Source organism: Mycobacterium sp. P7213, assembly GCF_900604305.1.
Taxonomy (GTDB): Bacteria; Actinomycetota; Actinomycetes; order Mycobacteriales; family Mycobacteriaceae; genus Mycobacterium.
The window spans coordinates 1-57289 of record NZ_UWOA01000004.1; the positions used below are offsets into that span (position 1 = coordinate 1).

The 57289-nt window shown below is 67.7% G+C and carries 53 protein-coding genes (1 of these 53 cut by a window edge); 16 read left to right on the top strand and 37 right to left on the bottom strand.

From position 1 onward, the window contains the following. Nucleotides 1-491 (bottom strand): PGRS repeat-containing protein (locus tag EJK91_RS22120; RefSeq protein WP_346773462.1); only part of this gene is annotated, 491 nt, incomplete at its 3' end. 252 nt (nt 492-743) lie between these two features. Then, nucleotides 744-2819, bottom strand: a complete 2076-nt coding sequence (gene ligA, locus EJK91_RS02500) for an NAD-dependent DNA ligase LigA (RefSeq protein ID WP_125078173.1) — start codon at nt 2817-2819, stop codon at nt 744-746. Nucleotides 2820-2854: 35 nt separating this feature from the next. Here ligA and EJK91_RS02505 point away from each other — a divergent pair, with 35 nt between their 5' ends. Beyond that, nucleotides 2855-3316 carry an MmcQ/YjbR family DNA-binding protein gene (locus EJK91_RS02505; RefSeq protein ID WP_125078174.1) on the top strand — a complete coding sequence of 154 codons (462 nt, stop codon included), beginning with the start codon at nt 2855-2857 and terminating at the stop codon, nt 3314-3316. A gap of 67 nt (nt 3317-3383) precedes the next feature. On the opposite strand, the gene EJK91_RS02510 is transcribed toward EJK91_RS02505, so the two are convergent. Continuing rightward, nucleotides 3384-4397, bottom strand: a complete 1014-nt coding sequence (locus EJK91_RS02510) for a methionine synthase (RefSeq protein ID WP_125078175.1) — start codon at nt 4395-4397, stop codon at nt 3384-3386. Nucleotides 4398-4449: 52 nt separating this feature from the next. Here EJK91_RS02510 and EJK91_RS02515 point away from each other — a divergent pair, with 52 nt between their 5' ends. Further along, a complete protein-coding gene (locus tag EJK91_RS02515) occupies nt 4450-5082 on the top strand; it encodes a sensor domain-containing protein (protein WP_125078176.1) in 633 nt (210 codons plus the stop codon). A gap of 86 nt (nt 5083-5168) precedes the next feature. On the opposite strand, the gene mnmA is transcribed toward EJK91_RS02515, so the two are convergent. The 9 genes from mnmA to EJK91_RS02560 form a co-directional block, all read right to left on the bottom strand. After that, complete coding sequence (gene mnmA / locus EJK91_RS02520) at nt 5169-6245, bottom strand: tRNA 2-thiouridine(34) synthase MnmA (protein ID WP_125078177.1); 1077 nt, start codon at nt 6243-6245, stop codon at nt 5169-5171. Further along, nucleotides 6242-7426, bottom strand: a complete 1185-nt coding sequence (locus EJK91_RS02525) for a cysteine desulfurase family protein (RefSeq protein ID WP_024440190.1) — start codon at nt 7424-7426, stop codon at nt 6242-6244. The genes mnmA and EJK91_RS02525 overlap by 4 nt, the downstream gene beginning before the upstream one ends. A 62-nt stretch (nt 7427-7488) precedes the next feature. Beyond that, nucleotides 7489-8307 carry a lysophospholipid acyltransferase family protein gene (locus tag EJK91_RS02530; protein ID WP_046300953.1) on the bottom strand — a complete coding sequence of 273 codons (819 nt, stop codon included), beginning with the start codon at nt 8305-8307 and terminating at the stop codon, nt 7489-7491. After that, a complete protein-coding gene (locus EJK91_RS02535) occupies nt 8304-9170 on the bottom strand; it encodes a GNAT family N-acetyltransferase (RefSeq protein WP_206430381.1) in 867 nt (288 codons plus the stop codon). The genes EJK91_RS02530 and EJK91_RS02535 overlap by 4 nt, the downstream gene beginning before the upstream one ends. A gap of 223 nt (nt 9171-9393) precedes the next feature. Then, nucleotides 9394-10125 (bottom strand): SDR family NAD(P)-dependent oxidoreductase, encoded by a 732-nt coding sequence (locus EJK91_RS02540; protein WP_125078178.1) that lies wholly within the window; start codon nt 10123-10125, stop codon nt 9394-9396. Continuing rightward, nucleotides 10122-10865 (bottom strand): SDR family oxidoreductase, encoded by a 744-nt coding sequence (locus EJK91_RS02545; RefSeq protein WP_125078179.1) that lies wholly within the window; start codon nt 10863-10865, stop codon nt 10122-10124. Before EJK91_RS02545 ends, EJK91_RS02540 begins: the two co-directional genes overlap by 4 nt. A 120-nt stretch (nt 10866-10985) precedes the next feature. Then, nucleotides 10986-13727, bottom strand: coding sequence for a helix-turn-helix transcriptional regulator (locus tag EJK91_RS02550; RefSeq protein ID WP_241178608.1), 2742 nt, complete (start codon nt 13725-13727; stop codon nt 10986-10988). Nucleotides 13728-13795: 68 nt separating this feature from the next. After that, nucleotides 13796-14752: an electron transfer flavoprotein subunit alpha/FixB family protein gene (locus EJK91_RS02555; protein WP_024440196.1), complete on the bottom strand. Its 957-nt coding sequence runs from the start codon at nt 14750-14752 to the stop codon at nt 13796-13798. Between the two features lie 38 nt (nt 14753-14790). Next, on the bottom strand, nt 14791-15582 hold the full coding sequence (locus EJK91_RS02560) for an electron transfer flavoprotein subunit beta/FixA family protein (protein WP_024440197.1): 792 nt from the start codon (nt 15580-15582) through the stop codon (nt 14791-14793). Nucleotides 15583-15778: 196 nt separating this feature from the next. Here EJK91_RS02560 and EJK91_RS02565 point away from each other — a divergent pair, with 196 nt between their 5' ends. The 4 genes from EJK91_RS02565 to EJK91_RS02580 are packed head-to-tail and all read left to right on the top strand — an operon-like array spanning nt 15779 to nt 20552. After that, nucleotides 15779-16576 carry a class I SAM-dependent methyltransferase gene (locus EJK91_RS02565; protein WP_046300950.1) on the top strand — a complete coding sequence of 266 codons (798 nt, stop codon included), beginning with the start codon at nt 15779-15781 and terminating at the stop codon, nt 16574-16576. After that, on the top strand, nt 16573-18108 hold the full coding sequence (locus tag EJK91_RS02570) for a 1,4-alpha-glucan branching protein domain-containing protein (RefSeq protein WP_125078181.1): 1536 nt from the start codon (nt 16573-16575) through the stop codon (nt 18106-18108). Before EJK91_RS02565 ends, EJK91_RS02570 begins: the two co-directional genes overlap by 4 nt. Before the next feature lie 55 nt (nt 18109-18163). Continuing rightward, nucleotides 18164-19408 carry a glycosyltransferase family 4 protein gene (locus EJK91_RS02575; RefSeq protein WP_024440200.1) on the top strand — a complete coding sequence of 415 codons (1245 nt, stop codon included), beginning with the start codon at nt 18164-18166 and terminating at the stop codon, nt 19406-19408. 10 nt (nt 19409-19418) lie between these two features. Continuing rightward, nucleotides 19419-20552 carry a Zn-dependent alcohol dehydrogenase gene (locus tag EJK91_RS02580; RefSeq protein WP_046302145.1) on the top strand — a complete coding sequence of 378 codons (1134 nt, stop codon included), beginning with the start codon at nt 19419-19421 and terminating at the stop codon, nt 20550-20552. A gap of 6 nt (nt 20553-20558) precedes the next feature. On the opposite strand, the gene EJK91_RS02585 is transcribed toward EJK91_RS02580, so the two are convergent. Both EJK91_RS02585 and EJK91_RS02590 read right to left on the bottom strand, forming a co-directional pair. Further along, nucleotides 20559-22337 (bottom strand): flavin-containing monooxygenase, encoded by a 1779-nt coding sequence (locus EJK91_RS02585; protein ID WP_241178609.1) that lies wholly within the window; start codon nt 22335-22337, stop codon nt 20559-20561. Nucleotides 22338-22410: 73 nt separating this feature from the next. Beyond that, nucleotides 22411-23019: a TetR/AcrR family transcriptional regulator gene (locus tag EJK91_RS02590; protein WP_125078182.1), complete on the bottom strand. Its 609-nt coding sequence runs from the start codon at nt 23017-23019 to the stop codon at nt 22411-22413. Nucleotides 23020-23109: 90 nt separating this feature from the next. On the opposite strand from EJK91_RS02590, the gene EJK91_RS02595 reads away from it, so the two are divergent. Continuing rightward, nucleotides 23110-23682, top strand: coding sequence for a TetR/AcrR family transcriptional regulator (locus EJK91_RS02595; protein WP_046302147.1), 573 nt, complete (start codon nt 23110-23112; stop codon nt 23680-23682). 19 nt (nt 23683-23701) lie between these two features. Here EJK91_RS02595 and EJK91_RS02600 read toward each other — a convergent pair whose 3' ends face one another. From EJK91_RS02600 to EJK91_RS02610, 3 genes are read right to left on the bottom strand one after another with little or no spacing between them, the layout of a single operon-like run. Next, a complete protein-coding gene (locus tag EJK91_RS02600; RefSeq protein ID WP_046302143.1) occupies nt 23702-24025 on the bottom strand; it encodes a TfoX/Sxy family protein in 324 nt (107 codons plus the stop codon). After that, a complete protein-coding gene (locus EJK91_RS02605; RefSeq protein ID WP_125078183.1) occupies nt 24025-24969 on the bottom strand; it encodes an alpha/beta hydrolase in 945 nt (314 codons plus the stop codon). Before EJK91_RS02605 ends, EJK91_RS02600 begins: the two co-directional genes overlap by 1 nt. Then, entirely contained in the window at nt 24969-26438 is a 1470-nt protein-coding gene (locus tag EJK91_RS02610; RefSeq protein WP_046302141.1) for an aldehyde dehydrogenase, read from the bottom strand. The genes EJK91_RS02605 and EJK91_RS02610 overlap by 1 nt, the downstream gene beginning before the upstream one ends. Before the next feature lie 93 nt (nt 26439-26531). Here EJK91_RS02610 and EJK91_RS02615 point away from each other — a divergent pair, with 93 nt between their 5' ends. Continuing rightward, nucleotides 26532-27509 carry an LLM class flavin-dependent oxidoreductase gene (locus EJK91_RS02615; protein ID WP_125078184.1) on the top strand — a complete coding sequence of 326 codons (978 nt, stop codon included), beginning with the start codon at nt 26532-26534 and terminating at the stop codon, nt 27507-27509. Nucleotides 27510-27545: 36 nt separating this feature from the next. Next, entirely contained in the window at nt 27546-28391 is an 846-nt protein-coding gene (locus EJK91_RS02620; RefSeq protein ID WP_024440209.1) for a class I SAM-dependent methyltransferase, read from the top strand. 14 nt (nt 28392-28405) lie between these two features. Here EJK91_RS02620 and EJK91_RS02625 read toward each other — a convergent pair whose 3' ends face one another. From EJK91_RS02625 to EJK91_RS02635, 3 genes are read right to left on the bottom strand one after another with little or no spacing between them, the layout of a single operon-like run. Continuing rightward, entirely contained in the window at nt 28406-28792 is a 387-nt protein-coding gene (locus tag EJK91_RS02625) for a PPOX class F420-dependent oxidoreductase (RefSeq protein WP_024440210.1), read from the bottom strand. Continuing rightward, entirely contained in the window at nt 28792-29931 is a 1140-nt protein-coding gene (locus EJK91_RS02630) for an FAD-dependent oxidoreductase (RefSeq protein WP_125078186.1), read from the bottom strand. Before EJK91_RS02630 ends, EJK91_RS02625 begins: the two co-directional genes overlap by 1 nt. An 8-nt stretch (nt 29932-29939) precedes the next feature. After that, entirely contained in the window at nt 29940-30680 is a 741-nt protein-coding gene (locus EJK91_RS02635) for an acyltransferase (protein ID WP_024440212.1), read from the bottom strand. A gap of 90 nt (nt 30681-30770) precedes the next feature. On the opposite strand from EJK91_RS02635, the gene EJK91_RS02640 reads away from it, so the two are divergent. Then, a complete protein-coding gene (locus EJK91_RS02640; protein ID WP_046302062.1) occupies nt 30771-32069 on the top strand; it encodes an outer membrane protein assembly factor BamB family protein in 1299 nt (432 codons plus the stop codon). 20 nt (nt 32070-32089) lie between these two features. On the opposite strand, the gene EJK91_RS02645 is transcribed toward EJK91_RS02640, so the two are convergent. The 9 genes from EJK91_RS02645 to EJK91_RS02690 all read right to left on the bottom strand — a co-directional run bounded on the left by EJK91_RS02645 (nt 32090) and on the right by EJK91_RS02690 (nt 41311). Continuing rightward, the gene (locus EJK91_RS02645) at nt 32090-32794 is read right to left on the bottom strand and encodes an esterase (RefSeq protein ID WP_024440214.1); all 705 of its coding nucleotides are present in this window, start codon (nt 32792-32794) and stop codon (nt 32090-32092) included. Between the two features lie 76 nt (nt 32795-32870). Then, nucleotides 32871-34073 (bottom strand): THUMP-like domain-containing protein, encoded by a 1203-nt coding sequence (locus tag EJK91_RS02650; protein ID WP_164517868.1) that lies wholly within the window; start codon nt 34071-34073, stop codon nt 32871-32873. Next, complete coding sequence (locus EJK91_RS02655; RefSeq protein ID WP_024440216.1) at nt 34070-35044, bottom strand: class I SAM-dependent methyltransferase; 975 nt, start codon at nt 35042-35044, stop codon at nt 34070-34072. Before EJK91_RS02655 ends, EJK91_RS02650 begins: the two co-directional genes overlap by 4 nt. A gap of 75 nt (nt 35045-35119) precedes the next feature. Further along, entirely contained in the window at nt 35120-36172 is a 1053-nt protein-coding gene (locus tag EJK91_RS02660; RefSeq protein ID WP_024440217.1) for a histidine phosphatase family protein, read from the bottom strand. A gap of 166 nt (nt 36173-36338) precedes the next feature. After that, nucleotides 36339-37448 carry a histidine phosphatase family protein gene (locus EJK91_RS02665; protein ID WP_024440218.1) on the bottom strand — a complete coding sequence of 370 codons (1110 nt, stop codon included), beginning with the start codon at nt 37446-37448 and terminating at the stop codon, nt 36339-36341. Nucleotides 37449-37746: 298 nt separating this feature from the next. Continuing rightward, a complete protein-coding gene (locus tag EJK91_RS02675) occupies nt 37747-38775 on the bottom strand; it encodes a histidine phosphatase family protein (protein WP_125078188.1) in 1029 nt (342 codons plus the stop codon). 111 nt (nt 38776-38886) lie between these two features. Continuing rightward, the gene (locus tag EJK91_RS02680) at nt 38887-39627 is read right to left on the bottom strand and encodes an enoyl-CoA hydratase (protein ID WP_125078189.1); all 741 of its coding nucleotides are present in this window, start codon (nt 39625-39627) and stop codon (nt 38887-38889) included. Next, a complete protein-coding gene (locus EJK91_RS02685) occupies nt 39624-40442 on the bottom strand; it encodes an NUDIX hydrolase (protein WP_125078190.1) in 819 nt (272 codons plus the stop codon). Before EJK91_RS02685 ends, EJK91_RS02680 begins: the two co-directional genes overlap by 4 nt. Further along, nucleotides 40439-41311 carry an ABC transporter ATP-binding protein gene (locus EJK91_RS02690; protein WP_444850791.1) on the bottom strand — a complete coding sequence of 291 codons (873 nt, stop codon included), beginning with the start codon at nt 41309-41311 and terminating at the stop codon, nt 40439-40441. Before EJK91_RS02690 ends, EJK91_RS02685 begins: the two co-directional genes overlap by 4 nt. A gap of 146 nt (nt 41312-41457) precedes the next feature. Here EJK91_RS02690 and EJK91_RS02695 point away from each other — a divergent pair, with 146 nt between their 5' ends. Continuing rightward, on the top strand, nt 41458-42852 hold the full coding sequence (locus EJK91_RS02695; RefSeq protein ID WP_125078191.1) for a PE-PPE domain-containing protein: 1395 nt from the start codon (nt 41458-41460) through the stop codon (nt 42850-42852). On the opposite strand, the gene serB is transcribed toward EJK91_RS02695, so the two are convergent. After that, complete coding sequence (gene serB / locus EJK91_RS02700; RefSeq protein WP_125078192.1) at nt 42849-44081, bottom strand: phosphoserine phosphatase SerB; 1233 nt, start codon at nt 44079-44081, stop codon at nt 42849-42851. The two genes, EJK91_RS02695 and serB, sit on opposite strands and share 4 nt — an antisense overlap. A 52-nt stretch (nt 44082-44133) precedes the next feature. Further along, entirely contained in the window at nt 44134-45858 is a 1725-nt protein-coding gene (gene ctaD, locus EJK91_RS02705; RefSeq protein WP_024440225.1) for an aa3-type cytochrome oxidase subunit I, read from the bottom strand. A gap of 138 nt (nt 45859-45996) precedes the next feature. Between ctaD and EJK91_RS02710 the strand changes: the two genes are divergently transcribed. Next, a complete protein-coding gene (locus tag EJK91_RS02710) occupies nt 45997-47082 on the top strand; it encodes an ABC transporter substrate-binding protein (RefSeq protein WP_125078193.1) in 1086 nt (361 codons plus the stop codon). A 125-nt stretch (nt 47083-47207) separates the two neighbouring features. Further along, a complete protein-coding gene (locus tag EJK91_RS02715) occupies nt 47208-48260 on the top strand; it encodes an NAD(P)-dependent alcohol dehydrogenase (RefSeq protein ID WP_125078194.1) in 1053 nt (350 codons plus the stop codon). An 81-nt stretch (nt 48261-48341) separates the two neighbouring features. Here the strand turns inward: EJK91_RS02715 and EJK91_RS02720 are convergent, their stop codons facing one another. Next, nucleotides 48342-49502, bottom strand: a complete 1161-nt coding sequence (locus tag EJK91_RS02720) for a CynX/NimT family MFS transporter (protein ID WP_046301877.1) — start codon at nt 49500-49502, stop codon at nt 48342-48344. 141 nt (nt 49503-49643) lie between these two features. Between EJK91_RS02720 and EJK91_RS02725 the strand changes: the two genes are divergently transcribed. Continuing rightward, complete coding sequence (locus EJK91_RS02725) at nt 49644-50318, top strand: FadR/GntR family transcriptional regulator (RefSeq protein ID WP_024440229.1); 675 nt, start codon at nt 49644-49646, stop codon at nt 50316-50318. A 4-nt stretch (nt 50319-50322) separates the two neighbouring features. On the opposite strand, the gene EJK91_RS02730 is transcribed toward EJK91_RS02725, so the two are convergent. After that, on the bottom strand, nt 50323-50736 hold the full coding sequence (locus EJK91_RS02730; protein WP_125078196.1) for a DoxX family protein: 414 nt from the start codon (nt 50734-50736) through the stop codon (nt 50323-50325). A 10-nt stretch (nt 50737-50746) separates the two neighbouring features. Beyond that, on the bottom strand, nt 50747-51967 hold the full coding sequence (locus EJK91_RS02735) for an MFS transporter (protein WP_125078197.1): 1221 nt from the start codon (nt 51965-51967) through the stop codon (nt 50747-50749). 185 nt (nt 51968-52152) lie between these two features. On the opposite strand from EJK91_RS02735, the gene EJK91_RS02740 reads away from it, so the two are divergent. Together EJK91_RS02740 and EJK91_RS02745 are read left to right on the top strand one after the other, a co-directional pair. Next, entirely contained in the window at nt 52153-52803 is a 651-nt protein-coding gene (locus EJK91_RS02740) for an HD domain-containing protein (protein ID WP_024440232.1), read from the top strand. A 17-nt stretch (nt 52804-52820) separates the two neighbouring features. Continuing rightward, the gene (locus EJK91_RS02745; protein ID WP_024440233.1) at nt 52821-53522 is read left to right on the top strand and encodes a nitroreductase family protein; all 702 of its coding nucleotides are present in this window, start codon (nt 52821-52823) and stop codon (nt 53520-53522) included. 41 nt (nt 53523-53563) lie between these two features. Here the strand turns inward: EJK91_RS02745 and nrdF are convergent, their stop codons facing one another. From nrdF to EJK91_RS02760, 3 genes are all read right to left on the bottom strand, one after another. Next, complete coding sequence (gene nrdF / locus EJK91_RS02750; protein ID WP_024440234.1) at nt 53564-54538, bottom strand: class 1b ribonucleoside-diphosphate reductase subunit beta; 975 nt, start codon at nt 54536-54538, stop codon at nt 53564-53566. A gap of 98 nt (nt 54539-54636) precedes the next feature. Next, nucleotides 54637-56151 carry a flavin-containing monooxygenase gene (locus EJK91_RS02755; protein ID WP_024440235.1) on the bottom strand — a complete coding sequence of 505 codons (1515 nt, stop codon included), beginning with the start codon at nt 56149-56151 and terminating at the stop codon, nt 54637-54639. A gap of 126 nt (nt 56152-56277) precedes the next feature. Continuing rightward, a protein-coding gene (locus EJK91_RS02760) for a hypothetical protein (protein WP_125078198.1) crosses the window boundary here: on the bottom strand, nt 56278-57289 show its 3' portion. The gene runs 944 nt beyond the window's last position; 1012 of the gene's 1956 nt are visible here — the last part of the coding sequence; its start codon lies off the right edge, out of view — the gene reads right to left on this strand; its stop codon occupies nt 56278-56280.

Here is a 57289-nt window from a genome sequence, read left to right on the forward strand (position 1 = left end):
TCACCGAACCACCCCGCGCTCCCGCCCGCACCGCCGGCCACACCGTCCGCAGTGCTGGAGTAGCCGGCTCCACCGTCACCGAACAGCCACCCACCGGCCCCACCGTCAGGATTCTCAGCGGTGCCGTCCGCCCCATCACCGATGACGTAAGAGCCCAAGAGCTGATTGATCGCTCCGCCCACCTGCAGGCCCAGATCGCTGTTGATCACATTGCCGACGCCGGTGTGGATCGGGGTGTAGATCCACTGATCGAACAAGGTGGTCAGACCGATGGGTGCGGCCAATGCCGGTTGCGCGCTGCTCAGTCCGTCAAGGTCGGCCCATACGGCTTCCCAGTGCGCCGGGTCGAAGAAGGCTTCCCACGCCGTGGAGTCGGTGAACGCCTCCCAGTCGGGGGTGCCGGTAGCCGCGTCCGCAAAGGGCGAGAACAGCTGCTCGAACACGTCCTCGATGTCGGCCTGAGCTGCGGGCGCCGAGGCGAGCGGGAGCATGCCGAAGCACGCAAACGCCCCAATCGCGAGAGGGGTAGTGAGCATCCGCTTGCGGGTGTATCGCCCGATTCCACGCGAGCCGTGCGTGGCGGAGGACTGCCTGTCGGTGCCCCAGAAGGCGCTCTCACCAGTGGTCATCGTGTCCCCGCACTTCCCCAGCGGCCCCACCGAAAACGAACTGCAACATGCTGTTGCACTTCGCTGCGAAACGCTGCCATACTTCGATGACGCTGTCAATAAGCTGAGAGCAGGCTAATCCGGTGCGGTGTTCGGGCCCTCGGCCAGCAAGTTGACGAATCCGTCCTCGTCCAGGACCGGCACCCCGAGTTCGACAGCCTTGTCGTACTTCGAGCCGGGCGCATCGCCGGCCACCACGTAGGCGGTCTTCTTCGACACCGAACCGGCCGCCCGACCCCCCCGGGCGATGATCGCCTCTTTGGCCTCGTCGCGAGAGAAGCCGGTCAGCGAGCCCGTCACCACGATGCTCAGCCCCTCAAGCGTGCGTTCGATGCTCGCATCGCGTTCGTCGGCCATCCGCACCCCGGCGGCCCGCCACTTGTCGACGATCGCACGGTGCCAGTCGACGTCGAACCATTCGGTGACCGCGGCGGCGATGGTGGGGCCGACGCCCTCGACAGCGGCCAACTGCTCAGTGGACGCCGCGGTGATCGCGTCCAGGCTGCCGAACTCGGTGGCCAGCGCCCGCGCCGCGGTCGGGCCGACGTGCCGAATCGACAAGGCCACCAGCACCCGCCACAGCGGTTGAGCCTTGGCCTTGTCGAGATTGGCCAGCAGCTGCCGGCCATTCTTGGACAGCACACCACCCTTGGTGGTGAACAGCTCGGTACGCAGCAGGTCTTCTTCGGTGAGGGTGAACAGGTCGCCCTCGTCGGTGATGACCCCGGCGCTCAACAGGGCGGTCGCCGCCTCATACCCCAGAGCCTCGATGTCGAAGGCGCCGCGGCCGGCGACGTGGAAAACCCGCTCGCGCAGCTGCGCCGGGCAGGACCGCGAATTGGGGCAACGGATGTCGACGTCGGCTTCCTTGGCCGGCGCCAGCAGCGTTCCGCATTCCGGGCAGTGGGTCGGCATGACGAACTCGCGCTCGTTGCCGTCGCGCAGATCGACCACGGGCCCGAGCACCTCGGGAATCACGTCGCCGGCCTTGCGGATCACCACGGTGTCGCCGATCAGCACCCCTTTGCGCTTGACCTCCGAGGCGTTGTGCAAGGTGGCCAGGCTCACCGTGGAGCCGGCGACCTTGACCGGGGTCATGTAGGCGAACGGGGTCACCCGGCCGGTGCGCCCGACGCTGACCCGGATGTCGAGCAGCGTGGTCTGCGCCTCTTCGGGCGGATATTTGTAGGCCACCGCCCACCGCGGCACCCGGGAGGTGGCGCCGAGCCGACGCTGCAGGGTGCGGTCGTCGACTTTGACCACCACACCATCGATTTCGTGTTCGACGTCGTGCCGGTGTTCACCCCAGTAGGCGATACGTTCAGCTACCGCGGCCATGCCCTCGACGCGGGCGGTGTGTGTCGAGACCGGCAGCCCCCAGGCCTGCATCGCTCGGTAGGCGCCGTGCAAGGTGTCGGGGCTGAAGCCCTCGGCGTAGCCGAGGCCGTGGCAGACCATCCGCAGATTGCGCCGCGCGGTGATAGCCGGGTTCTTCTGCCGCAGGGAACCAGCCGCGCTGTTGCGGGGGTTGGCGAACGGCGGCTTGCCCTCGGCGACCAGTCCGGCGTTGAGGTTTTCGAAGTCCTCCAACCGGAAGTACACCTCGCCGCGCACCTCCAGCACCGCCGGGACCGGGAATTCGGTGTCGGTGTTGAGGAACTCGGGGATGTCGGCGATGGTGCGCGCATTGAGTGTCACGTCCTCACCGACCCGGCCGTCGCCACGGGTGGCCCCACTGCTCAACCGGCCGTTGCGGTACACCAGTCCGAGTGCCACGCCGTCGACCTTGAGTTCGCACAGGTAGGCGGTGCCACCGCCTATCTCACTGATCACCCGACCGGCCCAGGCCGTCAGTTCGTCGGTTGAGAACACGTCTTCGAGCGACAGCATTCGCTCCAGATGCTCAGCGGGGGCGAACTCCGTGGTGAACCCGGCGCCACCCACCAGCTGGGTCGGCGAGTCGGCGGTACGCAGCTCCGGGTGCGCCTCCTCCAGCGCGAGCAGCTGGTTGAACAGCTCGTCGAAGTCGCCGTCGGTGATGATCGGCGCGTCTTTGACGTAGTAGCGGAACTGGTGCTCGCGCACCTCTTCAGCCAGATCGTGCCACTGCCGCCGGAGTTCGGGGGGCACGCTGTCGGCCTCTGGACTCACCCCCGCAGGTTATCTGCTCTGACTACCCTGGCGGCATGCCGCACCCGATCATGTACCGCGACGACGACCCTGGTCTGGCGGAGCTGCGACGCATCGCGCTGGGCTTTCCCGAAGCCTTCGAGAAGATCTCCCATGGCCGTCCGGTGTTCTGCGCACCCAAGATGTTCGCGATCTACGGTGGCAACAGCAAAGCCACCGGCACGATGGTGCCCTACCCCCATGCGCTGCTGGTCAAGGTCGACGAGTCCGAGCGACGTGCGCTGGAGCAGGACCCGCGGTTCTTCCTGCCGATGTATCTGGGCCCGTCCGGTTGGCTGGGCCTGGATTTCACTGCAGCTGATGTGGATTGGGATGAGGTCGGCGAGCTGGTCGACACGTCGTTTCGGCTGACCGCGCCGGCGCGGTTGGTCCGGTCTCTGGACCAGGACCAGCGCTCGGCGAATGCCCGCAGCCGCTCAGTCGCGGCGTCCCGGCGGCGCGACAGCCCGGCGAAATAGTCGCTGGCGTCGGCTGCGGCTGCACCGCCCAGATGCGTTCGCGGCTCGATTGCAACCTTCTCGTTGCCTAGATCGCCTCGGGCTCGCTGCTCAGCGCCTCGCCCACCTTGCGCACCAGCCCGAGCGCGGCGCGCGCCCACGCGGCGTCGGCGCCGGCCATCCCGCAGACCGGGCTGATCCCGACCCGCTCGGCCAGCACCGAACGGGCGAATCCGATGCGGTCGGTGATCGCCGCCACCGCGGTCGCCAGCTCTTCGACGCCGGGCGCCCGCGCCGGAGCGAGCGCGGGAACCAGTCCCATCACCACGGTGCGGCCAGAGTCGACGAATGCGCCGATCTGATCGTAGTCAGCGGATTCCAACCCGGTGCAGTCCAGCGCCAGCGCAGCGATAGCGCTGCGCTGCAACACATTCCACGGAAGTCCCGCTGCACAACTGTGCACCAGCACCTCGCCGCCGATGGTGTCGGCGCAGCCGTCGAGCAGCGCCGTGGCCAGCGACTCGTCGATGGCGGCCACCGGGCTCAACGCGGTAACGCCGGCCAGCCGGCCGGTCACCGCGGCGCCCAGGGACGGCTCGTCGAGCTGCACGATCACCGGCGTGTCAAGCCGGCGAGACAGGTCGGCGCGATGCGCCTTGAGGCCCTCGGCCAGCGAGGCGGCAAGGTCCCGCACCGCACCGGGGTCGGTGATCGCCCGGTGCCCATTCGCCAGCTCCACTTCCGCGGCCACGGTCAGCGGGCCGGCCGCCTGCACCTTGACCGGATGACCGCTCCCGCGCAGGCCGGCGACTTCCCACGCCTCTTCCAGCGCGTCGGCGTCCTCACCGAGCAGGCTCACCGCGCGCCGGCTCACCACTCCGGGTCGCGCGGCCAGCCGGTAGCCTCGCGGGGCGGTGTCGATGGCAATGTCGACCAGCAGCGCGCCGGTCCGACCGATCATGTCGGCGCCGACTCCGCGCCCCGGCAGCTCGACCAGGTGGGCCAGGCTGCCGCCCAACTCACCGACCACCACCTCGGCCGCCGCGCGCGCCGAGGTGCCCGGCCACGACCCCAGTCCGGTCCCAGTGGCGAAAGCACTCACCGGGCAACCGTATTGAAGTGACATGGCCACGGGCACGGCGGGCTAGCCTTCGATGGTGAGAATGTCGCGGCTGGTGCCGATCTGGGCGGTGGCTGCAGCGGTGGTGGGCTGCACCCGGCTGGTCGACGGGACGGCGCTGCCACCCGCGGCGCTGCCGGCGCCCGCCGGCGCCGTGGATCTCGGCCGGATCATGCTCGGCACACCCCGGATGCGGGCCATCGTCGGCGCCGACGAGCAGCTGACCGTCATCCCCACCATGGATTCCAGCTCTCCGACCGACATCGACGAGCTGGCCGCCACCATCCCGCCGCCGTGCCGGTTCATCTTCGCCGAGACCGCGGTGTTCGGATCCACGGCGACGCGTTTTCACAAAACCACCTACCAGTACCCGCCGAAGGCCGCGCTGGTCTCGGAGGGCGCCGCCGTCTACCCCGACACCGAAGCCGCGCACCACGTTCTCGATGCGTTGGTGGCCATGGTCGCCGAGTGCGCCGACACCTCCGCCGGGCCGGGCCTGGTCAGCGACTGGACTTCCGACGACGCGTCGTTGCGTACCCACGCCGGCGACTGCGGACGGGCGTACCAGGTCAAGTCGGTGGTGCTGCTGGAGGTCACCTACTGCGGCTTCTCGGAATCCGACGCCGACCTGGTGGTGACGAACATGGCTTCGGCGGTGCCCGGTTAGACCCGGTTCCCCACGCCGAGCGTGCACTCACGCCGGCAAGCGCCGCGTCGTCGTGCCCAGTACACGTTCGGCGCAACTGGCCGAAGCTACGCGCCGGTGGCGGCGATAGTGGCGCTGGCGATCACTTCGTCGCCGTGCGCGTCCGGGCGGTAACAGGCCAGGGTCTGGCCGCGGGCCACACCGCGCAACGGCTCGCGCAGCCGCACCTGCAACATGTCACCGACCAATCCGGCCACCGCGCCAACCGTCTCGCCGTGGGCGCGCACCTGCACCTCGCACTCGACTAGGCCGCGCCACGGTTGCCCCGAGGTGAACACCGGCGCCCGCCCGGTCAGCTCCGTCACATTCAAGTCGGCGGCCGACCCTACGGTGACGGTGCCGGTCGCGGCATCGATACCGGTCACGTAGCGCGGCTGGCCGTCCGGGCCGGGCCCGGCGATGCCCAGGCCCTTGCGCTGGCCGATGGTGAAACCGTGCACCCCATCGTGTTCAGCCAGCACCGACCCGCCGGTGTCCACCACAGCGCCGGGCCGCACTCCGATGTGGCCGCCCAGGAAGGTGCGCGTGTCGCCGGTCGGGATGAAGCAGATGTCATGACTGTCGGGTTTGCTCGCCACCGCCAGGCCGCGGTCGGCGGCTTCGGCGCGGATCTGCGGCTTGGGGGTGTCCCCGATCGGGAACGCCGCATGACGGAGTTGCTCGGCGGACAGCACCGCGAGCACATAGGACTGGTCCTTGTCGGCATCCACCGCGCGGCGCAGTCGGCCGTCGGCGAGCCGCGCGTAGTGACCGGTGGCCACCATGTCGAATCCCAGCGCGACGGCTCGAGCGGCCACCGCGGAGAACTTGATCTTCTCGTTGCACCGCATGCACGGGTTGGGGGTCTCGCCACGCGCGTAAGACTCGACGAAGTCGTCGATCACCTCGTCCTTGAACTGCTCGGAGAAGTCCCACACGTAGAACGGAATGCCCAGCACGTCAGCGACGCGCCGGGCGTCGTCAGAGTCTTCCCGCGAGCAGCACCCACGCGAGCCGGTGCGCAGGGTGCCCGGGTTGCGCGACAGTGCCAGATGTACCCCGACCACCTCGTGCCCGGCATCGACCATGCGGGCCGCCGCCACCGAGGAGTCCACTCCGCCGCTCATCGCGGCTACGACCTTCATCGCGGCACTCCCGCTGCCGCCAGCATGGCCTGACGAGCCCGGTCCACCGCACCGGGCAACACGGCAAGCACAGCGTCGACGTCACCGTCGACGCTGGTGTGGCCCAACGACAGTCGCAGCGATCCGCGGGCTGCGACCGGGTCGGCGCCCATCGCGGTCAGCACATGCGAAGGCTGCGGCACACCGGCGGTGCAGGCAGATCCGGTGGAGCATTCGATGCCGTTGGCGTCCAACAGCATCAGTAGCGAGTCGCCTTCGCAGCCGGCGAAGGTGAAGTGCGCGTTGCCGGGCAGCCGCTGGCTACGCGATCCGTTGACCCGGGTGTTGTCAATCCGGGCGAGCACTCCCTCGATGAGCCGGTCGCGCAGGCCCGCAACCCGGTCGGCGGTGGACTCCAGCGAGCCCACGGCGACCTGGAGTGCCGCAGCCATGCCGACCGCTCCGGCGACATCGGGTGTGCCCGAACGGATGTCACGTTCCTGGCCCCCGCCGTGTGTGAGCGGGACACAGGTCACGTCACGACGAATCAACAGCGCACCGGTCCCGCACGGCCCGCCGAACTTGTGCGCGGTCAGACTCAGCGCGGACAGCCCGCTGGCACCGAAATCGACCGGCAGCTGCCCGACGGCCTGGACCGCATCGGAGTGCATCGGCACCCCGAACTGCGCGGCGATCGCGGCCAGTTCGACGACCGGCAGGACCGTTCCGACTTCATTGTTGGCCCACATCACCGACACCAGGGCGACGTCGTCAGCGCGACCGCCGTCCAGCTCCTCGCGTAGCGCCTCCGGTGACACCGAACCGTCGGCGTCGGTGGGCAGCCGGGTGATCTCAGCGCCCTCGTGCTCGGCGAGCCAGTCCACCGCATCCAGCACGGCGTGGTGCTCGACCTCGGTGGTGATGATTCGGCGTCGCTGCGCATCGGCATCGCGCCGGGCCCAGTAGATGCCCTTGACGGCCAGGTTGTCGCCGTCGGTGCCGCCGGAGGTGAAGACCACCTCAGAGGGACGCGCGCCCAGCCGTGCCGCGATGGACTCCCGGGACTCCTCCATCCGGCGGCGCGCGGTGCGACCGGCGGCGTGCAACGATGAGGCGTTTCCGACGGTGCCCAAGACAGCTGTCATCGCCTCGATGGCTTGCGGGTGCATCGGGGTGGTGGCGGCGTGATCCAGATAGACCATGACCTGCCCAGGATACCGGGCACCTGCGGCCGCCCCGGCGCTGCGGCGGGCGGCCGTCCTGCTCAACAGGCGACGCGAGCTCGCCGGCGCCGCCGGACCCGCCAGCCCGCCGCCGCCTGGCAACGCGCTGCGAGCTCACGCCGATCGGTTCCCGGCAACTGCAACGCCGCGACATGCACCTGCGCGATGGTGCGGCGCGCGGTGATCAGACGACGAATCGAGGCCAACAGGGTGTCGTCGCCGACAAACGCCGGCACGGTCGACAGCGCACCGTCCCGGTGGTGGTAGGTGAGCTGCAGCGGCTGTACCGGCCGACCCGCGTCCACGGCGGCCTGGAACATCGCCGGATGGAAACGGCCACGGGCACGCCCACACCAGGTGGTGCCCTCCGGGAATGCCACGACCGTACGGCCGGCCCGCAATCGGGCCGCCACCATGTCGACGACCACCGGCAACCCACGCAGACTGTCGCGCTCGATGGGGATGATCCGCATCATGCGGGCCAGCGCACCGATTCCGGGCCAGCTGATCAGATCGGCGCGCGCCACGAACGTGCCCGGCGACACCGCACCGATCACGAACACGTCCAGCCAGGACACGTGCGGGCTGACCACCAACATGCCGCGCAGGTTGCGTACCGGCCCGCCGGTCGTCGTCACCCGCACTCCGAAGCAGCGCAACACCACCCGGCAGGCGCCGCGCTGCAGCCGAACGCGGCCCGGAATCGGTACCGCCAGCAGGGGCAGCAGCGGCGCCAGCAGCACCACCATCGCCAGCCGTAGCGCCACCACCGCCGGGAACGGCCGCTCACTCCCGCCCCGGACGCATCGCGGCGTGCAGACGGCGCGAGGCGCCCAGGCGTTCACGCCCGGCTGGTTCACGCGTGCGCAGCGGTGTCGGCAGCCTCTGGGCCCCCTGCCACCAGCGACGCCGCGGACACTGACCGCAGCCGGCGCAGGTAGCGGGTGTCGGCGTCGCTGCGGCGCAGCAGGGCCGGGAAGTCCCCCACCCCGAAGGCGGGGTCGTGGGCCGGCTCACCGCAGACCCGCGCGCCCAGGCGCAGGTAGCCCCGCAGCAGCGGCGGAATGGTCGGACGAGTCGGCGGCGCGATCTCGTCGAGGCCCTTGCCGTCGACCATCACCGGCCGATACGGGGTCACTCGGTACGTGGAGGCGTGCCGCCGCCGCACGAAGTCGCGGACGCCGCGGATCTGACTGGCCGGGGGGCCCTCGCCGCGCACCGGCACCGAGACGCAGCCGGTGATGTAGTCGTACTGGTAGCGGTCCAGGTAGGCCAGGATTCCGGCCCACATCAACAGCACGACCGCGCCGTTGCGGTGGCCCGGCCGGACCACCGCGCGGCCCATCTCGACCAGCGAGGGACGCAGCGAATCCAGCGCGGTGACATCGAATTCGCTTGCGCTGTAAAGGCCTCCGGCAGCGATAGCCCCGGTGGGAGGAAGCATTCGGTAGCAGCCGACCAGCTCGCCGGAGTCATCGTCGCGGACCAGCAGGTGGTCGCAGTATTGGTCGAAATGGTCGGCGTCCAAGCCGGTGCTGCCGGCGCCGGAGTCGGTCAGGCAGAAGCCCGGCTCGGTGCTGAAAACCTCAAATCGCATCCGCTGCGCGGCTTCGATCATGCTGGGGTCGGTGGACAGCAGCAACGAGTAACGGGGGTTGTCGGTCCCGGAAGCGGGAGAATCGGTGGCGGGCTCGGGGGCGATGAGAACAGAACCAGTGCTCACACTCGCCACGGTCGCGCAGTCAGGCAGCGACGAGGCAAGCACGGCATGACATGTCGGTGCACGCTTGGTGACGAATTGTGCGTGGCCCGCGCGGCGGTCAAGGTCGATGCAATGGGCGTTCAGATTGCATCCAGGGTCGTGAATTCACGACATGCACAACCATCAGAGCAATCTCAACGCCCACCGCTGAAATAAACGCCCACCGCTGAAATAAGGGTGCGGGTCAGGCCGCGGCTCCGCCGCCGTCGGCGTGCAGCGTCGACCCGGTGATGAAGCTGGACCGTGGCGAGGCGAGGAACAACACGGCCTCGGCTATCTCGGTGGCGTGTGCGGTGCGCCCCAGCGGAAGCCCCCGCCCCAGTTCGTCATTGACGTCACCCCATTCGGCGGCGACCCCCTCGGTGGCGGTCGGCCCCGGAGCAACACTGTTGACCCGGACCCCGTGCGGGCCGAACTCGGCGGCCCACGTACGAGTCAGCGACTCCAACGCAGCTTTGGAGGCGCTGTAGCTCGACGCACCGGGAACACCCTTGAAGGCGACCATGCTGGTGACGTTGACGATGCTGCCGCGCCCGCGCCGCAGCATGCCCGGCACCAAGGCGGCGACCAGGAAATAGGCGCCACGCACATTGGTGTCGAACGTCGACTCGAATGAACCCACATCCTGGTCCACGGTCAGCGCACCCGGGAAGCTGGCGGCGTTGTTCACCAGAATATCCACGCCGCCGTCGCCGCATTGGCGCACCAGAGATTTCACCGAATCGAGGTTGGACAGATCCGCGGCCACGAATCGCGCTGCGCCGTCGAGTTCGGCGACGGCGGCGGCACCCCGCTGCGCCGAGCGACCGGTGATGATCACCTCGGCGCCGTGGCGCGCCAGCAGCCGCGCGGACTCGAGTCCGATGCCCGCCGTTCCGCCGGTCACCAGCGCGGTCTGACCCGCCAGCTCACTCATTGTGCCGCCTGCCAATCGGCCAGCCGGGTCGCCGCCAAAGTGGCGTCGTCGCCGGTGACCAGGCCGGTGTCGCCGATCTTGGTGCCGAAGTAGACCGCGGCCGGGTCGACGACGATCGGGAGGTTCTCGCCCCGATGGGCCAGCACCACGGCGGCCAGTTCAGCGAAGGTCAGCTTCTCGGGGCCACCGATATTGATGATTCCGTCGACCGGCGCGGCCTGAGCGGCCCGGGCCACCTCGGCGGCCACCTCGGCTCCGGCGATCGGCTGGATCAGACCTTCGGGCGCCCGCACCTCACCGTCGACGGTCAGCGATGCGGTGATGCCGTCGGCGAACTCGTGGAACTGCGTGGCACGCACGATGGTGTAGGGCAACCCGGATTCGGCGATGATGCGCTCCTGGGCGACCTTGGCGCGCATGTAGCCGCTGTCGGGCAGCCCGTCGCAGTTCACGATGGACAGCGCCACGTAGTGGCCGACGTCAGCGGCTTTGGCTGCGTCCACCTGGTGGGTGGTGGACTTGGTGAAGAAGTCCAACACCGGGCCGTCGGCGAAGTCCGGCGAGTTGACAACGTCGACCAGCACGTCGGCGCCCGAGAGGGCCTCGGCCAGGCCATCTCCGGTCAGCACGTCGACACCTGAGTTGCGGGCGGCTGCCACGGTGTCGTGGCCGGCGGCGCGCAGCAACTCGACAACCTTGGTGCCGATCTGTCCGCTGGCACCCATCACAGTGATCTTCATCTTGTTCACACCCTCCTGCTCAGCACGATCTCGGTACCTCGACCCTGGCACCGTGCGGCCGGTGGGGGAACCCCGGAAAGTCCGTAGTCTGCGTCTCGGCGGGCGGGGCCTGGAGCCCGGTCAGCGGCCGACAGCGAGGTCGCGCAGTTCCCGGCGGGAGCGGATTCCCAGCTTGGCGAAGACCTTGCGCAGATGCCATTCGACGGTGTGAGCGCTGATGAACAGCTGGGCCCCGATCTCGACATTGGTCAGCCCGGCACCCGCCAGCTCGGCGATCTGCTGCTCCTGCGGCGTCATCACGTCACCGCCGGGCGGGGCGTGGCCGCTGACTTTGTCTCCGATCGCCTGCAGTTCGCGCCGGCTGCGCTGCGCGAAGGCCTGCGCCCCGAACCCGGTGAACATCTCGTGGGCGGTGCGCAGCTGCTTGCGCGCGTCACCACGCCGCTTCTCCCGGCGAAGCCACTCCCCGTACACCAGATGTGCGCGCGCCAGGTCCACGGCGATCCGGGTGCGCTCCAGCCGCTCGACGGCCTCGACATAGTGGTCCTCGGCAGCGAGGCCGTCACACAGCAGCGCGCGCGAGCGGGCCAACACGCCCAGCCCCCAATCGGTCTCGCTGACGGTGGCGCGTTCGTGCAGCTGCGCCAACGCCTCGGCGGCCAATGACAGTTCGCCGCCGCGCACCCCGGCCTCCACCAGTTCCGCCAGGTTCCACCCGTAGAGGCCGAGATCCTCGTAGTCCAGCACGCGGCGCAGCGCCTCGCAGGCCGACTGGTAGCGACCCAAGCCGTTGTAGAGCACCGCGGAGGCGTAGCCGATCAGTGCGATGATGCGGCCCTCGCCGCGGGCGGCCCCGCTGCGGGCCGCGGCGTCGATCAGCACGGTCGCCGCAGCTTCCTCCCCTGTCCAGGCCGCCAACGCCAGCGCGTGATAGCGCACCGGCGTCTGACCGGACGCCGCGGTCAGGGCGTCGGCGTCGGCGATCAGGGCGCGCGCCGTCGCGAACTCACCGGCCTGCACGTGCACGCCGGCCCGGGTGGTCAACGCGATCGGCAGCATGGCCAGCGCACCGGTGTCGGTCGCGACCCGCACGGCGTCGTTGGCGATCCGATACCAGGCTTCGTCGTCCCACACGTCGTGCACGGCGGCTTCGTATCCGATCGGAAACGCCTGCCATGACCAGGTGTTCGGGGTCAGGGCGGCAATCGCGGCACGCAACGGCTCCAGGCCGGCTTGGCAGCCGGCGCTGATGCGGGCGGTCAACGCCAGCAGCAGCAGATCGGCCGGCCGGTTCGTCCGCACGCCCGCGGCCAGCGCCGCCGCGGTGTGCTGGCGCACCTGCGCCCCGAACGCCCGGCCCGCATACATCGCCGCGCTGACCGCTTCCAACAGGGTTTCTTGCGCCATCACCGGATCAATCGACTCCAGATGGCTTGCCACGGTGAAGAATTGGTGAACTGAGTCAAGGATGGTGGCGGTGTGGCCGCTCCCGCGGCCACGGGTGAATGCCAACTGCGCGCGCATCCAGGCCAACCGGGCACGCTGCAGCGCGTCCAGCGGCGCCAGCTCGGCGGTGCCCAACAGAATGGCGGCCGCGTCCATTTCAGCCACCGCCAGTTTGGCATCGGCGGCATCGAGCGCACGGGCTCCGCGCCGTAGCGGATCGGGGGTCAGTTCGGTGGCGCGGGCCAAAAATGCCGCCGCCGCCGCGGTCCCGCCGCGCAACGCCGCCCGGTCAGCGGAGCGTTCCAGCTCCGCGGCGACCGATTCGTCGGGGCCGGCTGCCGCATGGGCGCGATGCCACGCCCGCCGGTCGGGGTCGTGTGCCGGGTCGGTGGCCTCGGCCAGGGCACGGTGGGCATCTCGGCGGTCTTCGAGGATCGCCGCGCGGTAGATCGCCGAACGCACCAGTGGATGCCGGAACCGCACCCGCGCGCCGATCTCAATCAGGCCGGCCTCCTGGGCCGGGGCGATGGCCGCCGACGCCAGCCCCAACTCCCCTGCCGCCCGCAGCAACAGCGCCGCGTCCCCCACCGGCTCGGCGGCAGCCAGCAACAAGAGCCGTTGGGCGGCGTCGGGCAACGCCTGAACCCGGGCCAGGTAGTGGCGTTCGATCTGTCCCGCCACCGGCACCACGTCGGGGCGGTAATAGCCGCCGGCCAACTCGGCCGCGGACAGCCCCCGCGGCAGTTCCAGCAGCGCCAGCGGGTTGCCGTGGGTCTCGGCGACGATCCGTTCGGCGACCTGGGGATCGATCCGGCCCGGCAGCGCCGACTCCAGTACGGCATGCGCGTCGGAGTCCGTCAGGCCACGCAGCATCAACTTCGGCAGTCCGGTCAGGCCGTCTACCGGTTCACGCAGTGCGCACACCATCGCGACGGGCTCGGCCCGCAATCGGCGTGCCACGAACCCCAGCGTCTGAGCCGAAACCCGATCGAGCCACTGGGCGTCGTCGATCAGGCACAGCACCGGCCTGCGTGCCGCGATCCCGGCAAGCAGGCCCAACACCGCCAGCCCGACGAGAAATCGGTCGGGCGCCGACCCGCTGCTCGTGCCGAACGCGATCGCCAGCGCCTCACGCTGCGGTTCGGGCAGGAGGTCGATCCCGTCGGCCACGGGTGCACACAGCTGCTGCAGGCCGGCGAACGCCAGCTCCATGTCGGACTCCACCCCGGCCGCCCGGATCACCTGAAACTCCGATGCGGAATCGACCAGGTACTCCAGCAGAGCGGTCTTGCCGATTCCGGCCTCGCCGCGCAGCACCAGCACCTGACTACGGCCCTCGCTAGCGGCGGCGAGGGTTTGCCGTAGCTGCTCGCACTCGGTGTCGCGGCCACGCAAAGACGACAAAACCCCCGACACGCCGGGCGTGCGGGGGTTTTGACGACTTGCGGCCGGGCGGGCCCGGCGAACACCCATAGAGGTCTTCTTTAACCCTTGCGGGCCTTGATCGCCTCGGTCAGCTGCGGCGCGACCTTGAACAGGTCGCCGACGATGCCGAAGTCGGCGATCTCGAAGATCGGTGCTTCCTCGTCCTTGTTGACCACCACGATGGTCTTGGACGTCTGCATGCCGGCCCGGTGCTGGATCGCACCGGAGATGCCCAGGGCGATGTACAGCTGCGGCGACACGGTCTTGCCGGTCTGGCCGATCTGGAACTGACCCGGGTAGTAGCCCGAGTCCACCGCGGCACGCGAGGCGCCGACGGCCGCACCGAGAGAGTCGGCCAGCTCCTCGACCACCGAGAAGCTCTCCGCGCTGCCGACACCGCGACCACCGGACACCACGATGGGGGCCTCGGTGAGCTCCGGGCGGTCACCGGCCACGGCCGGCTGACGCGAGGTGATCTTGGTGGCGTTCTCCGCGGCGGCGGGCACCTCCACGGTGACCTGCTCGCCCGCACCAGCGACCGGCGCGGGCTCAACGGCACCCGCACGGACTGTGATGACCGGGAGCTCGCCGGTGGGCTCGGCCTCAACGGTGTAGGCACCACCGAAGATCGAGTGCACCACCTTGGCGCCGGCCTTGACCTCGACCACATCGACCAGCAGACCCGAACCGATGCGGGCCGCCAGCCGGCCGGCGATCTCTTTGCCGTCGGCGGTGGCCGCGATCAGCACCGCAGCCGGGGCAGCCGACTCGGCCAGCCCGGCCAGCACGTCGACAGTCGGGGTGACCAGGTAACCGTCCACCACGTCGGACTCGGCGACGTAGATCTTGGCGGCGCCGGCCTCTTTCAGGCCGTCCACCAACGGGGCGGCGGTGCCGGGGGCACCGACGACGACCGCGGACGGCTCGCCGAGCTCACGCGCGGCGGTGATCAGTTCGGAGCTGACCTTCTTCAGCGCTCCTTCGGCGTGCTCCACGAGCACAAGTACTTCAGCCATGTCTATTTTCTTCCGTCTTCGCTAGGTCCGGGGAGCGCTTAGATAATTTTCTGGGCAACCAGGTACCCGGCGATCTTGGTGCCGCCATCGCCCTCGTCGGTCACCTTCTCGCCAGCGGTCTTCGGCGGCTTCGGCGTCGAAGCAGTCACCTTGGTACCGGCGTTGGCCACACCGACCTCGTCGGCCTCGACGCCGATCTCGGCCAGGCTGAGCACGGTGACTTCCTTCTTCTTGGCGGCCATGATGCCCTTGAAGGAGGGGAAGCGCGGCTCGTTGATCTTCTCGTTGACGCTCACCACGGCCGGCAGCGAAGCCTCCAGGGTGAACACGCCCTCGTCGGTCTCCCGCTCACCGGTGACCTTGCCGTCCTCGACGGTCAGCTTGCGCAGGTGGGTCAGCTGCGGCAGACCCAGGTACTCGGCGATGATCGCCGGCACCGCGCCGCCGACACCATCGGTCGACTCGTTGCCGGCGATGACCAACTCGGTGCCCTCGATGGCGCCCAGCGCGCGCGCCAGCGCCCAACCGGTCTGGATGACGTCGGAGCCCTTCATGCCGTCGTCGAGGATGTGCACGGCCTTGTCGGCCCCCATCGACAGCGCCTTGCGGATCGCCTCGGTGGCCCGCTCCGGGCCGGCGGTCAGCACGGTGACGGTGCCTTCGGCGCCTTCCTTCTCCCGGATCTGCAGGGCCTCTTCGACGGCCCGCTCGTTGATCTCATCGAGCACGGCGTCGGCGGCGTCACGGTCAAGGGTCCAGTCACCGTCACTGAGCTTGCGCTCCGACCAGGTGTCCGGGACCTGTTTGATCAGGACCACGATGTTCGTCATGAGAGTGGTTCGTCCTCCTCAAAGGGGTCTTGCGGCGGCGGGCCACAAGACTGGGCAGCGATTCACGCAGCCGCACAAGCATGTTACTCATGGGTAACTTAATGCGGTTCGCCTGTACAGCGTAGCGGGTCGTGATAATGCCAGTGCGGGGTAGCCGGTTCGTAGAGTGCGCCCTTCGCGTTAGCCTGCCTGTGCAATGAAATCTACGAATGCCGCCGAAGACCCCACCGGCACGCCGGTCAGCGACAGCACGCTGACGCTGACCGGGGAACGCACCATCCCCGGACTCGACGTCGAGAACTACTGGTTCCGACGCCACGAGGTGGTCTACCAGCAACTGGCGCCCCGCTGTAGCGGACGCGTGGTCCTGGAGGCCGGGTTCGGCGAGGGCTACGGCGCCGACCTGATCGCGGGCGTGGCCCAGCGGGTGATCGGCGTGGATTACGACGACGCGGCGGTGGCCCACGTACGAGCCCGCTACCCGCGCGTCGAAGCGCTCCGGGGAAACCTCGCGGACTTGCCGCTGCCCGACGCGACCGTGGACGTGGTGGTCAACTTCCAAGTCATCGAGCACCTCTGGGATCAAGGCCAGTTCATCGCCGAATGTGCCCGCGTATTACGGCCCGGCGGGCTGCTGATGGTGTCCACGCCCAACCGGATCACCTTCTCCCCCGGCCGCGACACTCCGATCAACCCGTTCCACACCCGCGAACTCAATGCCGCCGAACTCACCGAGCTGCTGCTCGAGGGCGGATTCGAGATCGAGGGGGTTTACGGCGTCTTTCACGGGCCGGCACTGCGCGAGATGGACGCCCGGCACGGCGGTTCGATCATCGACGCCCAGATCGCGCGGGCGGTCGCCGACGCGCCCTGGCCGGCCGACTTGCTGGCCGATGTTGCCGGCGTGACCAGCGACGATTTCGACTTAATGGAAGCCGCTGAACGCGATATCGATGAAAGCCTGGACCTGGTGGCGATCGCGGTGCGCCGGTGACCGAAGAATCCAACGGCTCCGTACCGGGCCTGTTCACCCTGGTGCTGCACACCCACCTGCCGTGGCTGGCGCACCACGGCCGCTGGCCCGTCGGCGAGGAATGGCTCTATCAATCCTGGTCGGCGGCGTACCTGCCGCTGGTGCGGGTGCTGCGGACGCTGGCCGCCGAAGGCCGGCAGCACCTGCTCACGCTCGGGGTGACACCGGTGGTCGCCGCCCAGCTCGACGACCCGTACTGCCTGGACGGCATGCACCACTGGCTGGCGAACTGGCAGCTGCGCGCCGCCCAGGCCACCACCCTGCCCGACATCCGTCCGTTCGGGCTGCACGAATGCGCCGCGGCCGAACAGGCTCTCGACGAGTTCGCGCTGCTGTGGCGCCATGGCGCCAGCCCGCTGCTGCGGGAGCTGGTGCAGGCGCAGACGGTGGAACTGCTCGGCGGTCCGCTGGCTCACCCGTTTCAGCCTCTGCTGGCGCCCCGACTGCGCCAGTTCGCACTGCACGAGGGATTGGCCGATGCCCGGGCACGGCTGGCCCACACCCCCAGCGGAATCTGGGCCCCGGAATGCGCGTACACGCCGGGTCTGGAAACCGAGTACGCGGCCGCCGGAATTTCGCACTTCATGGTCGACGGTCCATCACTGCACGGCGACACCACCCTCGGCCGGCCGGTCGGCGACACCGACGTGATCGCGTTCGGCCGTGACCTTGCCGTCAGCTACCGGGTGTGGTCGCCGAAGTCGGGTTATCCCGGGCATGACGCCTACCGGGATTTCCACACCTATGACCACCGCACCGGGCTCAAGCCGTCCCGGGTAACGGGCCGCAATGTCTCCCCCGAACAGAAGGCGCCGTACGACCCGCAGCGCGCCGACGCCGCGATCGATGCCCACGTCGCCGATTTCGTCGACGTGGTCCGGGGCAGGCTGCGGTCCGAGTCCGAGCGGATCGGCCGACCGGCCCACGTGGTCGCCGCGTTCGACACCGAGCTGTTCGGCCACTGGTGGTACGAGGGACCGACCTGGCTGGCTCGGGTGTTGCGGGCACTGCCCGAAGCGGGGGTTCGCGTCGGCACGCTCTCAGATGCCATCCACGCGGGCTTCGTCGGCGACGCCGTAGAACTGCCGCCCAGCTCGTGGGGGTCCGGCAAGGACTGGCGGGTGTGGTCCGGTGAGAAGGTCGCCGACCTGGTGCAGCTGAACGCCGAGGTGACCGAGACCGCTCTGGGCGCCGTCGACAAGGCCCTGGCCCAGACCGCGGCGCCGTCGGGCCCCACCCCGCGCGACCGGGTCGCCGACCAGATCCTGCGCGAGGCGCTGCTGGCGGTCTCGAGCGACTGGCCCTTCATGGTCAGCAAGGACTCCGCCGCCGACTACGCCCGCTACCGCGCGCAGCTGCACGCGCACGCCACCCGGGAGATCGCCGACGCACTGGCCGGCGGCCACCGAGACACCGCACAGCGCCTGGCCGACGGCTGGAATAAGGCCGACGGCCTGTTCGGCGCCCTGGATGCCCGTAGGCTGCCACGGTGACCCCCCACCTCCGGACCTCGCACCACCACGGTGCGCGTCAGAACGGAACCGCCGCGTGAAGATCCTGATGGTGTCGTGGGAATACCCGCCGGTGGTGATCGGCGGGTTGGGTCGGCATGTCCACCACCTGTCGACCGCGCTGGCCGCTGCCGGGCACGACGTGGTTGTGCTGTGCCGGCGCCCCTATGGCACCGACCCGAGTACGCACCCGTCGTCCGACGAGATCAGCGAGGGCGTGCGGGTGGTCGCCGCGGCCCAAGACCCGCACGAGTTCTCCTTCGGCGAAGACATGATGGCCTGGACACTGGCGATGGGCCATTCCATGGTCCGCGCCGGACTGTCGCTGAAGGTCGACGGCGGCCAGAGCGTGTGGCGCCCCGATCTGGTGCATGCCCACGACTGGCTGGTTGCACACCCGGCGATCGCACTCGCTGAATTCTATGATGTGCCTTTGGTTTCCACGATCCACGCCACCGAGGCCGGGCGTCACTCCGGCTGGGTCTCGGGAGCGTTGAGTCGTCAGGTGCACGCGGTGGAGTCGTGGCTGGTCCGCGAATCCGATTCGCTGATCACCTGTTCGGCCTCAATGCGCGATGAGATCACCGACCTGTTCGGTCCCGGACTCGCCGAAACCACGGTGATCCGCAACGGCATCGACGCCGCACGGTGGCCGTTCGCCCCCCGACAGTCTCGTAGCGGCCCGCCGGAGATTCTGTTCGTCGGGCGACTCGAATACGAGAAGGGCGTGCACGACATCATCGCGGCCCTGCCGCGGATCCGGCGCGCCCACCCCGGAGCCACGCTGACCATCGCCGGTGACGGCACCCAGCAGGACTGGCTGGTCGAGTGCGCCCGAAAGAACCGGGTGTTCAAGGCAACCCGGTTCATCGGCCGGGTCGACCACGACGAACTGTTGGCACTGTTGCACCGGGCCGACGCCGCGGCGCTGCCGAGTCACTACGAACCGTTCGGCCTGGCGGCACTGGAAGCCGCTGCCGCCGGAACCCCACTGGTGGTCGCCAACGTGGGCGGTTTGGGCGAGGCGGTGATCAACGGCGAAACCGGTATGTCCTGCCCGCCGCGCGATGTGCCGGCCCTGGCCTCGGCGGTGTGTCACGTGCTCGACGACCCGGCTGCCGCCCAGCGCCGCGCCGTCGCCGCCCGCGAGCGGCTCAGCTCGGACTTCGATTGGCACACCGTCGCCGACGAGACCGCCCAGGTGTACCTGGCGGCCAAACGCCGCTTGCGGGAACCGCAGCCACGCCGGCCGATCATCGAGCACGCACTGCCCGACCGGTAGCCCTGGCCGGATGAAGAGTCGCGCCGCGATCCTGCGAACCTACGGTGGCCCCTGGTCGGTCGAGGAGTTCGAACTGGATCCGCCGCGTGCCGGGGAGGTCTTGGTCCGCATGGCCGCGGCGGGCCTGTGCCATTCCGACGAGCACATCCGGCAAGGTCACCTGGCCCCGCCGGGGCAGAGTGCTCCCGCTGCGCCGACCATCGGAGGACACGAGGGCTCCGGGACGGTCGTACAGGTCGGTGACGGCGTCACGGGGCTGTCCCCCGGCGATCACGTGGTGACCTCATTCGTCGCGGTCTGCGGTCAATGTCATTGGTGTTCTTCGGGCATGGAGTACATCTGTGACGCCGGAGCGGGAACCATGCTGCCCGGAATGCCCACCGACGGCACCTTCCGCCACCATGGCGCCGACGGCCGGGATCTGGCTCATGTCTCCAAGATCGGCGCGTTCGCCGAACACACCGTGGTCTCGGCCGCCTCGCTGGTCAAGATCGATCCGCACTTGCCGCTGGTACCCGCGGCCCTGCTGGCGTGCGCGGTGCCGACGGGGTACGGCTCGGCGGCGTATCGCGCCGGTGTGCGCGGCGGCGAGACCGTCGTGGTCATCGGGGTGGGCGGCATCGGCACCGCCGCCGTCCAGGGGGCCCGCATCAACGGGGCCGTTCGGATCGTCGCGGTGGATCCCGTTGCCTTCAAGCGGGAATCGGCCCGCACTTTCGGTGCCACCCACACCGCCTCCAGCACCGCCGAGGCCTTCGAGATGCTCCGCGACCTGACCCGCGGGGTGATGGCCGACGCTGTCGTGGTGTCCCCCGCTGTGGTCACCGATTCCGATGTCGAGGAGGCCCTGCGGCTGACCCGTAAGGCCGGGATCTGTGTGCTGACCGGAATGGCGGTGCAGGGCACGCGGACCAGCATCGATCCCCAGGACATGATGCTGATGAACAAGACGCTGTGCGGCACCGTGTTCGGCTCCTGCAACCCGCGGACCGACATCCCGCTGTTGGCCACACTCTACGATGCGGGTCACCTGCAACTCGACGAGATGGTCACCAAGCGTTACCGGCTCGACGAGGTCAACCAGGCCTATGAAGACCTGGCCGGCGGCGAATTGATCAGGGGCGTCATCGACTTCGGCCTCTAGCTTCGGCTATCGGGTGGCGATAAGCCCTTCCAGGGTGCCCGATTCTCGCCACGCGGCCAGGATGTCGGCGTACTCGGTGGGGCTGCCGAAGAAGAAACTGTCCTGGCGCAACCGGGCGTTCGCCTGGCCCTCACGGTTGTAGTAGCCCGGCGTGCACGTCTCGCGCCGCCCGGCGATGACGTCGGATCGCTGCACCACGGCATCGACCCAGCTCTGTTCGGCGTCCTCGGCGGCCTCCAGGGCGGGCAGATTCTGCTGCAACGCGTGCGCGATCACCCACGCCACGTGCCGCGACTGGGTGTCGATCAGGTAGGGAAAGTTCACCGTGAACCCGGATTGGGCAATGCTTTCGATGAAGCAGTTCGGGAAGCCATGGGCGTGCAGGCCATGGAAGGTGCGCACGCCGTCGGCCCATTTCCGGGTCAGGGTCACGCCGGCGCGCCCGATGACTTCGAAACCCGTGCGCCGGCAATAGTCGGTGCCCACCTCGAACCCGGTCGCGAAAATCAGGCATTCCAACGGGTATTCGATGCCGTCGACTACCGCCCCAGCCGGGGTGATCTGTTCGACACCGCGGCCCTTCGTGTCGACCAGGGTGACGTTGTCGCGGTTGAAGGCCGGTAGGTATTCGTCGTGGAAGCAGGGCCGCTTGCAGTAGTAGCCGTACCATGGCTTGAGCGCCTCGGCGGTGGCCGGATCATTCACCAACGCATCGACGCGGCCGCGGATCTGCTCCATTTTGGCGAAGTCGGCCATCTCGGCGCGCACCGATTGGTCGACGGGGCCGTCTCCGCTGACGATCGGCATCTGCTTGGTCAGGCTGGTCCAGGCGTCGTCGACCAGGTCTTCGTCGGCCTGGCCGCCCGCGGTCAGGATCTGGAAGTTCTCCATCCGGCGCTGCTGCCACCCCGGCTCCAGCTCCGCTGCCCACTGCGGGTCGGTCGGCCGGTTGCCCCGTACGTCCACCGTCGACGGCGTGCGCTGAAAGACATAGAGATGCCCCGCCGCCTCGGCCAGTCGCGGCACGCACTGGATGGCGGTGGCACCGGTGCCGATGATCCCGATCCGCTTGTCGGCCAGCCGGTCCAGCCCCTCACCGGTGTAGTCGTAGTCCCAGCGACTGGTGTGGAAGGTGCGCCCGGCGAACTCGCCGATGCCCGGGATGCCCGGCAGCTTCGGCTTCTGCAGGTAGCCATTGGCCATCGACACGAATCGGGCCCGAAATGCGTCCCCCCGATTGGTCGCGATTATCCAGCGTGATGCCGTTGTTTCCCAACGTATTTCGGTGACCTCGGTCTGCAGGCAGGCATTGGAGTACAAGTCGTAGTGGTGGGCGATGCGCTGGCAGTGCGCGAAGATCTCCGGGCCCTTGGCGTATTTCTCGGTCGGCACGTAGCCAAGTTCCTCCAGCAACGGCATGTAGACGTAGGACTCGACGTCACAGGCGATACCGGGATACCGATTCCAGTACCAGGTGCCGCCGACGTCGGCGGCCTTGTCGATCAGCCGAATGCTTTCCACCCCGAGCTCGCGCAGCCGGGCACCGGTCAGCAGTCCGCCGAAGCCGGCTCCCACGATCGCGACGTCGACCTCATCGGACAGTGGTTCCCGGGTGAATCCGGCTTCAGCCCACGGGTCTTCGGCGAACCGGGCGAAGCGGCCCGCCACCTCGATGTACTGGTCGAGCCCGTCGCTTCGCAGGCGTCGTTGCCGTTCCCGGAGGTACTTGTCGCGCAAGGCATTCGGATCAAAGTCTGGCGACTGGAGACCCTGGATGTCGGTCACTGTCAGGCACCTCCGGAACGCCGCAAAGACAGCCCAGCAACCGGCTCAGCATATAATCAATCAGTTGATCATATCAATGAGCGACGAACAGCGTCCCCCGGATCAGGCGCTTCGCGGCGGCCAGCGCCGCCTGATAGGCCTCCGGAGATCCGGTCGCCGCCAATTCGGTCAGGCCGTAGACCAGGGCGTAGGTCACCTCGATCACCCGCCACCCCCCGCTGACGTCGCGCGTATCGCCGTCATCGACGATCCCGGTGATGATGTCGCGCAGCGCTTCCAGGCCCCCGCTTCCGGTGTCTCCCGGATACACGGTGACAGCGTTCTGAGCACGAATCGCCCATTCGAACGCGGCGAGATCGGGATGCTCGCGCATGAGGTTGCCGGACTCGTCCAGCACGGCCTCGATCCGGTCGACCACCGTGCCGGGCCGCTCGGCGGCGCGCCGCAGTCGCGGCAGGGCGATCTCGGCGCGTGCGACGATCGCGGCGGCCACCAGATCGGCCTTGTTCGGAAAGTAGTTGTAGAGATTGGCGCTGGTAACACCTGCCGTGCGCGCGATCTGACGGATCGTGGTCCGTGCGTACCCCAATTCGGCCACGCACGCAATGGTGGCGGCGATGATCCGCTGACGGGTCTGGCCGCCGTCGGCGCCGACCGGGCGGCCCAGCTGCGGTGTCGACATAGACCCATCCTCGCAGCCGTCGACACCCGCGTCGGACAACCGGCGCAGTGTTGACCTGCCCGATCGCCGGCGGACTAACCTGAGGTGATCATGCCCCTGACGTCGACGCCGCGGGGTCGGCCGGCTGGAACCAGCAGCGAAGAGACCCGCCAGCGAATCATCAGCGCAGCGATCCGGCGTGTCGCAGAGGTGGGCCGTTCGGGTGCCACCATCCGCGAGATCGCCGCCGGCGCCGAGATGACCAGCGCCAGCCTGTACCACTACTTTCCGAACAAGGATGAGCTGATGGCGGCGACCGTGGCCGCCGCACGCGAGATCGCACTGCCCCGATTACATGCCGCAGCACAGCGCGGCGGCACCGTGGCGGATCGGCTTGCCGCAGTGCTTACCGAGGCCGACCGGCTGCGCCACGACCACCCCTATCTGGCCGCCTTCGAACGCGCTACCGACGGGGTCTCGCCGTTGCGCGACGTCATCGGCGAGATCGTCGACGAAGCGCAGCGCGGCGGTTCGCTGGCGACCGGTATCGACGGCGACGGCGCCGCGGCTGCCGTGTACGTGTTGACGCGCGGGTTGATCGAGCAGGCAGCGCGGCTGTCGCCGGACGTCTACCGTGCCACCCTGCGCTGCGCCGAAGATCTCATCCGCGGCACGCTGTTCTGAGCGGCTGCCGTGGGCCCTTTCAAGCGCTGGCCGCGGCAGCGATTCCGATATCCACCCATTCGGCGAGCTGATGCCGAGAACTGAGGTGTTCGCCGTCGACATGGACCCAGCCCCGCATGGTCCGTCCGCCCATCTCCATGGGCTGGGCGGCGGTGGTTCTCAGCAGCTGTTCGGCACGCGCGACACCCACGCGGACCAGCAGCCCGCCGGCCATCGCCGCGACGGCGATCTTGCCGGCGACCATGAATGCCAGCCCGCCGAACATCGCCTTCTCCAACACCGGTGGACCGTCGCCCGCGAATATCTCCCGCACGCGTGCCGCCAGCTGCGCGTCGTAGGCCACTACAACCCCACCAGATAGCGCACTCGGTGCGCGATAACCCGCCGCGACACCTCGGCATCGGGCACCAGCAGGTCGAACGCGTGCGGACACCCGGGGTACACATGCAGCTCGACGGGGACCCCCGCGGCAATCAGCCGGTGCGCGAAGGCGACATCCTCCGGCGCGAAGATGTCCAGCCCGCCGACATCGAGGTACGTTGGCGGCAGGCCGGCCAGGTCGCCGGCTCGGGCCGGCGCGGCGTAACCGTCGGCGCCGCCGTTGCCCAGCAGCGCTGTCCAGCCGGTGACGTTGTCGTCGTAGCTCCAGGTGAGCAGGGTCGCGCCCGCGTCACCGGCCTCGCGGGTGCGGTCGTCGAGCATGGGATAGATCAACAGCTGGGCTGCGATCGCCGGTCCGCCCCGGTCGCGGGCCAGCAGGCCCACGCCTGCGGCCAGTCCCCCGCCGGCGCTGTCGCCCATCACGGCCAGCCGGGACGCGTCGACCCCCAGCTCGCCCGCGTGCTCGCTGAGCCAGCACAATGCCGCGTAGCAGTCCTGAAGCGGAGCCGGATGCGGGAATTCCGGGGCGACACGGTAATCCACCACCAGCATCGGCACTCCGGAAGCAGCGACATAGGCGCGCACCGCCGCGTCGTAGAGCGAACCCACGTGTCGCCAGTCCAGGATCATTCCGCCGCCGTGCAGATACAGCGCAGCGCTGCCGGGCTGCGTGGCGCCGGTTCGCCGGTACCAGCGCAACGGAAGCGTGCCCCCGTCGTAGGTCAGCGAAAACTCGTGGGTTTCTACGCCGGTGACCGGCGGCAGCGACGCCAGTACCTGATTGAAGGTATGCCCCACGTTGCACCGACGGGCAGCGACATTGCCGACCGGCGGCGGCGCATCGTCGGCACCGTCGCGCATCGCCAGCAACGCCGCCAGCACCTGCGGATCAGGAGGCCCGGCCATCAGCGCTGCGCCCCAGACACCGCGGTAGCCACCACCTTGGTCTCGAGGTATTCCTCGAAGCCTGCCAATCCCATCTCCCGGCCGACCCCGGACTGCTTGTAGCCGCCGAACGGCACGTCGGCGGCGTACCACATGCCGCCGTTGACGTTGACCGTCCCGACACGCAGTCGCGACGCCATCCGGGCGGCGCGGTCTTCGGACCCGAACACCGTGGCGGACAAACCATACGGCGAGTCGTTGGCGATCCTCAGCGCATCGTCATCACCGTCGTGGGCGAGCACCACCAGCACCGGGCCGAAAATCTCTTCGCGGGCCACGCGGGCCTCGTTGGACAGGCCGGCGATCACCGTCGGCTCGATGTAGAAGCCCCGATCCAGGTCATCCGGTCGGCCGCCGCCACAGGCAAACGTCCCGCCTTCGGCGATCGCCAGATCAAGATAGGACTGCACCCGATCTCGCTGCTTCGCCGAGATCAACGGTCCACACAACGTTTTCGGATCATTGGGGTCGCCGACCGCGACCCCAGAAATCGCGGCAGCCACCGCATCAAGCGCCTCGCCGTAGCGTGCGCGGGGCACCAGCAGCCGGGTGGTCAGTGCGCATCCCTGGCCGGCGTGGATCGCTACCGTCGACGCGGCCGCCGTGCAGGCGGCGGACAGGTCGGCGTCATCGAGGACTACAAAGGCCGACTTTCCGCCGAGTTCCAGAAAAACCTTCTTGATGGTCTGTGCGGCAGCAGTCATCACCGAGCGCCCGGTCGCCGTCGAGCCGGTGAAGGAGACCACATCCACCCGAGGGTCCTCGGCGAGCCGGGCACCGATGCGGTGGTCGGACGCCGTGACGATGTTGACCACTCCCGGCGGAAAGTCAGTCTTCTCGACGATGATCCGACCGACTTCGGCTGCGCACCAAGGGGTGTCGGGTGCCGGTTTGAGGACGACGGTGTTGCCCGCCGCCAGCGCCGGCCCGATCTTGGCGAACGTGACCTGGTGCGGGAAGTTCCACGGCGTGATCGCTCCGACCACGCCGAACGGCTCCCGCACGACGGTCCGCGCGGTGGTGATGCCCATCGGGGCCGCCACCCCGAGATCCACCTGCCAGGGGTAGCTCTCCGCGGTGGCGGCCGGGAAACCCAGGTCATCGACGGGGGTCTGCAGCTGGCCTCGGTAGGTCAGCGACCGGGGCGCCCCGGCCTCGGCGATGGTGATCTCACGCAGCGTCTCGATCTCGTCGTTGAGCGCGTCGCGCAGCTGGCGCAGACAGTGCACTCGTAATGCGGTGTCGCGGCCCCAGTCCGAGGTGTCGAACGCCGCCCGGGCGGCGGCGATAGCGCGGTCGAGGTCGGCGGCATCGCCGTCGGCGGCCGCACCGATGGCTTCCTCGGTGGCCGGGTTGATGGTGTCAAAGGTGCCCGCGCCACCGGCAACCAGTGCGCCGTCGATCAGCAGCTGGGTCAGCACACCGGTCACAGTGCCTAGGCTAACGGCGCCACATCGGCATAAACAATCGATCGATCATTTCGTCCGCTACGGTGGCGCCTCAGGAGGTGACCGGTCAATCCCATGACACTGCTGAGCGCCCTGCGCCTGAACATGACGAACACCCCCGGTGCCGGGCATGCCGAGCGGTACCGGGCCGCGTTGGAGATGGCGTCCTATGCCGACACCAACGGAGTCACCGCGATCGGCTGCGAAGAACATCATCTTGCGGCCACCGGCTGGCTGCCCGCGCCGCTGTTGATGGCCGCCGCCGTCGCCGGATGCACCAACGACATCCGCATCAGCGTCAACGCCCTGCTGGTACCGCTCTACGACCCGGTGCGCCTCGCCGAGGACATCGCGGTGCTCGATCATCTATCCGCCGGACGGGTCAGTTTCGTCGCCGGAATCGGTTACCGCCCAGAGGAATACCACGCTGTGGGTAAGGATTTCCGGCGGCGGGGCCGCCTGATGGACGAGTGCCTCGAGGTGCTGCTGAAGTCCTGGGGAGACGCGCCTTTCGGATACCGCGGCCAGCTGATCGAGGTGACACCCAAGCCGTACACCAAGCCGCATCCGGTGTTCTTCATCGGCGGGATGAGCACCGCCGCCGCCCGCCGAGCGGCCCGGTTCGGATTGCCGTTCTCACCGCCGATGCCCATGCCCGAGATCGAAGCCCGGTATCGGGAGGAACTGGCACGCCATGGAAAGCAGGGGTTCGTCTTCAGTCCCGAGAACGGCAATACCGTGACTCATCTGACCACCGACCCCGAAGCCGCATGGGCCCGATGTGGTGAGTATTTCCTGCACGAGGCAACCGAATACAGCTCGTGGGCGGTGGCGCAGCTGCCTCGCCCCAACGAGAGTCGCACCGACACGGTCGACGAGCTGCGCGCGTCCGCCAAGATCGAGGTGCTGACCCCTGACGAGCTCGTCGAACAGTGTCGCGCCGGCCGCACCGGGGTGACACTGCACCCGCTGATCGGCGGGCTGCCGCTCGACGAGGGCTGGGAGAGCCTGCGACTGCTGGTCGAACGGGTACTGCCGGCATTGAATCCCTAGCTGGGACAACCCGGCCCGACGGCTCTCTCCGATAGTATGGGCGCGATGGACCGTCCAGCCGAATCCAAAGTCGACGCCCGTGCGCTGAATGGAGTTTCGGAGACCGCCCTGATGACGCTCAACGGGCGGGCGTATCAGGCCGCACACTCCAACGCCATCATCGATGACCCGGAGGCGATCCGACTCGTCGAATCCATCGCGTTCGACTTCGACAAGTTTGGACGCCGCGGCCAGGAGATGGCGCTACGGTCGCTGGCCGTTGATCGATGCGCGACGGCCTATCTGCAGGAGCACCCGGAGGCGACGGTGGTGGCGCTTGCCGAAGGCTTCCAAACCAGCTTCTGGCGGCTGGACAGTGCCATTCCTGACCCGCGATTCAATTGGGTGTCGGTGGATTTGGAGCCGGTGATGCGGCTTCGCGAACGGTTGCTGCCGACGTCACCACGCATCACCAACCTGGCGCAGTCAGCTTTGGACTACAGCTGGATGACGCAGGTCGATTCGAGCGCCGGCGTCTTCATCACCGCCGAAGGTCTGCTGATGTATCTGCAGCCGCGCCAGGCGATGGACCTCATCACGGCGTGCGCCGAGCGTTTCCCCGGCGGTCAGATGTTCTTCGATGTCCCACCGACCGTGGTCAGAAAGATCGCTCCGCGCGGGATGCGTTCATCCCGGCACTATCGCGTGCCCCCGATGCCGTTCAGCCTGTCGGCGCGTCAGCTCGCCGGGCTGGCCAAGACGGTGCCCGGTATCAGAGCCGTGCACGATGTACCTATGCCCAAAGGTCGCGGCCTGTTCTTCGGAACCGTGTTTCCGGCCTTCTGGCAGTGGGGTCCGATGAAGAACTTCCGGGGCGCCTACACGCTGCTCGAGTTCGCCTGAGAACTCGAGACGGATCAGGCGGCGGTGATCTCCAGGCCGATGTGCACTTTGTCTATCCCACCGCGCACCAGCGAGTGCGGGACGAACCACCAGGCGTGCCACCAGTACCGCTTGACCACGGCGTCGTAGACCCGCCGGGTCTCGGACTTGGGCAGGACCCGGGCCACCGCCTCAACGGGTTCCCCTTTGGGTTTACCCAGGACTCCGCATTTTTGGATGGTGACCCGCGGAGTGTTGTTGATGCGCTTGGTTTTCCACGACCCGTCGTCGGTGATGACCAACAACCGGTCCCCGGCGGGCGCACCCCACACCGGGGTCGGTTTGGGCTTGCCGTCCTTGGTGAACGTCGTCAGTAGCAAGTATTTTTCCCGGTACACATCGGAGAATGCGGGTGTCGTCATCAGTCGATTCTGGCAGTTTTCAGCGGATCGTTGGGGCGCACGCCGCGATAAATGCCCCGCCGGACGATCCACGGATACAGCACCCGCTCGATCGACCAGGCCGGGAACCGAAACGCGCGCCCGGACGGCGCAAACACCTCCAGGCCCTCGGGTTGAGGCCCCAGCACTGAGCCCCACCGCCTGGTGGGTGGCCGGTAGTGCCGTAGCGGCCTGCCGTCGAGGGCGGCCCGCACGTTGTGGGCCAGCAGGCCATCCGCGCGGTTGCGGGCCGAGCTGCGCAACGGGTCGGTCGCCGCGACGTCACCGATTGCGAACACCGTCGGATGTCCGGGAACCCGCAGATCGGCCGTCACCCGGACGAAGCCGGCCTCGTCGAGCAGCTCGGCCGGCAACCAGGCGGTGTTGGGTCGCACCTTGCCTATCGCCCACAGCACGGCATCGGCTGAGGCCGGGTCCTGACCGGTGCTCCACCGAACCGGGTCTTCGGTGATCCGGTCGCAGCCGAACCCGTGGGGCACGACGGCGCGGTGTTGGGCATGCAGGCCCACGCGCGCATCGACCAATCTGCGCTCGACGGTGCACCAGACCCGCGGGTGGTGCTCACGCAGCGGGCGCTGGCCGGGGAAATACAGGTCGACCTGCTTGTCCGGCCAGGTGCGGGCGACGTTGGCGGCGCTGCTGACCGCCGCGGCACCGCCGCCCACGACGATGACCGAACCGGCGGTGGCCAGTCGGGAGTGTGCGGTGGTCAGCTCCGCGGCGACGTCGCCGGCGGACTGCGTGGTGGGCCGACGCCAGAAGCCGTTGCTGACTCCGGTCGCGATGATCAGGGCGTCATAGGGCTCATCGCGGGTGACGCCGTCGGCACACCTGACGGTCAGGGATCTGACGCTCAGATCGACACCGGTCACCTCGCCGTGCACGGTGCGCACCGCGTCCAGCCGTGGGAATCGGTCAAACGGCAGCCAGTAGTCGCGCGCCCACTGCTGCGGGCGGGACAGGCGCAGGCCCAGCTCCTGACCGCTCACCAGCGCGGGTTTCACCGATATGCCGACCACGTCGGCGTGCTGGGCCAGCCGGATCGCGACGAGCACGCCGCTGTCGCCCAGGCCCGCTATGACCACCCGCGGTCGCGTCACGATGCGACTCAGCCCTGGGCGGCCTTCTTGCGTTCGATGTCGGCCAGCGCGGCGGCCAGCTCAGCCCGCTCGGCAGCCGAGGTCTCCCAGGCCAATTTGCGGTTCTTGACCACCTTGGCCGGCGCGCCGACCGCGATGGAGTAGTCGGGGATGACGCCCTTGACCACCGCGTGGGCGCCCAGGACACAACCGCGGCCGATGCTGGTGTCCCGCAGGATGGTGACCTTCGCCGCGATCCAGGTATCCGGTCCGATCCGCACCGGGCTCTTGATGATGCCCTGGTCCTTGATCGGAATGTTGATGTCGTCCATCTTGTGGTCGAAGTCGCAGACGTAGCACCAGTCGGCCATCAGCACGGAATCACCGAGCTCGATGTCGAGATAGGTGTTGATGACGTTGTCGCGTCCCAGCACCACTTTGTCGCCGAATCTCAGCGAGCCCTCGTGGGCCCGGATGGTGTTCTTGTCGCCGATGTGCACCCAGCGGCCGATCTCCATGTGCGACATCTCCGGGGTGGCCTGAATCTCCACGCCCTTGCCCAGAAAAACCATGCCGCGGGTGATGATGTGCGGGTTGGCCAGCTTGAACTTCAGCAGCCGCCAGTAGCGCACCAGGTACCACGGTGTGTAGGCCCGATTGGCCAGTACCCAGCGCAGCGAGGCCAGCGTAAGGAATTTGGCCTGGCGCGGGTCACGCAGGCGCGAACCCCGCCAGCGTTTGTGGATCGGAGCGCCCCACATCGTCGTCATGGCCGGAAAGCCTACGCGAGCGCCTTCGCGCCACGCGCTACCCTCACCTGGACTCGTTCACTGCCCGGCCGAGGATTGGGGATTGCCACTGTGTTGCGGCGACGTGGTGTCCTGGCCGGAATCGCGGTGGCGGCGTTGACAGGGCTTCTAGGCGGCTGCGCGAACACCGATTCGTGGGTGGATGCCGCGCCCGCGCCGGGCTGGCCCGCCCAGTACGCCGATGCCGCCAACAGCAGTCATACCGCCACCGCGGGCGCCACCGACCTGCAATTGGACTGGATCCGTTCGGTCAAGGGTGAGCTGGGAGCACAGCCCGCCCTGGGAGTCCACGGCTGGATGATGCTCAACGCCCAGACCGAGGCCGGCTGCTCGCTGATGCAGTGGGAGAACGCCGACCGCGGCCGGCAGCGCTGGTGTACGCGGTTGCATCAGGGCGGCGGGTTCTTCGGCGCACTCATGGACGGCTTCGACAACGTCTATGTGGGGCAGCCCGGCGCCATGCTGTCGTTTCCGCCCACCCAGTGGATCCGCTGGCGTGCACCGGTGATCGGAATGCCCTCCACGCCGCGCATCCTCGGTGACGGCCTGCTGCTGGTCGTGACCCATTTGGGCCAGGTGCTGATTTTCGACACCCATCGCGGCGCGGTCGTCGGCACGCCGCTGGACCTGGTGGACGGTGTCGATCCGACCGACTTCCGGCGCGGACTGTCCGACTGCGCCGACGCCCGACCGGACTGCCCGGTGTCCGCCGCACCCGCCTTCTCGCCACAGAGCAACATCGCGGTAGTGAGCCTGTGGCAGCCGGGCGCCAAGGAGTCCGGCTTGGTCGGTCTCAAATACCACCCGGGCGGCGTTCCGCTGCTCACCCTGGAGTGGAGCAGCGACGCGGTCGCGGCCGGCGTGTTGGCCAGCCCCGTGCTGTCCGCCGACGGTTCCACGGTCTACGTCAACGGACGCGACCAGCGCCTGTGGGCGATCAACGCCGCCGACGGCAAGGCGAAATGGTCAGTGCCGCTGAAGTTCCTGGCGCAAACACCGCCGGCGGTGACGCCCGGCGGACTGATCGTCTCGGGCGGCGGCCCCGACACCGAACTGACTGCCTATGCCGACCGCGGTGACTACGCCGAGCAGGTGTGGCGCCGCGAGGACGTCGTGCCGCTGTCCTCGTCGAGTCTGGCCGGCAAGGTCGGCTACACCGTGGTCGCCGGCACCAGTCTGGGTCCGGCGGGCTTGTCGCTGCTGGTGTTCGACCCGGCCGACGGCCACAGCCTCAACAACTATCCGTTGCCCGAAGCGCGCGGGTTTCCCGTCGGGGTGTCAGTCGGCAATGACCGGCGGGTGGCGGTTGCCACCAGCGCCGGTCAGGTGTTCAGCTTCGCCCCCGCCTGATCGCGGCTACTCCCCCGACATCACACCGCGACAGCCAGCGGCGGGAGCGCGGTGCGCGGCACCTTCACCGAAGTGGCACCGGAGCTCATCGGCAGCAGTTCGCCGGGCGCGAAGTAGAAGATCACCTCGTCATTGGTGATGGCGAAATTCTGGTAGTGCGCCGGGTCCAGCCCCGAGCCCGGCGAGATCAGGATCGCCGGTACCCCGGTCTGGCGTTCGAGGTCGCGCTGCACCACCGGGAAGATCGCGTCCAGCGGCTTGCTGTTGGGGGCGAACAGAGTGTCGAAGGTGATCGGCTTGCGGGTCGCCAGATCGTAGTTGAACGACTGGTACCAGGTGGACGGCTGCGGGCCGCCGAGGTCTTGGAAGATCTTCAGCACGACGCTCTGGGTGCCCTTGGGGGCCTGACCCGAACGGTGCTGCTCGGATGTGGCGTCCATTTCGTAGGGCATGTCGCGCGACCCGGGCGACTTGGCCACCGTCAAGAACCCGTCGCGGTTCTGCACCAGGTAGTCGGTCAGGGTCTGCTGGTCCGGGTAGTCGACCGGAAACCGCATGTCAAGGGTGTAGTTGGCGTTGGACGAGTGGACGTGGCACTGTCCGGACTCGACCGTGCCGCCCAGTTCGGCACAGGGCGAAACCGCGCCCGCCGAGGGTATCCCCGTCATGCCCAGCCAGCTGCCCACTGCACCGCCCGCCAACAGGACGGCCACCAGAATGCGCATTGTCGGTTTGTCTCGCTTTGTGTCGCCTTGCCGCAGCAAGCAGGAATGGCCTGAAGACGACAGCTTACCGGGCCGCTCAGCGCGACGGACGGCAGACGAAGGCAATCGCCCGCGCGGTTGCCCCCGTCCCGATGCGGGTGATCACCACCGACAGAGCCTGCGCACCGCGCAGACGCAGCCGGCGACGCAGACCGTCCGGGTCAGCCTGCACGTCGCGTACGCCGCGCACCAGGATTTCCAGGGCACCGCAGTCGTGGACCGACAACGCCTGCCGAAGGCGCTTTTCGCTGTAGGCCAGCGTTTCGAGCACCTCGAATCCGCGTAAGCCGTCCGGTAGTTCGTCGCCGGACAGATAGGCGATGTCGGGGTCGAGCTGCCAGAGCCCGTGCCGGGCGCCGTACTGGCGGACCAGACCGGCCCGCACCACCGCGCCGTCGGGGTCGATGATCCAGCGCCCCGCCGGCCGCACGTCGCAGTCATCGGACTCGGCGTCGGTGATCTGCTCGCCGCGGTCGAGGATCACCGCGCGGCGGCGCACCCCGGTTTCGGTCAGGCTGGGCGACCATAGGCAGGCCTCGCGAACCGAGGTGCGCCACGAGGTGACTTCGATCTCGCCGTGAAAGCCGAGCGTCCGAACTTTCTCGAAATCGATTCCGGGAGCGGCTTTTACGACCAGGTCACGACCCGCATAGCGCTCCACCAACAGGTCCAGGGCGGGTTGATAGTCGGCCGGGTCGAACCGACGCCGCCCACCGGCGCGCCGGCCGGGGTCGGCCAGTACCACGGTGCCGCGGCTGACCGGTGCCAGGGCATCAGCTCGCACGACGGCCCCGCCCACGTTGTGGCGAGCCATCGCCAGCCGTACCGGGTCGAGGTCGCTGCCCAGCACCCGATCGATCCGCTCGGACAGCGCTGCCAGCTCGGTGCCGACCGAGCAGGTCACGTCGTGTACGGCGGCACCCGGTGCCGCGGCCGCGATCCGGTACGCGCGGTGCCGTGCCACCGGCGCGGCACTGGCCTGCTGCAGCGCCTCGTCGGTGAACAGCCACCGTGAGATGCCCGGCAGCTCAACCAATTTGGCGGCGGCACGCCGGCGCAGCAGCACGGTCTCGACCAACGCCGATGTCCGGGTGCCGAAGCGGCCGCGCAGGGCGGCGATGTCGGCGATCCGGGTGGCGTCGGTGAGCGCAAAACCGGCGACCTCGCCCAGGGCGGTGGCCCCGGCCGGCGAGCTCAGATAGCCGACGTCGTCGACTTCAAATCTGAAGCCGGCAGTCAGGACGGTTTAACCCCGGTGATCATCAGGTTGTAGAACCAGCCTTTGGGCACCACCCGGCGCCAGATGTTGGCGTCCACCCAGCTCAAGGCCGTCCAGCTGCCGAAGGCGAACCGCGCCCAGCCCCAGCCGAGCTTGCCCGGCGGGACCGTCGACTCGAAGGTGCGAACCGGCCAGCCCAGCATCGCGGCGGTGAACTCTTCGCTGGCGGTCTGCACCTCGACCGCGCCGGCGTTGGTCGCCATCCGCTCCAGGTCGCGCGGCTCGAAGGTGTGCAGGTCCACGATCCACTCGAGGGCGGCGGCGCGGGAGTTCTCGTCGAGCTCTTCCTGCGGTCGGCGCCAGGATCCCATTCCGGGCAGCTTCATCGCCGCGACCGTGGTCTTCCAGGTCAGGTCGGCTAGCCGGCGCGCGTAGAAGTTGCCGACCGTGGTGGGCTCCCCGGCGAAGATGAAGCGCCCACCCGGCTTGAGCACTCGCACCACCTCACGCAGCGACAGTTCGACGTCGGGAATGTGATGCAGCACCGCGTGGCCGACCACCAGATCAAACGTGTTGTCCTCATAAGGGATGCCCTCGGCGTCAGCGACCCGGCCGTCGACGTCCAGACCGAGGGCCTGACCGTTGCGAGTGGCGACCTTGACCATGCCCGGCGAGAGGTCGGTGACCGAGCCGCGCCGCGCGACGCCGGACTGCATCAGGTTGAGCAGGAAGAATCCCGTGCCGCAGCCCAGTTCCAGCGCCCGGTCATACAGCGGCGCTTCGCCGGTCCGCTCGGCAGCGGGCACGATTGCGTCGAAGCGGCCCCGGGCGTAGTCGATACAGCGCTCGTCGTAGGAGATAGACCACTTCTCGTCGTACTGCTCAGCCTCCCAGTCGTGGTAGAGCACCTGGGCGAGCTTGCTGTCGTGCCGGGCGGCCTCCACCTGCTCGGCGGTGGCGTGCGGGTTCGGCGTGGGGTCCGTACTGGTCATGGTAGGTCAGCCTAATAGGTGATATCTGCACGGCGAAGCCGGGCGGAACCAGGTCACCGCTGGCGCGACCGCGACTCAGATCGCGCCCACCAAGCCATCTGCCAAGGAGTCGGCCGCTGAGCCGGTGCTGTCGCTCAGCGCGCCGGTGAGGGTGTCGATCACGGCCTGCGGGAACGCGGTGACTGCGGCGAGCACGTCGTTGAAGCCCGTCTGCAGCGCCGCGGTGATGTCGGCGGTATCGCCACCCTGGATGGCCTCCCAGATGTTCCAGGCGGCGATCTGCGGCGCGGTGATCAGATCGCGGAAGTCGACGAACAACCCGGTAAACAGGTCCGGGGTTGCCGAGACGGGTATGCCGTCCCAGCTGACCAGCGTCCAACCGTCGGTGGGGTTGCCTTCGAGGATGGCCTGACCCCCGTTGGGGGGCGGGCCGCCGTTTTCGAGCACTGTCTGGATGATCGGCCAGATATCGGGGTTCTTGACGTTCATCAGTATCCAGATGGCGATAACCCCGCCGCTGGAGGACGCCACCGCGGTCGTGGCGCCGTCTCCGGCGATGGTGTTGTCGTACATCGTCTGGACGGCTTGGTCGACCTGCTCGTCGAAGACCACCCCGTTGTAGTTGGTGCCCGGCTCGGAGACAAACAGGTTGCCCAGGATCCACGAAGCCATCGGCAAGAAGAAGGACGCTTCGGTGAGCAGGTTGCGGGGCTGTTCTTCGAAAAGCCCGGCGGGGATCTCGTTGAGGTCCGTCAGAACCTGCACAGCCGGCATGCCGGGCAGTTGGGCCAGCGCTGCCATGGTCTGCTGGGTCCGGATAAGTTCCGAGGCGTAGATGCCGGCGATACCGTCGGGGAACTGCTGCTGGATGTCAGCGGCCACATCTTGCGCCTGCTGCTCGCCCAGCGCCGTCAGGGGAGCACCGGGCGGCAGCGTGCCAAGAATGTTGTTGACGTCGTCCGTCGATTGCCCGTGCCGCACCAGATCCAGCGTGATGTCCTCGGCAGTCAGCGCGATGTCGGCCACCTGCACCGCGGCCGACACCGGCGCCGCTACCGGCGTGACGACTCCGACGGCAACCAGCGTTATCCCGGCACTTACGCAGGTACGGCTGATGATTGGCAGCATGTCTATCCCCCCAGATAGGACACAATGTGGCCGATATCACAGCTTATCTATGTTATGGAGAGCTGGGCAATACCCAGCCTTCAGGAAATCGCAGGTTCGTCGGACTCCACGAAGCCGGGTGCGGCAAGCTAGCGCCACACCCGGCTTCGTTGCTGCTGGTCAGGGGTCAGATAGCCAGGGCCCCCAGCAGGTCGCCCCACGCCTCGGCGGAGCCGCTGCCCGCGGCATCGCCGAACGCACCGGCGATGGTGTCGATCACTGCCTGCGGGAACTCCACCAGCGCCGAGAACACGTCGTTGAAGCCGGTCTGCAGCGCAGCCAAGATGTCGGAGGGGTCCCCACCCAGGATTGCCTCCCAGATGTGCCAGCCGGCCATCTGCGGCGCGGTGATCAGGTCCCGCCAGTCGACGAACAATCCGGTGAGCAGATCCGGGTTCTCGGCGACCTCGGTGCCGTTCCAGCTGACCAGCGTCCAGCCGTCGGTGGGGTTGCCCTCCACCACGACCTGTCCGGTGTTGGGCAGCCCGCGGTCATTGACCAGGGTGTCCAAGTACAGCCCCCAATCGGGGTTCTGGACGTTCATCATCGTCCAGGCCATGATCGCGGCACCGTGCGAAAACGCCACGCCCGAGCTGTCCGGGTCTGCCGTAGTGGCGTCGTAGATCGTCTGGATGGCGCCACCGAAGTTGTCCTGGAACGCCATCCCGTTGGGGTTGATGTCCGAGCCCAGCATCGGCACCCAGTACGCCCCGGTCATCCACGCGATCGTGGGCAACAGATAGAGGAGGCCGGAGATGGTTCCGCTCTGTCCTTCCAGCCACCCCGCGTTGATCTCGCCGAGCCCGGACAGGATCTGCTCGGGCGCGAGCAGCGGCGGCGGCCCGTCCGGAAAGTTGGCTGGATCGACAGGTTGCCCGGCCAGCAACTGGACCAACGGCCACGCCGTCTGCTGGGCGCGCAGGAAGTCCGAGGCGTACACCCCGCCAATGTTGTTGTCACCCCCGTTGTAGAGGCCGTTACCGACGTCGATGGCCTGTTGCTCACCGAGCTCGGTGAGCGGTGCACCCGGGGGCGTCGTTCCGACGTAGTCCGAGACGTTCTCGGTCGACTGGCCGTGACGGACCAGGTCAAGCACCATGTCGACGGCGGTCAGCGTGATATCGGGCCGAGCGATGCCGGGCAGCGGCGCGGCTATCGGAGCCACCGGGGCAACGGCCACGAGGCCGGCGCCGACAAGGGCGACCCCGGCGGTGATCCACGGGCGGGTGTGCTGCATGACCTTCTCCTTCAGCGAGTCCGTAGCTTCCGTTACGCTCCGACGCGTAGCGCAATACTTCGCTGAAAATATCCCCCCATTTTTCCTATGTCAATGCTTAATCCGCGAATTCCGATGCAACGGTCCCAGCTTCGCCTCTCCTACGTCGAGACTCGCTGAACCGCGGGGTTGATTTGGCGGCCCCAGCTTCGCCTCTCCTACGTCGAGACTCGCTGTACCGCGGGGTTGATGGGCCGGCCCCAGCTTCGCCTCTCCTACGTCGAGACTCGCTGAACCGCCCGGTTCATGCGGGGGAGGCTTAGCCGTCCAGCGCGCCCGTGATGGTCTCGAAAACGGCCTGCGGGAACGCGGTGATAGCTCCGAGCACCTGGTCGAAACCGGTCTGCAGCGCTGCGGCGATCTCGGCCTGGTCCCCGCCCTGCAACGCCTCCAGGATGTGCCACGTCGCGATCTGCGGCGCGACGTTCAGGTCCCGCCAGTCGACGAACAGCCCGGTCAACAGGTCCGGAGTCGCCGACACCTCCTGCCCGCCCCAGCTGACCAGCGTCCAGCCGTCGGTGGGGTTGCCCTCGATGATGACCTGACCGGTGTTGTCCAGCGGGGTGTGCGTGTCGAGCAGTTGGGACAGGACCAGCCCGAAGTCGGGGTTTTTGACGTTCATCAACGTCCAGATCGCGATCGTTCCGGCGTGCGCGAACGCCACGTCGTTGAGCGAGCTTTCCGGGTCGGAGACGCTATTGCTGTAGATGGCCGCGATCGCATCGGTGACGCGATCGTTGAACGCCACTCCGTTCGGGTCGATCGTGGAGCCCAACATGGGCACCCAGTAGTGGCCCAGAGCCCACATGAAAGTCGGCAGAGCGTAGGCGACCTGGGTGAGGAGGTTGAGTTCGTGGCCCTCGAACCATCCGGCATTGATCTCGTTGAGTCCGGCCAGGATGGTCAGCGGTGTGTCCGGCGCGCCTGCGGCGCTCAGCCACCCGCCGGCCGTTTCCTGCGAGCGGAGGAACTCGGAAACGTAAATCCCGCTGTAGAAGTCGGGGTCGGCAAGGTGCAGCGGGTTGGCGGGATTGGCAAGGTAGGCGGCCTCCTGCTCCCCGAGCGCGGTCAGCGCGGCGCCCGGCGGGATGGTGCCCAGGATTCCCTCGAAGTTGTCCACCGACTGCCCGTGGCGCACCAGGTCCAAAGTGATGTCCTGAGCGGTCAGCAGGAAGTCCACTGCCACGGCTCCGGCCTGCGGCATCATGACCGGACCGGCCGCAACGGCGCCCGCGCCCAGCAGTGCGACGGCCGCGGTGGTCCAGGGGCGGATGGCAGATGACTGCATGGTGGGTTCCTAACGCCGGGCTCGAGGCGGCTCTGGCCGCTGACTGGACGTTAGCTGATAAAAACGTGAAAAGAAACCGTCATGGCCCCAAGCCCCCGGGGGCCGTGGCGCCTAAGAGCCTTCCCCAGCGGTGCGGGCGGCGAACAGCTCGCCGTAGCGGCGTTGGTCGGCGGCGGCTCGGTCGGCAGGAGGCTCGGTCTCGACGGAGTCGATCGAGGCCTTGGCCGCGGCCAGCGCCTGTGCCGGGGTGTGGGTGAAGCGGCGGGCCCAGACGATCGCGGCGTCGTAGACGCCGTCGGGCGCGACCATGTCGTCAATCAGGCCCAGGGCCAGCGCCTCTTCAGCATCGAAGAACCGGCCGCTGTACGCCAATTCTTTGGCGCGGCTGGCACCGATGGTTCGGGCCAGCCGGGCCAGCCCGCCACCGTCGGGAGCGAGGCCGGCCAGAATTTCAGTTGCCCCGAACTTGACGTTGTCGCCGCTGATTCGCCAATCCGCGGCCAGCGCCAGCGCCAAACCACTGCCCAGCGCGTAGCCGGTGATGGCCGCCACCGTCGGCTTTGCGATTGCCGCTACCGCCTGCACGGCTTCGTGGCGCACCCGGGCAAAGACCTGCGCCTCCGCCGCGATCAGCGTGCGCAGTTCGGGTACATCGTCGCCGGCGCAAAAGATCTCGTGGCCCCCGTACAACACCACAGCTGCGACGTCGTCGCGGGCCGACACCTCGGCCGCGGCCGAAGCGATCTCCCGGTAGACCTGCCGGGTCATAGCGTTGGTCGGCGTCCGCGAGACCACCAGCGTGGCCACCCCGGGCTCGTCGGCTGAGGTGTGCACCGATACGAATTCGCTCATCCGAGCCAACGCTTTCCGCGTGCTGCGTTGTAACGGTCGGAGTTGAAGAACTCGATCTCCCAGTTGTCGCCGCGGCGCGCCAGGTCCGGCCGCACCACCACGATCTGGCGTTCCACCGCCATCACGGCTTCGATGCTGCGGCCGATAAGCGAATCCAGCTGGGTCCAGGTCGGCGGTAGCAAGAAGCTGTTCCCGGCAGCGAAATCCTCGATCGCCGCCTCCGGCGTGAGCCAGCCGGCGCGGTCGGATTCGGTGTTCTCGCCGTCCGCGCGCTGCCCGACCGGCAGTGCACCCACGAAGAAATAGGTGTCGTAGCGGCGGGTGCGCTCAGCCTCCGGAGTCACCCAGTTGGCCCAGGGCCGCAGCAACTCGGCATGCAGCACCAGATGCTCGGTGCGCAGAAAGTCGGCGAACGACAGCTCGCCGGCGTTCAGCGCTCGCCGGGACTCGGCGTACACCGACGCATCGGAGACAACCCGGTCCGGATCATCAGCGGGCCCGGCGAACAGCACCCCGGATTCCTCGAACGTCTCGCGTGCGGCCGCGCAGACCAGTGCCGCGGCCAGTTCCACGTCCACGCCGAAACGCTGCGCCCACCACGTCGGCTCGGGCCCGTGCCAGGCGATCTCGGTGCTGCGGTCACGGTCATCGACGCCCCCGCCGGGAAAAACCATCACGCCGGCGGCGAACTCCATCGCGGCATGGCGGCGCATCAGGAATACGTCGAGGCCCTGCCCGCCGGGGGCGTCCTCGCGTACCAGCATCACCGTCGCGGCAGGTCTCGTCGGCAGGGGTGGCGGCTGCGGTTCGTTCATGCGCGCCTCCGGTGGGCAGCTCGACTACGGGTTCGGCGCGCGAAGTAGCGCCCGTCGATGACATCCAGTGAGATCGACTGGCCGAACGTGGCCGACAGGTTCTCGGCCGTGAGCACGTCCTCGAGCAGGCCGGCGGCCACCGCGCGGCCCTCGGCCAGCAGCAGGCAGTGGCTGAATCCGACCGGAATCTCCTCAACGTGGTGCGTGACCAGCACGATCGCCGGTGCATCCGGGTCGGCGGCCAGATCCCCCAGGCGCGCCACCAGCTCCTCGCGCCCGCCCAAGTCCAAGCCGGCCGCCGGCTCGTCGAGCAGTAATAGCTCCGGGTCGGTCATCAAGGCGCGGGCGATCAGCACGCGCTTGCGCTCGCCTTCGCTCAGCGTGCCGTAGGTGCGGTCGGCCAGATGCTCGGCACCCAGGCTCTCCAACAAGTCGACCGCCCGCTCGTAGTCGACGGTGTCATAACGTTCGCGCCACCGTCCCAGCACCGCGTAGCCGGCCGAGAGGACGAGGTCACTGACCGTTTCCCCGTCTGGGATCCGCTGCGCCAGCGACGACGAGCTCAGCCCGACGCGGGCCCGCAGCTCGGTGGTGTCGACCCGGCCCAGCTGTTCGCCCAAGACGTAGGCCACGCCCGAGGACGGGTGCTCGGTGGCTGCGGCGATCCGCAGCAACGACGTCTTGCCCGCACCGTTGGGCCCGATGATCACCCAGCGTTCGTCGAGTTCGACCGACCAGTCCAACGGCCCCACCAGAGAACGCCCGTCACGGCACAGCGAAATGCCTTCGAAGTGGATCAACAGATCCTGATCGGCCCCGGTTGCGGGAGCGGAACGTCCGGTATCGGGCACGGCCCTATCGTGCCGTATCCCGGCTCCGCGGCGACCGACCGGGGTGGCGCTAGCCGGGGCACGTTCCGGGCTGAACTACTTCACCCCGCCGCGGCGTTGGGCTGTTGTAATGTTTGCCAAGGTCAGCCCACACCGGTTCTTAGGCTTAGGCTTAGGGGGCTTGGATGATTCGTCTTCCCAGTGCGCTCGCAGTCTGCCTCGTCGGCGCCGGCCTTATCACGTCCCCCACTGCCGCGGATCCCGGATTCCCCGCGGTGCAGCTCACCGGCATCGGCGCCCCCACCCCGCCACTGGGCGGCGGAACAGCTGTGATCATGGGCGGCAGCGGTATGCCCACCCCGAGTCAGACCTACGCCGACGCGGTCAACGAGCTCTACCTGGCACCGCTGGGTTTCACCGGCACCACCCAGATCCTCAGCACCCCCGAGGCGCTGTATCCCTTCCTGGGCCCGTTCACCGGAACCTTCGACGAGTCGGCCGCCGAGGGCAGCCAAATCCTGGAGCTCGCGATCTTGCGACAGATCGTCGGAGGTCAGGCCGACGCCGACAATCCCGTGGTGGTGTTCGGGTGGTCGCAGAGCGCGGTGATCTCCTCGTTGCTGATGCAGCAACTCGCCGACGAGGGCGTGCCCAGCGACTACGTGCACTTCGTGCTGATCGGTGACGAGGCACTGCCCAACGGGGGAATGTTGACCCGCTTCGACCTGCCGGCCGGTGCCCATCAGGAGATACCGAGCCTCGGGCTGACCTTCAGCGGCCCCCAACCCAGCGACCTGTTCCCCACCACCGTCTACACCCACGAATACGACGGCTTCGCCGACTTCCCGCAGTATCCGATCGACTTCTTGTCCACCCTCAACGCCGTGTTCGGCATCTTCTTCGAGCACGTGACCTACCTGGGCCTCAGCCCCGAGGAGATCGCGAATGCGGTGCCGCTTCCGACGTCATCCGACGACATCTTGACCGACTATTACATGCTGCCGGTCAGCACTCTGCCGCTGCTTGCACCGCTGCAACTGCTGCCGTTCATCGGCGACCCACTGGTCGATCTGTTACAGCCGGCCCTGCGGGTGCTGGTGAATCTGGGCTACGGCAACCTGGAGCACGGCTGGAGCCCCGGATTCGCCGACGTCCCCACCGGGATCGGCTTCCTGCCGGATCTCAGTGTCCTGCAACAGGTTCCGCAAGCCCTGTTCGACGGTGTGCAGAAGGGCATCACGGATACCTTCAACACGTTGTTGGACCCGGCCAACTACGTCTACTCGTTGCCGGACTGGGCCGAACAGCTGCTCAATACCGCACTGGCCGTCCAAGGAGGCGACAGCTCGCTGCTGACCTTCGTGCCCACCACCTGGCAGGACCTCTTCGAAACGTTCCCGCCACACACCGGTTTCCCGCCGCTCGACGTGCTCAGCGCGTTGCTGATCACCCTGCCCCAGTACAACTACGACGTGTTCATGTCCGAGCTCGCCGACGGCAACCTGCTGGATGCGATCGGCATCCCACTGGCCGCCGATATCGCGCTACTGCCATTGGCCGTGATCGGCGCCCTGTTCTAAACCGGCGGAATCTCTACCCGGCGCAGCACGCCGTCGTGCGCGTCGGCAGCCTCAATCTCGGCCCGGGTGACCCCGAGCAGGAACAGCACCGTGTCCAGATACGGGTAGCTCAGCGAGGCATCGGCCACCTCGCGCAACGCCGGCTTGGCGTTGAACGCCACACCCAGGCCCGCCGTGGACAGCATGTCGATGTCATTGGCGCCGTCTCCGACAGCCACGGTCTGCTCCAGCGGCACCCCCGCCTGAGCAGCGAACTCCCGCAACGAGTCGGCCTTGCCGGCCCGGTCGACCACGGGACCGATCACCCGGCCGGTAAGTTTGCCGTCGACGATCTCCAGCTCGTTGGCCGCAACGAAGTCGAGCTGCAGCTCGGCCGCCAGCGGCTCGATCACCTGCCGGAAGCCGCCGGACACCACACCGCATTTGAAGCCGAGGCGGCGCAGCGTGCGCACCGTGGTGCGGGCACCGGGAGTCAGCTCGATCTGTTCGGCTACCTCGTCGACGACACTGGCGGGTAGACCAGACAGCGTGGACACCCGGTGGTGCAGCGATTCGGCGAAGTCGAGTTCGCCGCGCATCGCGGCCTCGGTGATCGCAGCGACCGCGTCCCCGGCACCGGCCCGCTCGGCGAGCATCTCGATGACCTCGCCCTGAATCAGGGTGGAGTCGACGTCGAACACGATCAGGCGCTTGGTCCGGCGCGACAGGCTGGCATCTTGGAAAGCCACGTCGACCTGCTGCTCCGCTGCGACTTTGCTCAGCGCGGACTGCAACCTGCCGGCGGCACCGACCGGCACCGAGACCCGCAGTTCCAGCCCGGTCACCGGGTAGTCGGAAACGCCGCGGATCATGTCGATGTTGGCGTCGATCTCGGCGATCTCGTGAGCCATTGCCCCCAGGGCCGTAGCGGCCACCGGTCGTCCCAAGACCACGATCCGGTGCGTGGAGGGTACCGCGATGATCGGCGCGTCATCGCTGCGTTCGATCGTGACATCAAGTCCCACACCGCGAATCGCGGTAGTGACCTCGTCGGCGAACGCCGGCCCGTCGGCCACGTCCGGCTCCGCGGACACCAGCACGCCCAGCGTGAGGCGACCGCGAACCACGACCTGTTCGACGTTGAGCAACTCCACTTCGTAGCGCGACAGCACCTCGAAGAGGGCCGACGTCACGCCGGGCTGATCGACACCGGTGACAGTGATCAGCACCGGCACCTTGGGCGTGCTCACCCCTGGCGGGCGCCCGGCTCGACCGGGCGCCGCCTCTCCCCCAGCGGGCTCATCAAGCGTTTGCGGGTTCGTACAGCTCGTCACCGGGATGACGGCCGACGTGCGCCTCAGCCCGCAACCGGTCGACCATGTGCGGGTAGTGCAGCTCGAAAGCCGGACGCTCCGAACGGATCCGGGGCAGCTCGGTGAAGTTGTGCCGCGGCGGCGGGCAGCTGGTGGCCCACTCCAGGGAGTTGCCGTAGCCCCACGGGTCGTCCACGGTGACGACCTCGCCGTAACGCCAGCTCTTGAAGACGTTCCAGGTGAAGGCGATCATGGACGAGCCCAGAATGAACGCCCCGACGGTCGACACGATGTTGAACGCGGTGAAGCCGTCAGTGGGCAGGTAGTCGGCGTACCGACGCGGCATACCCATGTTGCCCAGCCAGTGCTGGATCAGGAACGTGGTGTGGAACCCGATGAAGGTCAGCCAGAAGTGCAACTTCCCGAGCCGCTCGTCGAGCAGCCGGCCGGTCATCTTCGGGAACCAGAAGTAGATCCCGGAGAACGTCGCGAACACGATGGTGCCGAACAGCACGTAGTGGAAGTGCGCGATCAGGAAGTAGCTGTCGCTGACGTGGAAGTCCAGCGGCGGGCTGGCCAGCATCACGCCGGTCAGGCCACCGGCCAGGAAGGTGACGATGAAGCCGAGCCCGAACAGCATCGGTGTCTCGAAGGTCAGCTGACCCCGCCACAGGGTTCCGATCCAGTTGAAGAACTTCAGACCGGTCGGGATGGCGATCATCAGGGTCAGCAGCGAGAAGAACGGCAGCAGCACCGCGCCGGTGGCGAACATGTGGTGCGCCCATACCGCGGTCGACAGCCCGGCGATGGCCAGCGTCGCGTACACCAAGGTGACGTAGCCGAAGATCGGCTTGCGGGCGAAGACCGGGAACACTTCGCTGACGATGCCGAAGAACGGCAGCGCGATGATGTACACCTCGGGGTGGCCGAAGAACCAGAACAAGTGCTGCCACAGCAGTACGCCACCGTTGGCGGAGTCGTAGACGTGTCCACCCAGGTGACGGTCGACGGCCAGACCGAACAGCGCCGCGGTCAGCAACGGGAAGACGATCAGCACCAGGATCGAGGTGACCAGAATGTTCCAGGTGAAGATCGGCATCCGGAACATGGTCATGCCGGGGGCGCGCATGCAGGCCACCGTGGTGATCATGTTCACCGCACCCAGGATGGTTCCCAGACCACCGACGGCGAGGCCCATGATCCACAGGTCGCCGCCGGCACCCGGGGAGTGCACCGCGTCGCTCAGCGGGGTGTAGGCGGTCCAGCCGAAGTCGGCAGCACCCCCGGGGGTGATGAAGCCGGCCAAGGCGATGGTCGCGCCGAACAGGAACAGCCAGAACGAGAACGCGTTGAGGCGGGGGAAAGCCACGTCCGGGGCGCCGATCTGCAGCGGCAGCACCAGGTTGGAGAACCCGAACACGATCGGCGTCGCGTAGAAGAGCAGCATCACCGTGCCGTGCATGGTGAACAGCTGGTTGAACTGCTCGTTGGACAGGAACTGCAGGCCCGGCACCGCCAGCTCAGTACGCATCAACAGCGCGAGCAGGCCACCGATGAAGAAGAAGGCCATACACGCGACGCAGTACATGATGCCGATCAGCTTGTGATCGGTGGTGGTGATCAGCTTGTAGATCAGGCTGCCCTTGGGGCCCATCAACGCAGGGAAGGGCCGACTGGCCTCGAGTTCTGCGCGTGGGGGTGCTTCGGCGGTCAAGATTCCTCCAAACATGGGCATCCCGGGAAACTTGGTCGAATCCTAACCCCGAGCGTCGCCCCGTCGGTATAGGCCTCCTACAAACTGTCGTATTCGTCTCCTCGAGGGGTGCTCCGCCGTGGGTGTTAACGTCACCGCGTGACCAGGGTGGACCGGCGGGCGGCGTCCGCAGTAGCGCTTGCCGTGACCTTGCTCACGACGGCCGGATGCGCGGGCGATGCGGCAGAAACCGCCCCGACCTCGATCTCCGCCACGACCACGATGGTCGCCGGGGCGGGCGTGCTCGGCAATGACCGGCGTCCCGACGAGTCCTGCGCGGCCGAGCCCGCACAGCCCGACCCCGGGCCGGCGATGCGCTGGGTCCACAACGCGGCCGAGGTGCAGCCGGCCAGTGTCGAGGTTCCCGAGCAGGCCGAGCGCATCGTGGTGCTCTCCGGCGACCAGCTCGACACGCTGTGCGCGCTGGGCCTGCAGTCCCGTGTGGTCGGCGCCGCGCTGCCGGACGGAGCAGACAAGCAACCCTCCTACCTGGGCGCGGTAATACACGGTGTCGCGGCTGTGGGCTCGCGCAGCAACCCCGATATCGGCGCCATCGCCGAGCTGCATCCGGATCTGATCCTGGGCGCCCATGGCCTGACACCCGGCTATGCGGAGCTGGCCGCGATCGCGCCCACCGTTTTCACCGGGGCGCCGGGTTCGGGGTGGGAGGACAACGTGCGCGGTGTCGGCGCCGCGACAGCACGCACCGGCGCTGCCGACGAGGTGCTCGAGCGGTTCAGCGCGTACGCAGCCGAAACCCGCGAGGTCAGCGACGCCACCCACTTCCAGGTGTCGGTGGTGGAGCTCACCGACGACAGCGTGCGGGTGTACGGGGCCTCCGGCTTCGCCGCCAGCGTGCTCAAGGCGGTCGGGGTGGACCGCCCCCCGTTGCAGCGGTTCACCGATCGGCCTTACCTCGAGATCCCAGCTAACGATGGCGATCTGGCCGGGCGGGCGGATTTCTCGGCAGCCGATGGCGACATCGTGTACGTCTCTTTCGTCTCCCCGGCAGTGAAGGCGCGGGCGGCCACCGTGTTCGACAGCGTCGCCTGGCGACGGCTTGCGGCCAACCGTGACAGCCGGGTTTTCGTCGTCAACAACGAGGTGTGGCAGACCGGGCAGGGACCGGTCGCCGCACGCGGCGTGGCCGAAGACCTACGCTGGGTCAACGCGCCGATCAACTAAGCCGGAGCCCCTGTTCCCGCGCCGGCGGTGACCGATCTCACGCCATCGGGACAGGCTTGACAGCAAATAACTTTGCTAAGCTATCTTTTTACGTGTCGACGCATATCTGAAGAGGAATCTCCACTATGAGCACCGTTTCCGCTTACGCCGCCACGTCGGCAACCGACCCGCTGAGCAGGACCACCATCACCCGCCGGGAACCCGGTCCGCACGACGTGGCGTTCGACATTCATTTCGCTGGCATCTGCCATTCCGACATCCACACCGTCAGAGCCGAGTGGGGCGCTCCGCAGTATCCCCTGGTTCCCGGCCACGAGATCGCCGGCGTGGTGACCGCGGTCGGATCTGAGGTCACCAAGCACAAGGTCGGCGACCGGGTCGGCGTCGGCTGCTTCGTCGACTCCTGCCGCGAGTGCCCGAGCTGCCTGGCCGGCCATGAGCAGTACTGCACCGGCGGCGGCATGATCGGCACCTACGCCGGTGTCGGCCGCGACGGCCAGCCGACGCAGGGCGGCTACAGCGGCGCGATCGTCGTCGACGAGAACTACGTCTTGAGCATCCCTGACGAGATTCCCCTGGACGCCGCCGCTCCCCTGCTCTGTGCCGGAGTGACCACCTATTCACCGCTGCGGCACTGGAATGTCGGTGTTGGCAAGCGGATGGCGGTCGTCGGCCTCGGCGGCCTCGGCCACATGGCCGTCAAGCTCGGGGTCGCGATGGGCGCTGAGGTAACGGTGCTGTCGCAGTCGCTGAAGAAGATGGAGGACGGCCTGCGGTTGGGGGCCGAGCACTACCTCGCGACCAGCGATCGGCAGACGTTCAAAGATCTGCGCGGCAAGTTCGACGTCATCTTGAACACCGTCTCGGCCAGCCTGGATCTGGGCGCATATCTGAACCTGCTCACCCTGGACGGCACCCTGGTCGAGTTGGGCATGCCCGAGCACGCCCTGACGGTGCCGCCGAGTGCGCTGGTGCGGATGCGGCGCAGCGTCACGGGCTCGTTGATCGGTGGGATCGCCGAGACCCAGGAGATGCTGAACTTCTGCGCCGAGCACGGCGTGCGTCCCGAGATCGAGGTCATCGAACCCGATTACATCAACACCGCGTACGAGCGTGTGCTGGCATCAGACGTGCGCTACCGCTTCGTCATCGACACCGCGTCGTTGCGGCAGCCCTAGGACCCAACAATCACCGAACGTGCACACAGGCTGACGGCATCGCGAAATCCCCGGTCTCAGTGCACGTTTGGCTAGCGCTGCTCAGACATAGCGGTTGCGCCCCGCCAGTGCGCCCGCCGCTGTCTGCACCACGTACACGGTGAGCATCATCAGCCACGGCACGGTCCATCCACCACTCACCTGGTGCAACAGACCAAACGTGAACGGGCCGACCCCGGCGAGCAGGTAGCCGAAGCCCTGCGCCATCCCCGACAGGCTTGCGGTGTCTTGTGCGTCGCGGGCTCGCAGCGCAATCACGGTGAGGGCCAACGAGAACACGCTCATCCCCAGACCCACCAGCACGCTCCACAGCAGTGGCGCGGCCGCGGGCGCGATCAGCAGGCCGAGCATGCCGGCCATGCCAAGCACTCCCAGTCCGACGATCCATCCGCTTTGACTGTCCCGGCGGGCGGCCAGCGGCGAGACGATCAGGCTGATCGGCACCGCGATCAACGAGATCAGGCCGAGCAGTAGGCCCGCGCGGGTTTCGGTTGTTCCGTTCTCGATGAGCACCTCGGGCAGCCAGCCCATCACCACGTAGGCGAGGAAGGACTGGGTGCCGAAGAACAGCGTGACAGTCCAGGCCAGCTTGCTGCGCAGCAGCGACCGGCCTTTCGTGGTGGCCGCGGGCGCGGTGGTGTCGGGCCGGTCGAATCCGCGGGCCCCCACCACCCAGGCCGCCAGCGCCAGCAGCGCCAGTGCGCTCCACGCGCCCAGGGCTGAGCGCCAACCGCCCAGCGCGTTGTCGAGCACCGGGGTGACCGCGGAGCCCAACGCTCCTCCCCCTTGCAGCGCCGCGGTGTAGATCCCGGTCATCAGGCCGACCTGGGCGGGGAAGGATCCCCGGATGATCACCGGGATCAGCACGTTGATCAACGCGATTCCGGCGGTTGCCACCAACGTTCCGCCGAGCACGACGAGAGGCCCATCGCAGACCCGAATCAGCAGTCCGGCAACGAGTATCAGTAGCGCCGCCGAAACCGTGCGCCCCAGCCCGATCCGCCGTGACAACCACGGCGCGGCCAGCCCGGCGGCAGCGAAGCACAGACCGGGCAACGTGGTCAGGACCCCGGCCCAGGTGTCTGAGGCGCCCAGCGCGCCCCGCATTTCCGGAAGCAGCGGACCCACGCTGGTGATCGCCGGGCGCAGGTTCAGTGCGGTCAAGACCACCGCGACGGTCAGCAATACACCGCCGGCCGCCATCGTCGCCGGCCGGAACTCGGCGGCACCCTCGAGTTCCAGTTCAAGGTCGTGCTCGTACTGGCCGAGTGTTTCGTTGCGGGCGGTGCAGGTCACCTGAAGTAGGATCGCATACATCCTATGACTGGATGAAGGGAGGATACTGTGCCGTTGGTCACCACCCGTCGCACCGGCTTGGTCGATCAGGTGATTGAGCAGCTTCGCGCCTCAGTGACCGGCGGGGAATGGCCGGTCGATTCGCGAATCCCCACCGAACCCGAGCTCGCCGACGCGCTTGGTGTCGGCCGCAACACCGTGCGTGAGGCGGTCCGGGCGCTGGCCCACAGCGGCATCCTGGAGGTCCGCCAGGGCGACGGCACCTACGTGCGCGCCACCAGTGAGGTGTCCGGCGCGGTGCGCCGACTGTGCGGCCCGCAGCTGCGCGACGTACTACAGGTCCGACGTTGCCTGGAGGTGGAAGGGGCACGCCTGGCTGCCGCCGCCCGCACCGATGCGGACTTGGCTGAGCTGCGCGCACTGTTGGATCGCCGCGACAGCCACCAGCAGGAGGGCAGACACGACGAGTTCGTCCGGGCCGACACCGATTTTCATCTCGCGGTGGTCCGCTGCTCGCACAATCCAGTGTTGACCGAGCTGTACTGCGGGCTCACCGAGGTACTGATGGCCAGTGTGGCCACCACCAGCGCAAAACCGGTGCAGGCGGACCAGATCCGGCACCGGGGCCTGGTGGACGCGATCGCCGCGGCCGACGTGGAGGCCGCCGGGCGTGAGGCGGGCGGATTCCTCGACGAGCTGTTGGAGCAGCTGCCGCCGCGCTGAGCTCTCAGCCGCGCCGAAGTCCCAACACTCGTAACAGTTCCGGGCGTCGCAGGATGAGGCCGATCCACACCAGTACCCCGACATACACCCCGGACAGCACGAAGCCCGCCAGCGGCTTGTCAGCGTGCAGGTTGATCGTCACCGCCCCGCCCAGGTAGGCGGTCAGGCCCAGCGCGCCCAGCACGGCGGTGCGCGGGACGAGGAAGACGACGAGACATACCAGTAGTACCCAGCCGATCATCGCCGTTTTGTCGGGGGAAAAGCCGAGCCCTTCGGTGGCTTCGCGGGCGAAGGCCACACCCAGGATCTTCGGAATGGCGTCGAACGCAAAGAACAGCCCCAGCAGGGCGGTGATCGCGGCTCCGGTGATCCATGCCCGCGAACGTCGCGGCGTGGCCGGATCGGCGGTTGTCGTCATGATGTCTCCTTCACCTCGACGGTACTTGTGCAGTGTTCGGTTCCTGCGCGCGCAGGAATACTGCGGTGTAGCCGAACAGGATCACCGCGGTGGCTACCAGCAGCAGGAGCCCCACGGCGTAGCTGTTGCGCACGGGATCGTAGGTAGCACCCATCACCAGCGGCGGGAAGTAGCCGCCCAGCCCGCCGACTGCGGCGACGATCCCGGTGACCGAGCCGACCGAACCAGCCGGAGCCCGGTGGGATACCCAAGCGAACACTCCGCCGGTGCCGATGCCGAGCGCGACAGCAAGCGGCAGAAACGTCAGGCCGGACCAGATGTCGGCCGGCGGCTTGAACACCGAGATCAGCGTCTGCACCGCGATACCTGCCAGCGAGGCCAAGACGACGTACTTGGGCGCGATGTGATCAGCCAGCGATCCACCGAGTAGCCGGGCCAGCACCGCCGCCAGCGCGAACGCCGCGGTGCGCTCCCCCGCGCCTACCGCGGAGAAGTCATAGACCGTCTTGATGTAGATGGGCAGGTAGCTGCAGAACGCCACGAAGCCGCCGAATACCAGTCCGTACAGCAGCGACATCTCCCACGTCACCCGCAACCGTGCGGCGGACTTGAGTTTCGGCAGCACCGGCGTGGTGTTGGGCACGAAGCGCGGGCCGTTGCGCATCAACACCACACACAGCAGCACCGAAATCGCCAGGGCCGCTGCGACTATGAGATGGGTGGTGAACAGCCCCACCCACTTCACCAGCCGCGGAGTGAAGAACGCCGAGACCGCGGTACCGGCCATGCCCATGCCGAACACTCCGGTGGCGAAGCCGCGGCGCTGCGGGGCAAACCAGTTGTTGGCGAACGGAATTCCAATCGCAAAGACGGTCCCGGCCACGCCGAGGAAGAATCCCGCCGCCAGCATCAGCGGATAGGAACCGATCTTTGCCGCGTACCCGACCGCCAGCACCGGAAGAATCGAGGCCAACGAGACGCCGATGAACATCGTGCGGCCACCGAAGCGGTCGGTCATCAAGCCGGTGGCGATCCGGCCCAGCGCTCCGACCAGGATCGGGGTGGCCACCAGCAGCGCCTGGGCGGTGGTGCTCAGCTTCATCGCGGCGGTGTACTGCGTCGAGAGCGGGCCGATCAACGTCCATGCCCAAAAACAGATGACCGAGACCCAGGTGGCCAACAACAGGTTGACGCCCGGGCCGGCGCCGCTACCGCGTCGATCAGCGCTCATCACGAAAATCATGCAAGCACCCCAAAGCGCGATCGGCTCGTCATTCGCCCAAAATGCCGGCCCGCTTCCCCACCCGTAGCAGCGATCCTGTCGCAATCTGTGGCTTTAACGGCTCGTTCTCCGCGGTTCACCGACACGCAGCGGACGCAGGCTGGTCAGCAACCGACCGAGCAAGGAGACTGGCCATGGCAACTCGACGAACGGAGCGCATCGCGGACGTCGTCGTACCCGACACGCAGCTCGCCCGCGAAGCAACCGAGTTCGTCCGCAGCGCCGAGGACGACGTGCTCTTCCACCACTCCCGGCGAGTGTTCCTGTTCGGTGCCCTGCACGGCCGGCGGGCGGGGCTACCAACAGACCTGGAGCTGCTCTACGTGGCGGCGATGTTTCACGACTTCGGCCTCACCACCCGCTACCGCACGTCGACCCAGCGTTTCGAGATCGACGGAGCAGATGCCGCACGCGAGTTCCTGACGGAGCGCGGCGTAGCACAGGCCGACGTCGACAAGGTGTGGCTCGGCATCGCGCTGCACACGACGCCGGAGATCACCGGACGGCTCGACACCGAAACCGCTTTGCTCGCAGCGGGTGTCAAGACTGATGTGGTCGGCGTGGGCCACGCGGATCTGGATGCGGCGGACATCGACGCAGTGGTCGCCGCTCATCCGCGGCCCGACTTCAAGAACCGCATCCTGGCGGCCTTCAATGACGGTATGAAACATCGTCCGCAGACCACGTTCGGGACGATGAACGATGACGTGCTGGCCCACTTCGATCCCACGTTCCAGCGCGGCAACCTAGTCGACAGCATTCTCAACAGCCCATGGCCCGAGTAGCGGAAAGGAGCAGGCACATGGAGATCCACGAAGCGCTGTACACCACCAGGATGATGCGACGGCTGCGGCCCGACCCGATTCCGCTGGACACCCAGGCCCGCATCCTGGATGCGGCGGTGCGCGCCCCAAACGGGGGCAACACCCAACGCTGGCACTTTCTCGCCGTCGACGACCCAGAACTCAAACACGAGCTGGCCCAGTTGTTCCGCCAAGGCCGCGCCGTCGAGTACCAGAAGTTCGCGACGGGTACGGGGCCGATGGCCACCCCGGCTCCCGGCGCGGATCCGACCCAACATATCGAGACGATGCGCCGCATGAAGGGCTCCGGAGATTACCTGGCCGACCATTTCGAGGACATCCCGCTGCTGCTTTTCGTCTTCGCCATCGACGATCTCGGTGGGGCCAACATCTATCCAGCGATCTGGAGCGCACTGCTTGCGGCCCGCGCCGAGGGCATCGGCGGCGTCATGACGATGGTGCTGCGCAACTTCGAGGACCGCGTCAACGAGCTCTTAGGCGTGCCTGTCGCGGAGGGCTGGACGATGTCGGCGATGCTCGCGCTCGGCTACCCACGAGGAAAATGGGGAGTGGCGGCCAACCGACGGCCCGTCCAGGAGGTTTCATCACGCAACCGCTGGGGTGCACCGTTCGGCGTCGAAGTCCCGCAGCCGCTGTGGCCACGCGACCACGTGACGCCCAGCCTGGCCACGGCGGGTTGAGACATCCGGGCCGCTGCAGAATGTGCGACGGCCCAGACACTTTAGAACTCCCAGTCCTCGTCTTCGGTGACGACGGCCTTACCGATCACGTACGACGATCCCGAACCGGAGAAGAAGTCGTGGTTCTCGTCGGCGTTGGGCGACAGCGCCGACAGGATCGCCGGGTTCACGTCGGTCTCTTCGCGCGGGAACAACGCCTCGTAGCCGAGGTTCATCAGCGCCTTGTTGGCGTTGTAGCGCAAGAACTTCTTCACGTCCTCGGTCAGGCCGACATTGTCGTACAGATCCTGGGTGTACTCGACCTCGTTCTCGTAGAGCTCATAGAGCAGGTCGTAGGTGTACTCCTTGAGTTCGCCCTGCTTCGCCTCGTCGACGAGGGCCAGCCCGCGCTGATACTTGTAGCCGATGTAGTAGCCGTGCACCGCCTCGTCGCGGATGATCAGCCGGATCATGTCCGCGGTGTTGGTCAGCTTGGCCCGGCTCGACCAGTACATCGGCAGGTAGAAGCCGGAGTAGAACAAGAAGCTCTCCAGCAGCGTGGATGCCACCTTCCGCTTGAGCGGCTCGTCACCCCGGTAGTACTGCATGACGATCTCGGCCTTGCGCTGCAGGTTGGGGTTCTCCTCCGACCAGCGGAACGCGTCGTCGATCTCACTGGTCGAACACAGCGTGGAGAAGATCTGGCTGTAGCTCTTGGCGTGCACCGACTCCATGAAGGCGATGTTGGTGTAGACCGCCTGCTCGTGCGGGGTCAGTGAGTCGGGAATGAGGCTGACCGCCCCGACCGTGCCCTGGATGGTGTCCAGCAACGTCAGACCGGTGAACACCCGCATCGTGAGCTGCTTCTCACTGTCGGTCAGGGTCCCCCACGACGGCAGGTCGTTGGAGACCGGCACTTTCTCCGGAAGCCAGAAATTGCCGGTCAGGCGGTCCCAGACCTCGGCGTCTTTGTCGTCTTGCACCCGGTTCCAGTTGATGGCCGAGGTGCGGTCGATCAGCTTCACATTTTCGGACACCAGAACCCCATTTCACCCGCCGAAATCTAGGCCTCTGACACTACCCCTGGGGGCCGACAACCCGCGCCAACACAAGAAGTTGTGTTCTGCGTGTCGGGTCACCCGACGCCCGAAAAACGGTACTCACCCGCCCGCAACGTGCGAGTGGACTGCCAGTACTGCCAGGTCATACCGCTCCACAGGGTCCGGTTGACACCGTGCTCGTCCAGATACCAACTGTTGCAGCCGCCGGTGATCCACACCGAGCCGGCGAGCTTGTCCTGCAACTCGGCGTTGTAGCGGTCCTGTGCGGCCCGGCTGGGCGCCAACGCCTGCGCACCGAGCTTGTCGACGGCGGCGATCGCCTGTGCGACGTAGCGGATCTGCGACTCGATCATGAACACCACCGAGGTGTGACCGAGCGCGGTGTTGGGGCCGAGCAGGAAGAACAGATTGGGCATGTCGGCCACCGCGATCCCGTGATGCGCCACCACCCCCTCACGGTTCCAACGATCCACCAGGTCTTCGCCGTGCGGGCCCTTCACGTCGACGTAGGTGTAGGAGTCGGTGACGTGAAAACCGGTGGCGCCCACGATGACGTCGCACGCGTGCTCGACGCCGTCCGCGGTGACGATCCCGGTCGAAGTGATCCGGGCGATCCGTTCGGTGATCAGCGTCGTCTTCGGGTCGGCTACCGCCTGGTAGTAGTTGGGCGAGTACAAGATTCGTTTGCAGCCGGCGCGGTAGTTCGGTGTGAGCCGGCGACGCAGCTCCTTGTCGCGCACGTTGCGTCGGATGTTCCATTTCGCTACCAGTTCGACGGCACGCAGCAGGCTGGGGCGTTTGGTCATCGCGTAGCCCAGGCCTTCCAGCCACCAATAGATCCCCCAGCGCACCGCCAGCCGGAGCCCCGGCACACTCGCGAAGGCTTTGAGCAGCGCCCGCGGGAAGGGCGAGTTGGGCCGCGGTACCACCCACGGCGGGGTGCGCTGATACAGCTGTACCTGCGCGACATCGGCATTGCGCACCAGCTCCGGAACGATCTGGATGGCACTGGCGCCGGTGCCGATCACCGCGACCTTCTTACCGGCCAATTCGACACTGTGATCCCACTGGGCGGAGTGGAACATCGCACCCTCGAACTGCTCGATGCCCTCGATCTCGGGCAGCCGCGGGATATGCAATCCGCCGGCACCGGAGATGACGAACTGCGCGATGTATTCCTGCCCGGTATCGGTGAACACGTGCCAGCGGTACTCGCCGTCGTCCCAATGCGCACGTTCGACGCGCTCACCGAATCGGATATGGCGGCGCAGCCCGTACTTGTCGGTGACGCCCTTGAGGTAGTCGAAGATCTCCGGCTGCGGCGAAAACAGCTTGCTCCAGGTGGCCTTCGGCTCGAAGGAGAACGAGTAGAGGTGCGACGGCACGTCGCAGGCGCAGCCCGGGTAGGTGTTGTCCCGCCACGTCCCGCCGACTTCGTCGGCCTTTTCCAGGATGAGGAACTCCACACCCTGCTTCTGCAGCGCAATCGCCATACCCAGGCCGGAAAAACCGGTCCCGATGATGAGTGCCCGCGTGCGGATCGCTGCACGTTGGCCGGCGTCCTCGGCGGTGTGATGGGTCAGCGTCATCGCGCATCCCTCCCTTTCGGGGTCTCGATGTTCAGTGTCTTTTGCGGGCCTGTGTCCGTCAACGCCCGTGCCGCCTGCCCGCAGGAGGTCCGCGGGCAGGCGGCACGGCGCGTGATTAGTCCCGGATCAGCCCATCATGGCCGCTATGACCTGTTGGTTCAGGTCGACCAGTGACTCCATCAGCGGCGAGTACGGACTCAGGTCGAAGCTGTTGCCGGCGTTGAGGATTCCGGTCGCCATGTCGTCGCGGCCATTGAGCAGGCCCGCGATAATGCCGGTGGTCGGGTCGTCCCAGGCCATGTCGAAGACCGTCCCCAGCCTTTCCAGACCACCGGTCAGCGTGCTCCAGGCCTGCGTCCAGTCACCGGAATTGATGTCGCCCTGCAATCCCTCCCAGGTCTGGTCCGCGACCGCCTTCGAACTCATCATGGCCAGCAGCAGCGGCATCTCGATGTCTTTGAACGCCAACGGCATATTGCCGATGAATGCCGCCATGGCACCAGCCGGGTTGGTCAGGAACTCCGAGGCGACGGCGTCCAGGTGTGGCATCAGCGCGGGGTCGCTCATCCGGTCCCAGACCGTCGGCGCGTCAGCCTGGCTGCCGAAGATCTTCTCGAAGTTCTCCTCGCCCATCGCGGCGACAACCTGGTAGCGCAGGAGGTTGGCCCCCAGCCAGGAGATGTCGTGGTCCTGGTTCTGGTTGTAGTTCCAATTGAACAGGCGCTCGTGCAGCAGCGCCGCCTGCTCTTCGGGGCTGACCAGGGGGTGATCGGCCGGCAGGTAATCCTTGACGTCGGCAACGTTGACCACCTGGGAGAACGTCTGGGAGCCCGTCGGGTTGCCCTCCACACCCTGCCAGCGGATCCCGAGCATTCCGTTGGCGAGGCCGCCGGTGTCGATCCAGTTGGCGACCCCGGGGTCTTTGCCGCTGATGACGTAGTAGGTGTAGCCGTCGGGATCCTCGAACGTCTGGGTGCTGTTCAGGCTGCCCTGCGCGGTCACGATCGGGACGTTCTGTCCCCACGCATTGGCCAGCTCAAGGCCCGAGTACCTTGCGTCGAGGTTGGGCACCTTGACGATCAATGCCTCGTCGTCATCGAGGCGGAAGTGTCCCATTGTGCTGTATTGACCGGGCATG

What these genes read in the sequence shown, in the direction of transcription:
- EJK91_RS02605 (WP_125078183.1), bottom strand. Translation starts at nt 24,969, where the DNA reads ATGGCCGGGCCTCCTGATCCGCAGGTGCTGGCGGCGTTGCTGGCGATG.
- EJK91_RS02625 (WP_024440210.1), bottom strand. Translation starts at nt 28,792, where the DNA reads ATGACGACACCCGCATTCTCCGATGTGTACCGGGAAAAATACTTGCTA.
- EJK91_RS02685 (WP_125078190.1), bottom strand. Translation starts at nt 40,442, where the DNA reads ATGAACGAACCGCAGCCGCCACCCCTGCCGACGAGACCTGCCGCGACG.
- EJK91_RS02615 (WP_125078184.1), top strand. Translation starts at nt 26,532, where the DNA reads ATGACACTGCTGAGCGCCCTGCGCCTGAACATGACGAACACCCCCGGT.
- EJK91_RS02655 (WP_024440216.1), bottom strand. Translation starts at nt 35,044, where the DNA reads ATGACCAGTACGGACCCCACGCCGAACCCGCACGCCACCGCCGAGCAG.
- EJK91_RS02665 (WP_024440218.1), bottom strand. Translation starts at nt 37,448, where the DNA reads ATGCAGCACACCCGCCCGTGGATCACCGCCGGGGTCGCCCTTGTCGGC.
- EJK91_RS02595 (WP_046302147.1), top strand. Translation starts at nt 23,110, where the DNA reads ATGCCCCTGACGTCGACGCCGCGGGGTCGGCCGGCTGGAACCAGCAGC.
- EJK91_RS02580 (WP_046302145.1), top strand. Translation starts at nt 19,419, where the DNA reads ATGAAGAGTCGCGCCGCGATCCTGCGAACCTACGGTGGCCCCTGGTCG.
- EJK91_RS02555 (WP_024440196.1), bottom strand. Translation starts at nt 14,752, where the DNA reads ATGGCTGAAGTACTTGTGCTCGTGGAGCACGCCGAAGGAGCGCTGAAG.
- EJK91_RS02675 (WP_125078188.1), bottom strand. Translation starts at nt 38,775, where the DNA reads ATGCAGTCATCTGCCATCCGCCCCTGGACCACCGCGGCCGTCGCACTG.
- EJK91_RS02590 (WP_125078182.1), bottom strand. Translation starts at nt 23,019, where the DNA reads ATGTCGACACCGCAGCTGGGCCGCCCGGTCGGCGCCGACGGCGGCCAG.
- EJK91_RS02740 (WP_024440232.1), top strand. Translation starts at nt 52,153, where the DNA reads ATGGCAACTCGACGAACGGAGCGCATCGCGGACGTCGTCGTACCCGAC.
- EJK91_RS02680 (WP_125078189.1), bottom strand. Translation starts at nt 39,627, where the DNA reads ATGAGCGAATTCGTATCGGTGCACACCTCAGCCGACGAGCCCGGGGTG.
- EJK91_RS02560 (WP_024440197.1), bottom strand. Translation starts at nt 15,582, where the DNA reads ATGACGAACATCGTGGTCCTGATCAAACAGGTCCCGGACACCTGGTCG.
- EJK91_RS02620 (WP_024440209.1), top strand. Translation starts at nt 27,546, where the DNA reads ATGGGCGCGATGGACCGTCCAGCCGAATCCAAAGTCGACGCCCGTGCG.
- EJK91_RS02635 (WP_024440212.1), bottom strand. Translation starts at nt 30,680, where the DNA reads ATGACGACGATGTGGGGCGCTCCGATCCACAAACGCTGGCGGGGTTCG.
- EJK91_RS02540 (WP_125078178.1), bottom strand. Translation starts at nt 10,125, where the DNA reads ATGAGTGAGCTGGCGGGTCAGACCGCGCTGGTGACCGGCGGAACGGCG.
- EJK91_RS02745 (WP_024440233.1), top strand. Translation starts at nt 52,821, where the DNA reads ATGGAGATCCACGAAGCGCTGTACACCACCAGGATGATGCGACGGCTG.
- EJK91_RS02505 (WP_125078174.1), top strand. Translation starts at nt 2,855, where the DNA reads ATGCCGCACCCGATCATGTACCGCGACGACGACCCTGGTCTGGCGGAG.
- EJK91_RS02645 (WP_024440214.1), bottom strand. Translation starts at nt 32,794, where the DNA reads ATGCGCATTCTGGTGGCCGTCCTGTTGGCGGGCGGTGCAGTGGGCAGC.
- EJK91_RS02660 (WP_024440217.1), bottom strand. Translation starts at nt 36,172, where the DNA reads ATGCTGCCAATCATCAGCCGTACCTGCGTAAGTGCCGGGATAACGCTG.
- EJK91_RS02735 (WP_125078197.1), bottom strand. Translation starts at nt 51,967, where the DNA reads ATGAGCGCTGATCGACGCGGTAGCGGCGCCGGCCCGGGCGTCAACCTG.
- EJK91_RS02515 (WP_125078176.1), top strand. Translation starts at nt 4,450, where the DNA reads ATGGTGAGAATGTCGCGGCTGGTGCCGATCTGGGCGGTGGCTGCAGCG.
- EJK91_RS02715 (WP_125078194.1), top strand. Translation starts at nt 47,208, where the DNA reads ATGAGCACCGTTTCCGCTTACGCCGCCACGTCGGCAACCGACCCGCTG.
- EJK91_RS02545 (WP_125078179.1), bottom strand. Translation starts at nt 10,865, where the DNA reads ATGAAGATCACTGTGATGGGTGCCAGCGGACAGATCGGCACCAAGGTT.
- mnmA (WP_125078177.1), bottom strand. Translation starts at nt 6,245, where the DNA reads ATGAAGGTCGTAGCCGCGATGAGCGGCGGAGTGGACTCCTCGGTGGCG.
- EJK91_RS02525 (WP_024440190.1), bottom strand. Translation starts at nt 7,426, where the DNA reads ATGGTCTATCTGGATCACGCCGCCACCACCCCGATGCACCCGCAAGCC.
- EJK91_RS02565 (WP_046300950.1), top strand. Translation starts at nt 15,779, where the DNA reads ATGAAATCTACGAATGCCGCCGAAGACCCCACCGGCACGCCGGTCAGC.
- EJK91_RS02730 (WP_125078196.1), bottom strand. Translation starts at nt 50,736, where the DNA reads ATGACGACAACCGCCGATCCGGCCACGCCGCGACGTTCGCGGGCATGG.
- EJK91_RS02720 (WP_046301877.1), bottom strand. Translation starts at nt 49,502, where the DNA reads ATGGCGGCCGGCGGTGTATTGCTGACCGTCGCGGTGGTCTTGACCGCA.
- EJK91_RS02755 (WP_024440235.1), bottom strand. Translation starts at nt 56,151, where the DNA reads ATGACGCTGACCCATCACACCGCCGAGGACGCCGGCCAACGTGCAGCG.
- EJK91_RS02695 (WP_125078191.1), top strand. Translation starts at nt 41,458, where the DNA reads ATGATTCGTCTTCCCAGTGCGCTCGCAGTCTGCCTCGTCGGCGCCGGC.